We start from the raw sequence: 55917 nt of genomic DNA, 5'->3' as shown, positions 1-55917 counted from the left end.
CGCCGCAAACCCCAACAGCGGAGCCTTCTCGGTCTACGCGCAAAAGGCCATGGGCAAGACGGCCGGCGCGACCGTCGGCTGGCTCTGGTGGCTGCAGCTGGTGGTGGTCATCGCGGCCGAGGCCCTCGGTGCGGCCGCACTCCTTTTCACGGTGTGGCCCGTAATCCCCGTCTGGGCGCTGTCGCTGATCTTCATGGCCCTGTTTACGGCCGTGAACCTCGCCGGCGTGAAGAACTTCGGTGAATTCGAGTTCTGGTTCGCCATCCTCAAGGTCGCCGCCATCCTGATGTTCCTGGCCATCGGCGCGGCCCTGCTGCTGGGCTGGCTGCCGGACGTCCCCTCCCCCGGGCTCAGCAACTTCACCTCCAACTTCGCCCCGGCAGGCCTCGGCGGAATCGCCACCGCACTCTTTGTGGTGATCTTCGCCTTCGGCGGTACCGAGATTGTCAGCGTGGCCGCGGCCGAGACAGAGAATCCCGCGCACAGCGTCGGCCAGGCGATCCGCACCGTGGTCTGGCGGATCCTCGTGTTCTACATCGGCTCGGTGTTCGTCATCGCCGCCGTCCTGCCCTCCACTTCCGCGGCGTTGAAGTCCCCGTTCGCCGGCGTGCTCGACGTCGCCCGCATCCCGGGCGCGGGCGCGGCGATCACCCTCGTGGCCGTCGTCGCACTGCTGTCCGCCCTGAACGCCAACCTCTACGGCGCGTCCCGCATGGTGTACTCGCTGTCCGAGCGGGGCGAGGCCCCGCGGTTCCTCTCCAAGCTCAACACTGCCCGGGTGCCGGTGCTGGCCGTCAGCGTTTCCGTCGCCTTCGGCTTCCTGGCCGCCGTGCTGGAACTACTCTTCCCGGACCAGATCCTGCCGGCCCTGTTCCAGCTTGTCGGCTCCACGTGCCTCGTCGTGTGGGGCTCCGCCCTCGTGTCCCAGCTGATCCTGCGCCGCCGCGCCGACCGCGACGGCACGGCGCTGCCGCTGCGGATGAAGGGCTTCCCCGGCCTGACGATCTTCGGACTCGTGCTCCTGGCGCTGATCTTCGGCGTCGGGTTCAGCAGCCCGGACAGCAGCAGGCAGCTGGTCAGCACGCTGGTGCTGGTGGCCTGCATTGCCGCGGCCTGCTGGATCGGCGCGCGCGTCACCCGCAACCGGGCCGCCCGGCAGTCCGAATAGCCCGGCGGGAGTGCCGCTTCGCGTTCGCGCAGCGGCACTCTCCCGGCACGACCGTTACGCCCGCGCGGCACCCCAGGAGGCGGGGCGCGGCCGTGGCAGGCCGGATTCACGGGCGCTAGACAAATTGCCACATGTTTAGGCCTGGGGTGAGGCAGAATTATGCAGTATGGCCAGCCATTCCTTGGCTGTTTGCCCACCTTCCCGCCGGTGACTAAGGTCACAGGCATGGACACACTTCTCCCCGTGGCTTCCGGCGGCGCTGCCGGGCCCCTCACCGCCGACGAGCTCCGCGAACTCTATTCGCTGATGGTGGCCGTCCGGCACCTCGACACCTCGGCCATCGCGTGGCAGCGGCAGGGCATCATCCCCGGCTACGCGCCCGAACTCGGCCAGGAAGCGGCCCAGGTGGGCAGCGGATACGCCGTGGACACCACCCGCGACTTCGTCTTCCCCACGTACCGCGAGATGGGCGTCGCCCGGACCATGGGCGTGGACATGGTGGCCTACATGTCCACCCACAAGGCCACCTGGCACGGCGGACTCTACAACCCGCTGGAATCCCGGCTGGCCCCAATCCAGGCGGTGGTGGCCGGATCCGTCCTGCACGCCGTCGGCTGGGCCCACGGCCAGACCCTTGCCGCCGGCAGCGACGCAACAACCGACGGCGGGCTCGGCGTCGCCCTGACGTATTTCGGCGACGGCGCGTCCTCCCAAGGCGACGTCCATGAGGCCATGAACTTCGCCGCCGTGATGAAGGCGCCCGTGGTGTTCTTCGTCCAGAACAACGGCTGGGCCATCTCGGTCCCCACCGAACGCCAGGTGGCCGGCGGCTCCGTCGCCGCCCGCGCCGCCGGCTACGGCATGCCCGCGCTGCAGATCGACGGCGACGACGTCGTCGCCGTCGTCGAGGCCACCCGCCGCGCCTTCGCGCACGCCCGGGCCGGCAACGGCCCCGTGCTCATCGAGGCCATGACCTACCGCCGCGGCCCGCACTCCACCGCCGATGATCCGGGCCGCTACCGCTCCCTGGACGAGGAGCGCGACGGCGCCGGCGCCGACCCGCTCGAACGGCTGCGGCAGCGGCTGCTCGCCGACGGCATCGCGGACGAGGCCTTCTTTGCGGAAGCACTGGCCGCGGCGAAGGCGGAAGAGGAGCAGATCCGGACCGGCATCCAGGCCCTGGGATCCCGCCCCGGCACCGAAATGTTTGACCTGGTCTTCCAGGAAACCACCCCTGCCCTGCAGGCCCAGGCCGCCAACTGGCGCGAGGAGTCCGAACATGTCTAACTCGATTCTCGAAAGCGCAAATGCCGCTGCAAGCACGAGCGCAGGCACCCCGGCATCCACCACCGTGATGTCCATGCAGCAGGCGCTGAACCGCGCCCTCGACGAGGTCCTCGCGGAGAACCCCAAGGCCGTCATCTTCGGCGAGGACTGCGGCCGGCTCGGCGGCGTCTTCCGGATCACCGACGGGCTGCAGGCCAAACACGGCGAGCAGCGCGTCTTTGACACCCCGCTGGCGGAATCCGGCATCCTCGGCATGTCCGTCGGCCTGGCCATGGCAGGTTTCCACCCCATTCCCGAGGTTCAGTTCGACGGCTTCGCCTACCCGGCCATCAACCAGATCGTCTGCCAGATCGCCCGGATGAACTACCGCAGCCGGGGCGCCCTGCCCATGCCCATCACCCTGCGCGTGCCCAGCTTCGGCGGCATCCGCGCCCCCGAACACCACGGCGAAAGCCTCGAGGCGCTCTTCGCCCATGTGCCGGGCCTTAAGGTGGTCTCGCCGTCGAACCCGCACGAGGCCTACCACCTGCTCAAGCACGCCGCCACGCGGCCGGACCCGGTGATCTTCATGGAGCCGAAGTCCCGCTACTGGCAAAAAGGCGAGGTGGACATGGCCGACGGCGGCACCCCAGAAGGCGCCAAGGTCATGCGCGAGGGCCGCCATCTGACCCTCGTCGCCTGGGGCGCCATGGTGGCCCGCTGCCTGCAGGTGGCCGAGCTCGCCGCCGAGGACGGGATCGAGATTGAGGTCCTGGACCTGCGCTGGCTCAAGCCGATCGACGCCGGGGCCCTGGCCGCCTCCGTGCGCAAGACGCGCCGCGCCGTCGTCGTCCACGAGGCCCCGCTGACCTCCGGTCTCGGCGCCGAGGTGGCCCAGCTGATCACGCAGAGCTGCTTCGACACCCTCAAGGCGCCGGTGGAACGCGTCACCGGCTTCGACGTCCCGTATCCCTCCGGCGACCTCGAAGACGAATACATCCCGAACATTGACCGGATCCTCTTCGGGATCCAGCGAGTATTGGAGTACAAACGTGGCTGAAATTTCCTTCCCGCTCCCTGATCTGGGCGAAGGGCTCATCGAGGCAACCGTGCTGGAATGGCTCGTCTCACCCGGCGAGCAGGTGGAGCGCAACCAGCCGCTCGTCGAGGTCGAGACCACCAAGTCGGCCGTGGAATTGCCCAGCCCGCAGGCAGGTAAGGTAGTGCGTATCCACGGCGGGCCCGGCGACAAAATCAACGTCGGCGAGCCCCTGATCGTGTTCGAGGTGCCGGACAACACCGCCGGCATCGTGGGCACGGTCCCGACGGAAGAGGCACCGAAGCGCCGGGTCCGCCTGAGCGCCGTACTTGATGAGGACTGACACCATGAGCGGCAGACACACCGGCGAACAGCATTCCCACACCGTGGAGGGCACCGACCCCCAGTTGTATGTGGAGGTGCATGAGCCCCAGAACGACGCCGGGCTCCGTCCGGTCCTGCTGCTGCACGGTTTCTCGTCCTCCTCCAAGCTCAACTGGGAGGACACCGGCTGGCTTGCCGCGCTCCTGGACGCCGGCCGTCGCGTCATCACCGTCGACCTGCCCGGCCACGGCCGCAGCGGGGCACCGGAGGACATGGACTCCTACTCCCCCAGCCGGATCCGCGCGGACCTGCTGCAGATCGTTTTCGACGCCGGCGCGCGTCCCCTGCGCGACGGAGACCCGTCCAGCGGGCTCGACGTGATCGGCTATTCGATGGGATCCCGGCTGGCCTGGGAGTTCGGCGCCACCCAGCACGAGCTGGTTCACCGGCTGGTCCTGGGCGGCCCCAACGTCGCGGATCCGCTGGCTGACTTCGACCTGGTTGCCGCACAGCGGTACCTGGCCGACGGCACCCCGATCGCGGACGAATCCACTGCGGGGCTGCTGAAGATGGCCATGCTGCTGCCGAGCAACAACATTTTCGCGCTGCTTTCCCTGATCGAGGCGATCAAGACCGAGCCGTACGACCCCGCGGAGGCCGTACCGCACATGCCGATGCTCCTCGTGGCGGGGGAAAAGGACGACCGCGCCGCCTCCATGCCGGAGCTCGCCGCCCTTGGTGCCAAGGCCGGCGCGATGGTTGAACAGCTCGTGCTTCCGGGGCGGAACCACACGAACGCCATCACCAGCCGCGCCTTCAAGCAGGGGGCCATCAGCTTCCTGGGCGTCTAAACCCACGCTCAACAAGCAACGCGGGGTCACTTAGCGCCGGTCCGGGGGTTCCGGATGGGCGCTAAGTGACCCCGCGTTGGTGTTTGGGCGGCCTAGTTGTGACGGCTGACGCCGAGCGGGCGGCCCTTCGTTTCGCCGGCGAGCAGGACGCCGACGGCGGAGATGACGCAGAGGACCATGATGTAGATGCCGATGGAGCCGGTCCAGTGGGTCCCCTGCAGGAGCGCTTCGGCGATCATGGCAGCGAACGCGCCGCCGAGGATGGCGCCGAAAGCGTACCCGATCGAAATGCCCGAGTAGCGCACGTTAGCCGGGAACATCTCGGCATACATGGCGGACATGGGTCCGTAGGACAGGCCCAGGCCGACCGTGAGGACGAACAGCGCCACGCCGTAAAGCACGATGTCCTTGGTGTCGATGAGGGCAAACATCGGGATCATCCAGGCGAAGACGATCGCGTAGCCGAGCAGGAAGGTCTTAACGCGGCCGATCTTGTCCGAGAGCCAGCCGCCGACCAGCGTGAAGATCAGCCAGCCGAAGGACGCAAGCGTTGTGGCCAGCAGGATCTGCGGGGTCTGCATCTTCAGCGTCTTGGTGGCGTAGGAGATGAAGAACGCGATCAGCAGGTAGCCGGCGGCGTTGTTGCCGATGAAGATCATCGTCGAGTAGAGCACGGCCTTTTTGTGCTTGCGGAGCAGCTCACCGAGGGGAGCCTTGCTTTCCTCCTTGCGGGCGGCCATTTCCTTGAAGACCGGGCTTTCGGCCACGGCGCGGCGGATCAGGTAGCCCACCACGATCAGCACGATGGAGAGCAGGAAGGGCACCCGCCAGCCCCACGAGGCGAAGTCTTCCTTGGACATGGAAGTGTTGAGGAAGAACAGCAGTCCCGTGGCCAGGATCATGCCCACGGGCACGCCGATTTGCGGGTAGGCGCCGAACAGGCCGCGCTTGCCCAGCGGTGCGTGCTCGACGGCCATCAGCGCGGCTCCGCCCCATTCACCGCCGGCGGAGAAGCCCTGGATGACACGGAGCGTGATGAGCAGGATCGGGGCCCAGACGCCGATCTGCGCGTACGTGGGCAGCATGCCGATCAGGGCCGTGGCGGCGCCCATCATGACCAGGGTGAAGACGAGCATGGCCTTGCGGCCGAGGCGGTCGCCCAGGTGGCCGGCCACGATCGCGCCGAGCGGGCGGAACAGGAAGCTGATGCCGATGAGGGCGAAGGACAGGATCTGCGCCAGCCCCGGGTTGGATGAGTTCAGCGGGGCCAGGAACAGCGGCGACAGCAGCGTTGCCGTCAGCTGGGCAAAAATAAAGAAGTCGTACCACTCGATGGTGGTGCCGACCAGGGTTCCGGCGAGGACCTTGCGTTCCTCATGTTTGCTGCTGGGACCCGCCTGGATATCTACGCTTGAAGTTGCAGTCATTGGAACTTTCATTGCCGGGGGCAGAGGTGCTGCCCGGGTGGGTGCGAGATGACTAGCTGAACGACCCTTGAATTACTGATCGAACGGTCAGTTAGTGTTCAGCATCCTACATGAATTATGTGATGGGGCACACATGTGTCCGGGAATGTCCGCCGCCGCTCAGTCCGCGCGATTGAGCAGCTCGCGGACCCGGGCCCGGACCGGCTCGCGGTCATAGCTGTTCACGAGTGCGCCGGCCATGCGGACCGGATCCCCGAAGAAGAAGTATTCATAGAGCGACTGCCGCCCGGAGAACCCTGAAATCGAGGCGTCGAAGGCCAGCTTGAACAGCCGGACCCGCTCCGGGCCGGTCAGGGTCTTTCCCTGCAGATACATCTCGATGTCCGCCCGCGCCCCGCTGTTGACGTCCGCCTCCCCCGGAAGCGCCATGAGGCCCGACGCCGAGAACTTGCGGATGATCTGCGGGAAGCGCTGGGCGATTTTCGGGTACCAGTTGCGGGCCGCGTTCAGGGTGGACCACTTCGGCAGCATGACGCCGGCGTCGTTGAGCCCGGCGTCGGCCTCCGAGGCGCGGACCAGCGCCTTGCCGATTTCGACGTCGATAATCAGCTCGGCGATGTCCTCCTGGATGTGCTGGAAGCCGTCGATGCCGATCGATTCGGCCAGCTCCGACGCCAGGCCGAGGAAGAACTCGCTCTTGGCGATGGTCCGGGTGACCACCTGGTGGGTCATGAGCGCGCCGGCGCCGGTCTCGGTGTAGAAGCTGTTGCACAGCTGCGGGTGGCCGAGCATGAAGATGCGCTCGTTCGGCACGAAGACGTGGTCGAACACCGCGACGGCGTCCATCTCCTCATAGCGGGAGGCCAGCGGCTCGTCGTGGGTGCTGCCGCCGTTGTAGAGCGAGGTGCGGCAGAGGTAGCGCAGGCCCGGGGCATCGTTGGGGATGGCGAAGGCGTAGGAGTAGGGCGCGTCTTCCGGGGTGCCGCGCAGGACGGTCGACGGAAAGACCAGGAGCTCGTCGGCGATCGGGGCGATCGTGGCGAGCATCCGGGCGCCCTGGATGATGATCCCGTCCTCGCGTTCCTCCACAATCCGGGCCGAGAGCTGGCCGCCGAGCTGCTCCGAGCCCGAGACCGAGCGGTTGACCTGCGGCGGGATGAGGGTGTGCGTGGCCAGGACATCGTTCTCCCGGGCCCACTCGTAGTAGTTGCGGATGTTCGCGCCGAACTTCGGGTCCGCCTGCGAGAACCACTTCCCGGCCGTGCTGAGTGCGGTGAGCGAGGAGTTCATGTAGTCGCCGGAGCGGCCCAGGAAGCCGTGCGAGGCCTCGGCCCACGTGGAAATCGCGCGGCGGCGGCGCTGGAGGTCCTCAACGGTCCTCGGCACCAGGAACGACGCATTGACCAGGTCCCCCGTGCTCGGCGACGTGTAGGTGAGCGCCTCCTGGTACCTCGGGTCGTGCTGCATGTCGAAGAGCTTGGCGTAGGAGCGCGCCACATTGCGGAACGCCGGGTGTTCGGCGACCTCCTTGCTGACCACCTCGCCGTCGATCACCACATGCGGGGTCATGGCGTTGAGCTTGTCCAAGTACTGCTGTCCGGTGCGGATACCCATTGGTCTTGTCTCCAGTCTTCGTTGAGCTGAATGGGGCTGAACAGTTGCGGCCGGGCTACAGCAGGTCCTCCATGCCCAGCTGGCTTTCCGGGATGGTGGTGAACGCGCCGTTGGCGAACGCGAGCGCATCGCCGTTGCGGTAGTTGAAGTCCGCCACCTCGCCGATATACAGGGTGTGGTCGCCGCCGTCGTACGCCGCCCAGGGCTTGCACGTGAAGTAGGCGAGCACATTGGACAGCCGCGGCGCGGTGTCCCCCTCCACCCACAGCGGCTCGGGGCCCGGGTGGCCGGCGAAGTGCATGGCCAGCTGCCGCTGCTCGGCGCCGAGGATGTTCACGGTAAAGGGCCGGCCGGCGAGCTCATCATGGGCCTTGGCGGTGCGGGCAATGCTCACCAGAACCAGCGGCGGTTCCATCGAGACCGAGGTAAAGGAATTCACGGTGATGCCGTGGCGCTTGGTCGCCCCATCGAAGGTCACGATCGCGACGCCGGTCGCGAACCTGCCGAGACTGCCCCTGAAGTGGCTGGCGCGCGGGGAAACCGCCCGGCCCTGGACGTCCCCGGCGTGGTCCCGCGGCTTGGCAATCATCGTTGATCCCCCGGCTTCGGTTGCGGCTGACCTGGATTCACTGGTGGCAGGTTCACTGGTTCCAGATTCACTGCCGTCAGTGGTCCATCGTTCTTCAGTGTTCTACACCGAGTGGATGTTCTATAATCGAACATACAATTCCCATATAGAACGCTAGCTGACCGTGGCGCGGAGCACAAGAGCCCACCGGCAGCCTCCAGCGAACCCGCTCCTAGGATGGACCCATGACCCCGAACGCCGGCGCAGCCCAGGCCTCCCCGTCCCAGACGCTCTCCCGCGGCATCAGGGCGCTGGAAATCCTCGCGGAAGCACAGGAGCCGCTTACCATCGCCGAACTCGCCGACGCGATGGGGGTCCACCGCTCCGTGGCTTACCGGATCCTGCGCACCCTCGAAGACCATTCGCTGCTGGTGCGCGACGGCGGCGGCCGGGTCCAGCCCGGCCCGGGCCTCGCAGTCCTGGCGCGCGGGGTCTCGCGCGATCTGCAGTCGGCCGCCCTGCCGGAATTGACCCAGCTGGCCAACGCCTTGACCATGAGCGCCTTCGTTGCAGTATGGGACCGCGAGGAATGCGTGACGCTGGTGACCGTGGATCCGCGGCACAGCGGCGCGGCCGTGGTGCAGCACCCGGGGTCCCGGCATCCGATCAGCGCCGGGGCGCCGGGCATCGCCATCCAGTCCGCCTTCACGGCGCCGGAGTGGCAGGCGGCGGCCCCGGGCATCCCGTACCGCCCGGAGGCGGCCGAGGCTCGGCGCCGCGGTTTTGCCGCGAGCCATGATGAAGTGATCGCCGGGGTGTCCTCATTGGCAGTGCCGCTGCGCGTGCCGGGCAGCCGGCCGGCCGCCCTTGCGGTGGTCTACATCCGGGCGGCACAGGATCCGGAAGTGGTCGCCGGCGCGCTCACCGAGGCTGCCCGGCGGATCGAGGCGCAGCTCGGCTAAGCGCCCGCAGGGGCCAGACGGCCCCCGGTTGCCTCCCTGCCTGGCTCAGGCGGCCGGCGACGGCTTCCTGCCGCGCTGGCGGAGCACGACGGCGGCTGCCGCCCCCAGCAGGAACAGCGCCGCGGCGGCGCACACCGGAACCCGGAACGCGGTTGAATACCCGAAGTTCTGCGCGAGCTGTCCGGCGATCGAGGATCCGAGCGCCGTGCCGGCGACAATGCCGCTGGCCAGGGCCGTCATGACGGTTCCGAGCTTGCCGGCCGGGGCCACGAGCCCGCCGATGGCAAAGACCGTGACCATGAGCGGGCCGACAGGCAGGCCCAGGACCAGCAGCACCAGGACCATGGGGAGCGCCGTTGAGGGCAGAAGCAACAGAGGAGCCAGCCCGGCCATGAGCGCCGCACACACAATCCAGCGCGCGTTCACCGTGAAGCGCCGCGGCCAGTACGCGACCGAGAGGGCTGCCGCCGCGGAGCTCAGTCCCATGACGGCGTAGAGCAGGCCGGCGACCTCGGACGTGGCGAAGCCGGCGGAGAAGGAACTCAGCGAGGTCTGGGTGGATCCGAAGAACGTGCCCATGCACACCATCGCCAGCACGGGAAGGGCGACGGCGGCCATGCTCCGGACGCGCCCGGGTGTCCCGGCGGTGTCCGGGCGCCGTGCCCCGGCCCGGCCGGCGGCCGGATCTCCCGCCGATCCGGGAGCCCGACGCCGCGGGGTGCGGGCCACCGCGTGGTGCGTGGGGTGGACGGCGAAAGCCGGGACCAGGACGAGCGTCAGTGCCGCCGCGAGGGCCAGCGGAAGCCACGGCGCGAGCAGGCTGGCGAGGATACCGACCAGTGCCGGGCCCAGCACGAAGGTCAGCTCGTCCGCGGTGCTCTCATAGGACAAGGCAGTGTCCAGGTCTGCGGGACTTGCTGCCGGTCCGGCCCCGGCGGTGCGGGCTGTCAGCGCCATCCAGCGGACCCGGGCCAGCGGTCCGACCTGCGGGCAGCTGGCCCCGGCCACGAAGGCGGCAACGAGCACGGGGGCGGCTACGGCAAAGTCCTGTACCCCGGCGACGAGGTAGGCCGCGAGGATCAGGGCAACGATGGCCACGGTGTTGGCGATCGCGGACACCAGCAATACCCCGCGCTGGCCAAGCCGGTCCGCGAGGATGCCCAAGACCGGAGCGCCCAGCGCGGAGCCGATGCCGACGGCACCGGCGGCGGCGCCGCCCACGGCATAGGAGCCGGTGACGGCGGTGACGAGCGTGAGGGCGCCGACGGTGAGCATGGCCAGCGGCAGGCGGGCGAAGAGTCCCAGCGGGATGAAGCCCCGGCCGGCGAGCAGCGGCAGCCGGGCGAAGCGGCCGCCCTCGCGGGGTGCGGGGGCCGGCGGTGCGGCCGGGCCTGTTGCGACGGTCGACGGCTGCGCGGTGCGCAGAAGCGCCTCGTCGGTCGAAAGTGGGACGTCAAGATGAGTCGTCAGCGACGACGGTGAAGGGTTCATGGTTTTCCGGGTTCACTCAATAGTGCGCATCGTCCCTCCTCCCGATGCGCGCGACCCGGTAACAGGTCAATGATACCGGACCCCGGCCGGCACGGCCGGGGTCCGGCTGCGGGCCGGGGTCAGACGGGTGCGTCGTCGCTGATGTGCAGGGTGGAGCCGTTGCGGCCCTTGACCACCTGGAGCTGGGTGCCGATGCGCTGCTTCATTTCCGCCACATGGCTCACGAGTCCCACCACCCGGCCGCCGTCCCGGAGGCTTTCCAGGGCGTCCATCACCTGCTCCAGGGCTTGGTCGTCGAGGCTGCCGAAGCCCTCGTCCACGAAGAGCGTCTCGATGTCCACGCCTCCGGACTCGTGCTGCACGACGTCTGCCAGACCGAGGGCCAGGGCAAGGGAGGCCATGAAGGACTCGCCGCCGGAGAGGGTGGCGGTATCCCGGCGCTGGCCGGTCCACTCATCGACCACTTCCAGGCCGAGGCCCGACTTGGCACCGCGCGCGGCCTTGGCATCGGTGTGTTGGAGCGTATAACGTCCGTCGCTCATGCCGATGAGGCGCTCCGACGCGGCGACGGCCACCTGCTCGAGCCGGGCGGCGAGGACGTAGCTGTTCAGGCTCATGCGGTACGTGTTGTCGCCTCCGCCCCTGGCAGCGTCCGCCACGGCAGCAAGAAGGGCGGCCCGTTCCCGCGGTTCCCGGCCGGCGGCAGCGAGGTCCGCGTAGTCGCCGGCGATGCGTCCGAGGCTGCGGACGGAGTTTTCCGCCAGCCCTGCGGCCAGCACGGCTTCCAGTGTGGTGCGCTCCGCCTCGGCCGACTCCGTCCGGAGCTGCTCGAGGGCAGCCTCGCTGACGAGGTCCCCGGCAGCGCGCTCTGCTGCTGCCAGGGAGAGGTCTTCCCCCGCGAACAGTTCCTCGATCCTGGCGGCCTCGTCCTGTCCTGCCCGGATGGCGGCCTCGAGACCGTTTGCCTCCGGCGCCGGCAGCAGTGCTGCCCGCGCCGCGGTTTCACTGGTGAAACCGGCCGCCGGCAGCGCCTGTTCCAGCTGCCGGCGTGCCTCGGCTGTGCGGGCCACGGCCTGCTCCACGGCGGACTGCGCGGCGTCGGCGCGTTCCAGGACCCCCGCCGTTCCGGCAAGACCGGCGATCCGTGCGTCGAGGCTCGGGTGGCCCGCCCGGAGCGCGTCCAGGGCATCTTCGAGGCCTTGTGCCTGTTCGTCGACTTCGGCGATGGTGGATTGCGTTTGGGCGGTACCGGAGGCGGCGTCGGCCTGCGCCCGGTCCGCGGCGGTGATGGCCGCCTCAACATCGGCCAGCCGGGCCCGGCTGGCGGCAAGCTCCGATGCCGCGGCGCCGGCGTCCTCCGCCCGTTCCTGGGCCAGGGCTGCATCGGCGCGTGCCTCGTCGGCAGGCGTGCTGCCGCCCTGCGCTGCCAGGACGGCGACACCCTGACGGGCCTCGGCGAGGTCCCGGCCCAGGGCGGCGAGCGCCGCTTCCGCCGTGTCGGCCGCGTCCTGCGCGGTTTTCTCGGCCTCGGCGACCGCCAGCGCCGAGGCCGCGGCCGGTGCCGGTTCCGGATGCTCCGGGCTGCCGCAGACGGGGCACGGGACTCCGGCGAGAAGTTGGGCTGCGAGCTCGGCCGCGGCGTTGGTGAGCCGTTGTTCGCGGAGGTCGAGCCAGTGCTGCCTCAGGTCCTGGTGTTCCTGCCGGGCCTCGACGTGCCGTTCCGCGATCGCCGAGCACGTGGCCTCGGCGGCGAGATAGCGGCCAACGATGGCCACGAGCTCGTCTGCCGCCGTGGCCTCTTTGGTGCGGAGCTGAACTTCCGCGGCGAGCTCTTCCAGGGGGCGGATTCCACCGGTCAGGGCCGCCGATTCAGTGCGCAGGGCATCCAGTGCCGCGGCGCCGGCCTGCTGCCCGGTTTCCAGCTTCTGCAACTGCAGGCCAAGCCGCTTGCGCCGGTCCTTGAGTCCGGTGAGCCGGGATTCGTCCGGCAGTCGCTCGGTGAGTACGGCGCGCAGGGACCGCAGCCGTTCGAGGGCGGTCCTGAGTGCTGCGCTATCGAACGGGGCGGGGCTGCCGGTGCCAGCGGCCGCCCGGCCGGCACCGCCATCCACGTCAACGCTGCCGGCACCGGCAACACTGTCAGCGGCGACATCGATGGGCTCCAACCCGGCGAGCTCCGGGTCCACGGCGGCCGCGGACCGCAACTGGTGCGCGGACTCCAGCAGAGCCGTTCGGGCCGCACCCTCGGCTACAGCGGCACTTTGAACTGCCCGCAGCTGGCCGCCCAGCACTTCGGCTTTGCGGTGCAGGCCCAGGGTGAGGGCCTTTTCCGCCAGAACAGGTGCGGCGGCATCGGCGTCGGTTCGACGCAGTTCCGCGGCCGCAAGTTTGGCGTGGCGGCTTGCCCGCGCGGTAGCGGCCTCCAGCCGGGAGGCCTGCTCGGCGGCATGTCGCTGGGCGGTCGCGGCTCTCTCGTGGCATCCCGCCGCGGCGGTTGCCGCGGCGTCACCAAGCCACCCTAAAAGGGCATCGGGGGCGTCGCCGCCCGGGGCCTGCGCGGAGTCGAGTTCGAGCGCCGCGGTTTCGGACTGGGCCTGGGCCAGCAGAAGGTCAAGCCTGGCATTGAGGGCCGCCACCTCCGCCTTAGCGGTCTGGGCCTGCCGGGATAGTTCCAGTTCCACGGCTTCAAAGCGCTGGGTGCCGAAAAGGCTCTGCAGCAGTTCCAGCCGGTCTGCTGCCTTGGACCGCAGGAACGCCGCGAAGTCGCCTTGCGGCAGCATAACCACGCGCGTGAACTGGTCCCGGTTCATGCCCAGGACGTCGAGGATTTCTGCCCCGGCCTCGTCATTCCGGCCGGATTTCTCCACCCACGCGCCGTCGATGCGTTCGCGCAGCAGAGTGTTGGCCTGCTGGACCGTGAAGCCGTTCTTGCCGCGGGCGCTCGGCTTGTCCCAGGCCGGAGAACGGGAGACCTCGAAGCGCCGGCCCTTGGCCGAGAACTCGCAGGTGACGCGCGGCTCGGCGGCGGCGTCCGCGTGGTCGCTGCGTAGCCGCTTGCCATCCTGCCGGGCCCCGGGAACCGATCCGTACAGCGCGAAGCAGATGGCATCCAGGACGCTGGTCTTGCCCGCGCCGGTGGCGCCGTTCAGCAGGAACAGCCCGTGGACGCTGAGGCGGTCGAAGTCGATCATCTCCGTGCCGGCGAACGGGCCGAAGGCGGAGATCTCAAGGCGGTGGATCCTCACCGGGACACTCCTTCCAGGCGCACAGCTTCGAGGGCCTCGGCGAGCACCCCTGATTCGGCGTCGGACGCGGGCCGGCCCCGGACGTGCTCCAGGAAGCCGCAGCAGACGGAGAGGTCGTCGTCAGCTTCGGCGAGCCTGCTGCTGTAGCTGGCCTTCGGCGCCGCACCGGCACCCTCGGGATCGAAGCCGAGCACCAGGGTGTCCGGGAACCGGGCCCGCAGCCGGTCCATGGCCAGGGCGGGCCGCGCGGCATCCGTCAGCGTGATCTGGCAGTAGGCGTCCTCGGCCCACGCGAGGTCCGCCGAGTCCAGCAGGTCCTCCAGTTTTCCGCGCAGCACGGCGAGGGCCCGGGGTGCGGTCCAGAGGACTTCGCGGACCTCGCCGATGCCATCGGCGTCGACGTCCACGAGCCAGCCGCCTTTGCTGTGCTTGGCCTCGGAGAAGGAGTAGGCCAGCGGCGAGCCGGAGTAGCGCACGGACGGCGAGAGCGCCTGCCGGCCGTGGAGGTGGCCCAGGGCGGTGTAGCCGAAGCCGTCGAAGAGATCCAGCGGGACCGCGCCGACGCCCCCGATGCTCAGATCGCGTTCGCTGTCCGAGCTGATGCCGCCGGACGCGAAGGTGTGCGCCAAAACCACCGAGTGGACGGTCCGGGCCGCACCCCGGCGGAGGAGGTCCTCCCGGATCCGTTCGGTGGCGGCGCGCGTGACTTCAAAGTGGCTCGCGGTGTCCACGCCCAGCTGTTCGGCGACGAGCCTGGGCTCGAGCCACGGGATGCCGTAAATGGCCAGTACCGGCCCCGTCCCGGTCCCGGCCGGGTCCGCGGCGGATGCGCTGTCCCCGAGCGGAAGGAGCACAGGCTGGTCCAGTTCGTCCAGCCGCGTGCGCAGGTGCACTCCCCCGCGTTCGAGCAGCCGCGAGGCGAACCCCAGCCGGATGGCGGAGTCGTGGTTGCCGCTGGTCAGGACCACCTGGGCGCCGGCACCAGTGAGGCGCACCAGGGCGTCATCGAGGAGACCGACGACGTCGACCCCCGGCAGCGCGCGGTCGTACACGTCCCCGGCGATGAGGACGACGTCAACAGCCTCGTCCCTGACTTTCGCCACGAGCTGATCGATGAAGTCGCGCTGGGCGTCCAGCATGCCGACGCCGTGGAAGGAACGGCCCAGGTGCCAGTCGGAAGTGTGCAATAACCGCATATTCCTACGGTATCCGGTGGCACCGACACTCTTGCGCCACCACCCCGGAAGGGTGACGGCGGTTACTTGCCGCCCTTGCGGTCGAAGAAACTGCGCGCCTCGTCCTCGCCGGAGGCCGTGTCCTCGCCCCTACGCGCGGCGCCCGCCGGCTCAGCCGCGGCGGGCTCCGGGTCAGTCGACGCTGCCGCGTCCCTGCCCGCCCGTGCAGCCGTGAGTTCCTGCTTGTGCGCCTCCTCATGGACCGACTCCGTGTCGGCGGCCGTGTCAGCCCTGGACCGGCTTGCCGGTCCGGCATTTGCAGGAGAAGCCGGCCGGGCAACCGACTGGGCGAAGCCGCGGAAAACCAGTCCGGCGATGGCCGCGCCCACCACGGGTGCCACCCAGAACAGCCACAGCTGCCCCAGCGCATCCGGGCCGCTGAAGATGGCCGATGCCGTGGCCCGGGCCGGGTTGAACGGAACATTGCCGATCGCCTGCCCCAGCTGCAGGAGCATCGCCGCCGTCAGGCCGACCGCGAAGGGGGCAGCGGCCTTGGCGGGGTTCCGGCGCGCCGTCGTGGCGAGGAAGACGGCTACGAGCAGGGCCGTACCCAGGACCTCCACGAGCAGGACGCCGGCCAGGGGCACCTGGATGATCGAGTGTTCTCCAAACCCGGCCGTGACGGTGGCGAACGCGGCCTGGGAGTCATCGATTTTCGGTACGGTGCGCAGGACGCCGAATAGGGCGACGGCGCCAAGCACGGCGCCCACAAGCTGCGCGCCGATGTAAGCCGCGGCGTCGGTGAGCCGCATCCGCCCGGCGATGGCGTTGCCCACGGTGATGGCGGGGTTGAAGTGTCCGCCCGAAACGTAGCCGACCGCCAGCATGGCCGCGGTCAGAGCCACGCCCGCGGCCAGGGCTGCGGGGAGGGGATTGGACTGCGGAAGCGTGAACAGCAGCACGCCCAACCCCGCCACCACGACCAGCAGGGTCCCGAATGCCTCGGCGGCCAGCCGGGCCACGAGTCCGGGCCGGGCCGAATCGTCGCTGGCGGGCTGGACGCCCGCGGTGTCGGGGGCTGGCGCAAGCAGAGTCATAGTGAGGAGTTCCTTTGCTGGTGGCGGCGCGCCTGCGGGCTGCAGTTGCCCCATGGCAGGCCCGCCGCCGGGTGGTGGTCCGGACGTGGCATTACCCCGCCGGAGTGTAGCTTCGCCTGCAGTCTGCCAGCGAAGTCTGGATGTTCGCTGGATTGCGGCTCCACGGCGTGGTGCCGATTTCCCGGCCAAGGTGGACCGCCCCAGGCGCCGGCCCGACGGCCTGCTGCGGCCCCCGGCAGTGGTCGAAGTTCTGCCCGTGGCAGCGTGTCCCGGTTCAACGTCCCCAAAGTGTGTCCCGGTTCAGCGTCCCAGCGCCACCGCAGCTACGGCGCTGGCCGCAAGTGCCACCACGGCGGAGGCAGCCCAGCGCAGGAGCACTGCCGGCGGCGCCGCCGAGGACTGCCGGAGTTCCCGCCCCCGGACCAGCACGCACAGGCCAAGGATCACGGTGGCCGCCCCGGCGACCAGCGCGCAGATCCCGAGATAGTCAACGGGACCCCCAGCGCCCCGGGACGCGGCGAGCGCCCAGCTGCGCCAGATCAGCAGGTCCGCGACGACGAGGGCCAGCAGGGTCCGGCGCCAGGCCAGTGACGTCCGCTCAGGCTGCAGCCCGGGATCCCGGGCCGCGTCAGGGCTCACCGCACCACCAGGATCAGCACAGCGAACACCAGTGCTGCGGCCGCGACGCCGATCGTCATCACCAGCATCAGCCAGGAAAAAGGCAGCTCCCGGTTGTGCCGCATGGCCGCCTCCATGAGTCCCCAGCGGTGGTAGGACAGGACGGCCAGTCCTGCACCCAGGAACGCGAGGATGACGCACAAGACGATCCGCACCGGTGCGGGCGCGATCTCGGGGGCCAGCTGGTCGATCGCAAGCGCACCGGCAATCAGGGCCAGCGACGTGCGGATCCAGGCCAGGAACGTCCGTTCGTTGGCAAGGGAAAATCTGTAGTCGGGCGTGATCCCGGTCTTCCGCCACGCTGGTTCGCGCATTCGATTCCTTCTATTCGGCTTGCCCGGCCCGGCTCATGCGCCGCCCGCGGGTGCTCCACCTGACCGCTGGAGGGGTCCTAACAGCACCCTACCGGCGTTCCGTGCCACCTGCCCGCGGCACGGCAATAGCAGCGGGCAATACCGGCGGGGCACCCGCGCCCGGAAACCCCGTCCGGGAACCGCGGCCCGGGAACGGCGGCACGTGAACGCCGGCATTGGGTCGCGACGGGCCGTGGCGGGTAAATTTGAGGACATGAGCAACGAGCCCGGCACCGCCCCCGCACCAGCCCCAGCACCCGGCCCGTCAGGCACCCCCGCGCACGGCTCGCGGATCCACGGCTGCCTCCTGGGCGGTGCGCTCGGCGATGCGCTCGGCTATGCCGTCGAATTCGACGACATCGCCGCGATCAGGGCCCGGTTCGGACCCGCGGGCCTGCAGGATTTCTCCGCGCTCGACGCCGGCACCCCGTTTTCGGACGACACGCAAATGACGCTGTACACGGCAGACGGCCTCCTTGAGGCGCTGGAATGGGCCAATGACGGTGTGGCCGCGGACATCAACGCGTGCCTGTGGCTCGCGTACTTGCGCTGGCTGGGCACCCAGGGCGAGGCGGCGCCGCCGTCCGCCCCGGCCCAGCCGCCGCGGTGGATCGACGGCCAGGACGTCCTGAAAAACCGCCGTGCACCCGGGAACGCATGCCTGACCGGACTCGCCACTGGCGAGATGGGCACGGTCCAGCGGCCCGTCAACCCCGAGTCGAAGGGCTGCGGCACCGTGATGCGCTCGGCGCCGTTCGGCCTGATCCCGCACATCGAACCCGATACGGTCTACAAGCTCAGTGCCGATGCCGCGTCCCTGACCCACGGCCACCCCGCGGCCCGCCAGGGCGCCGGGGTTTTCAGCCTGGTCATCCACGCCCTGGCTTCCGGCGCGGGGCTGCGCGAAGCCACGGAGTCGGCCCTCGGGCGCCTGCGCGGCGGCGTCCTGCGGAAGGGTGAGGATCCGGATCCGGATCTGGTGGCACGGCTGGAGGCCGTCCTTCGGCTGGCCGGCGACGCCCCCACGGCCGGCGGCGTGCTCAGTCCCGAGGCCCTGGTCAGCCAGCTCGGCGAGGGATGGGTGGCGGAGGAGGCCCTCGCGGTCGCCCTCTACGCGGTGCTCGCCACCCTCCCGGAATCGGAAGGGCAGCCGGCCCGCGGGACGGAGACAGCGGCCGGCGCGGGTTCAGGTTCAGCTTCAGCTTCAGCTTCAGCCGGGGAGGCTAGCACGGCCGGAACTGCCGGGCCTGAGGCCCACTTCCGCGCGGCGATCGCCGTCGCGGTGAACCACAGCGGGGACAGCGACTCGACCGCGTCAATCGCGGGCAACATCCTGGGCGCCTACTACGGCGAGCAGTGCCTGCCGGCCGGCTGGCTTGCTGCGCTGGAGGCGCCGGAGGTCATCCGCGGCATGGCGTCACGGCTGGCCGCCGTCACCGGCTCGTAGCACGGCCGGTCAGCGGGAAACAGGCACGCGGGCGTCCGGTCTCAGGCGAGGCTCAGGCGCGCCGGAGCGAGATGTTGTTGCAGGCTTCGCAGACGTCCTCGGGGATCAGCCCGCGGCGCTGCAGGAAGCCGAAAACGGTGCAGCCGAGGCAGAACCCGGCGAACGCCTCCAACGATGCGGCCGCGATCAGCACGGAAAGGAGGACCCACGCCGCCGGCGCCAGGCCCGCTGCCAGCAGCACCGCCGCGGCCGTGGACACGGCGGCGCCGATCCCCTGGGCAAACCGCTTGGGCGGACCGGGAACGAGGCGGGTCCGTCCGAGCCAGGGCGTCAGGACCTTGACGGAGAGCTGGGCCAGCGGCGAGATCCGCGGACCGAACAGCACGCGCAGCCAGAACCCCGCCGCAATGACGGCGAGCCCCCAGCCGAAACCGGTGAGCAGTGTCACTGCGGAGAGCGCCACCACCAGGGCGGCCGTGATGCGGGCGGAGTACTCGTTCACCGGATTCGGGAACGCGAACACCCGCCGCCAGTCGATTCCGCGCTTGGACGCCACGGCGGGAGTCGGTGCATGCGTCAGTTTGCTCATCAGTCAAGGCTACGAGCGCGTGCGCCATAGCCGGAATGATTGTTGCGCCGTGTGACTGCCGGAGGGTCCCGGTTCAGGCGGGGGTGGCGGCCACGTGCCCGCCGACCATCTGCAGGAACTCCCCTTCGGACAGCACTTCGATCCGCCGCCCGCGTTCGTGCAGCTCCAGGACCCGGCGCGCCTTGCCGGTGAGCCGGCCGGAGCGCAGGTCCGCGGCCACAAAGCCGTCACCCACCACCAGCACCGTGGTGCGGGCAGTCACCCGGCTTTCGGTCCGGGCGCCCAGCTCGGCCGAGCGGATCTTGGCCTCGGGGCGGGGAATGGCCAGTTCGCCGGTGAAGACGACGGTCTGACCGAACAACGGGTGGCCGGGGCTGGCAGCGGCATTGGGGGCAGGGTTGGCGCCCTCCTCCGGCCAGCCGGCACCGAATGAACGGCCCGGCGCCGCCGCTGCGGCTCCCCCGGCCAGCGCCTCCAGCGCGGCCAGGGTGGCCTTGGACAACGGGTCGCGCCGGGGATCGAAGGCCGGCTGGTGCGACACCGCCAGGCCCAGCGACAGATGGAGTTCCGCAATGCTCGCGGCCCCGTTGCGGCCGGCGATGTCGATCAGGATGCCGGCACAGGCACGCGCGTCCTCGGCCGCGTCGTGGTGATTGACCAGCGGAACGCCGGCCTCCTCGGCGGCGTACGGCAGCGAATTGGACACCAGGGAGTAGCAGCGCCGCGACAGCATGACCGTGCAGACGTAATCGTAGGCGGGGCCGGGCAGGCCGGACACTTCCAGGCCGGAGCGGATCACGCCGAGATCGAACGCCGCGTTATGGGCCGCCAGCACGTCCCCGCCAATGAACGCCCCGATCTCCGGGAACAGCTCACCGAAGCGCGGCAGGCCAGCCACCTGCTCCGACCGGATGCCGTGGATCCGGACGTTGTGGAAATCGAAGGTGTCGTGGTTTTCCGGCGGCCGCATGAGCCAGGAGGCCTCCTCTACGACGACGCCGCCGCGGACCTTGCTCAGGCCAACGGCGCACGGTGAACCGCGGAAGCCGTTCGCGGTCTCAAAGTCGATCGCCGTAAAGTCCAAACCCACGGCTCAACTTTAGCGCCCGACGGCGGGACCTCCCGCACGGAGGGGGGTCAAGTACCCTTAACTGGTGAACCCAATAGCAATGAGCGACCTCGCCGTGTCCGCCCTCGGCGGTGCCGGCCCCGTGCAGCCCCACCTGGCCTCCTTACTGCCCGACTGGCTCAACCCGCAGGTTTTCCTGGCGAATCCGGCCTTCGCACCTTGGGTTGTCCTGCTGATCTGCGGCATCATCTTTGCCGAAACCGGGCTGCTAATCGGCTTCTTCATGCCCGGGGACTCCATGCTGTTCACGGCCGGTCTGCTCGTGGCCACCGGCACCATCCAGGTCAACATCTGGATTCTGACCGCCCTCATCATCCTCGCCGCCATCGTCGGCAACCAGGTCGGCTACCTGATTGGTTCCGCGGCCGGACCCGCCTTGTTCAACAGGCCAAATTCGAAGTTGTTCAAGCGTGAAAACGTGGAGAATGCCCATGCCTTCTTCGAAAAGCACGGCGGCAAGGCTCTCATCCTGGCGCGTTTCGTGCCGATCATCCGCACCTTCGTCCCGGTCATCGTGGGCGTGGCACAGATGAGCAAGCGCAAGTTCTTCACCTACAACGTGATCGGCGCGGTGCTGTGGGGCGGCGGGGTCACCCTGCTCGGCTACGCGCTCGGGGACACCGTGCCGTGGGTCAAGGACAACCTCGACATCATCTTCATTGCCATCGTGCTGGTCTCCGTGATCCCGATCGCCATCGAGGTCGTCCGCGGCGGCATCGCGAAGCGGCAGGCCGCGAAGTACGGCACGGACGTCGTGGAAGAGTTCATTGAAGAGCACGAGCCCGAAGAAGAGCGCCGGACCCCCTAGCGCAGAACCCCACAGCGCAGGACCCCACAGCGCAGTGCTGCCGTGACAGCGCGATAGACGCTTTAAACAAGGAAGGCGCCCCACCGTGTGGGGCGCCTTCCTTGCGTCAGGCACAGGGCGTGCTCCGGCGGCCTACGTCCCGGCCAGGGCCTCGACGATGGCCGGAAGCAGCGCCCGGAACGCGTGGCCCCGGTGGCTGATGGCGTTCTTCTCCTCGGGCTCAAGCTCGGCGCAGCTGCGCTCCAGCCCGCTGGGCTGCAGCACGGGGTCGTAGCCGAAGCCGCCTTCCCCGCGCGGCTCCCGCAGAAGGACCCCTTCCAGCTGCCCGTATTCCACCACTTCCCGGCCGTCCCCGGCTGGCGACGCGGGCACGGCCAGCGCCGCGGCGCAGACGAATGCGGCCCCGCGGTACCCGTCCGGGACGTCGGCCAGCTGGGCCAGCAGCAGCTGCAGGTTCGCGGCGTCGTCGCCGTGCCGGCCGGACCAGCGCGCCGAGAAGATCCCGGGTGCGCCTCCCAGCACGTCCACGGAAAGCCCGGAGTCGTCGGCGATCGCCACGAGCCCGGTGGCTTCCGCCACGGCCCGCGCTTTCAGAAGCGAGTTTTCGGCGAAGGTCACGCCGGTCTCGGCGACGTCGGGGGCACCGACGGCGCCGGCGTCCACCACCTGGGTGTCGACGTCGAGCCCGGGCACCTGGCCGCGCAGCAGCTCCCGGAGTTCCCGGAGCTTGCCCTTGTTGTGGGTGGCGAGGACCAGCCGGGGCGCGGGCCCGCCGGCGGCAGAGCTGCCGGCCACCGGCGCTCCCTCGCCCGGAGCCTCCGTCACGGGGCTTCGGCCAGGGTATCGCGCTGGATGGCGGCGAGCTGCTCCGTGCCCAGCAGGGCCAGGTCGAGCAGCTGGTTCAGCTCGTCGCGGTCGAAGGGCGCGCCCTCGGCGGTGCCCTGGACTTCCACGAACTTTCCGGAGCCGGTCACCACGACGTTCATGTCCGTCTCTGCCCGCACGTCTTCGACGTAGGGCAGGTCGAGCATCGGCACGCCGTCAATGATGCCGACGGATACCGCGGCGATGGTGTCGATGAGCGGCTGGGCGTTCTTGGCGATCATCTTCTTCTCGCGGGCAAAGCGGATGGCGTCCGCCAGGGCCACGTAGGCGCCGGTGATGGCCGCGGTGCGGGTGCCGCCGTCGGCCTGCAGGACATCGCAGTCCAGCACGATCGTGATCTCGCCGAGGGCCTTGGTGTCGATGATCGAACGCAGCGAGCGCCCGATCAGCCGGGAGATCTCGTGCGTGCGGCCGCCGATCTTGCCCTTGACGGACTCACGGTCGGACCGGGTGTTCGTGGCCCGCGGCAGCATGGCGTACTCCGCGGTCACCCAGCCGCGGCCCTCGCCCTTGAGCCAGCGCGGGACGCCCTCCGTCAGGGAGGCCGTGCACAGGACGCGGGTGTTGCCGAATTCGATCAGGGCCGATCCTTCGGCCTGCTTGGACCAGCCGCGGGTGATGCTGATCGGACGCAGCTGGTCGGTGGCGCGGCCGTCGGCGCGGATGACGGGGACAGAAGGAGCTTGGGAAGTCATGCCTTTAGCTTATCGACTCCCCCGGCCCGGCCAGCGCCGGGCAGGGCCCGAGACTTCCGGCCGGACGTTCCGGCCTAAACGGTGGCTGTTAAACGGTGTAGTGCACGCCGGCGACGGCGACGGCCACGTCCTTGCCGAAGACTTCCTTCGCCTCGGCCATGACGGTGGTCGGGGATGTCCAGACGGGAATGTGCGTCAGCAGCAGCCGCCGCGCGCCCGCGGCGACGGCGGCCTCCCCTGCCCGCTTCCCGGTCAGGTGCACGTCCTTGATCCCGTCGTCGCGGCCTTCCTCGAAAGCCGCCTCGCAAAGGAAGAGGTCGGCGTCGCGGGCGGCGTCCTCCAGGCCGGCGCAGGAGTCGGTGTCGCCCGAATAGCTGAGCACCCGGGTGACCGGGTTGCCGTCCTTGTCCGGCTCAGTGACCTCCACGCGGAGCGCGTATGCCTCCTCCACCGGGTGGTTGACGGCATACGGGGTGACCGTGAACGGGCCCATGGTCACCGGCTTGCGCTCGGACCAGTTGCTGAAGTCGAATTCCTCGTGCATCCCCGGGTCCAGGTCCAGGCCGTAGGCGGTGGCCATCCGGTCCGCGGTCGCGGCGGGGCCCCACACCGGAATCCTGCCGCGTCCCCAGCCGCCGGGCTTCCAGCGCACGGCAACGTGCAAGCCGCACAGGTCCATGCAATGGTCCGGGTGCAGGTGGGTGAGGAAGATGGCGTCGATGTCCTCCAGGTCCGTGTAGCGCTGGATGGCGCCGAGCGCCCCGCTGCCGATGTCCAGGACGATCTTCCAGGTCCGCTCGCCGTCGGTGGCGGTCAGCAGATAGCACGACGCCGGTGAGCCGGGCCCCGGGAACGACCCGGTACAGCCCACGATGGTCAGCCTCACAGCCGTGCTCCCCCGCCCGCGGATCCGCCCACGAAGTTGGAGATCCGCGGCCTGCCCGCACCGGCCTGCGCGGCGGCGGACTGGGCGGCGGCGATCATCTCCGGGGTGATCCGGGCGAGGCTGCCGGTGGGGTACTGCGCCGCGACGTGGTCCACGTGGCGGACGCTGAGGACCTCGGGGCCAAGGAACCGCCGGGCGAGGTGCTCAAACTGGGCGGCGTCGCCGGTGGCGATGAAGTTGTGCTCCGGTGCCGCGGCGTCCGTACGTTCCAGACCCCGGGACGCCAGCGCCCGGTAGACGTCCTTTGCCGTCTCCTCGGCGCTGGAGACCAGCGTGACGTCCTCGCCCATGACGAAGGAGATCACGCCGGTGAGCAGGGGGTAGTGGGTGCAGCCGAGCACCACGGTGTCCACCCCGGCGGCTATGAGCGGCGCCAGGTACTCCCGGGCGACGGCGAGCAGCTCCGGCCCGGTGGTGATGCCGGCCTCCACGTAGGCCACGAACGCCGGGCAGGCCACGGAGGTGATCTCCAGGTCCGGGGCCGCCGCGAAGGTGTCCTCGTAGGCGCGCGAGCCCACCGTGGCCGAGGTGCCGATCACGCCCACCCTGCCCGTGCGCGTGGCCGCGACGGCGCGCCGGACCGCCGGCTGGATGACTTCGATCACGGGAATCCCGTACCGGGCCGTGTAGCGTTCGCGGGCGTCGCGGAGCACGGCGGCGGAGGCGGAGTTGCAGGCAATGGTCAGCAGCTTCACGCCGGAATCCACGAGCTCGTCCATGACGCCGAGGGCATTCGCGCGGACTTCGGCGATGGGAAGCGGCCCGTAGGGGCCGTGCGCGGTGTCGCCGACGTAGAGGATGGATTCGTTGGGCAGCTGGTCGATGATCGACCGGGCCACGGTGAGGCCGCCGACGCCGGAATCGAAGACCCCAATGGGCCGCGATCCCAGACCCGATGCCGGTCCGGCGCCCGCCGGGACGGTTGCGGTGCTGCTCGCTGGGGTGTCCGCAGCAGCCGCTGCCGGTTCCGTACTTGATGCTGAAGTCATGATTATTCGAGGATAGGACAACGCCAGCGGCCCGGCCATCACATTGTGGCGCGCAACTCGTGTCTCCTAAGTCACATCCCCGCGCTTAGCGCCGGGCATCCAGGGAGTGCACCATGGCCTGGACCAGTGACTCCTGCAGCCAGGTGGTGAAGTTGTACACGAGGGCGAGGTAGCTTTCGACATCCTCGGCCTCGGACCAGTCCTGCATAAGGTGGACGTTGTCGGCGTCGGCGTCGTCGCGGATGTCGAGGCGTTCGGCCAGCACCAGCCGGACGTCGTTGAGCGCGGTGGCCCAGTGCCTCGCGTCGGCCGGGGCCAGCACGAGGTCCTCCCGGTCCAGGCTCAAGGCGGCAGCCTTCAGCGCACCGATCTTGCCTTCGCGCAGCGACCGCTCGGTGTAGCGGCGGAACTCCAGGGAGGCGGCGTCGTCGTTCTTCATCACATTCGGCAGCAGCCGGCGCAGGGCGCGGTCCGAGGGCTCGCGGGCCTTGGTGTCCAGGCCGACCAGGGCGGCCAGCGGATCCTCGTCGGCGCGTTCCTCGGGCTCGAGCATGGAGATGACGTCGTCAAACAAGCTGCGCAGCAGTTCCCGCTCTGCCGGCTCCAGATGGCCTCGGATGCCCTTGTGCCCGTATTTGAATGCCTTAGCCACGTTTTCCTTTGCCTTTGCCCGAGCCGCTCCCGTTGCCGCCGGTGGCTTTTTCCACCGTCGCCCAGAGGCCGTAGCCGTGCATGGCTACGGCGTGCTGCTCCACCTGTTCCTTGCTGCCGTGCGCCACGATCGAGCGGCCCTTCTTGTGGACCTCCATCATGAGCTTGTTGGCCTTGGTCTCCGAGTACCCGAAATAGCTGCGGAAAACGTAGCTGACGTAGCTCATCAGGTTCACGGGATCGTTCCAGATCACGAGGTTCCATGGGATGTCCGGGGCGGTCAGGACGTCGGTGGACGTCGCTGTTCCTGTCTGGGTGCTCTCCCGTGTGTCCGGGCCGAGGGCAACGCTGAGGGTCATCTGTCCATTCTATGGGGATGCTGGGCCCACGCCGGCGAGGGCCCCACGGCGAAGCGAAGCGAGACGAGGGAGCCGGTGGGTGGGCCCACGCCGGCGAGGGCCCCACGGCGAAGCGAAGCGAGACGAGGGAGCCGGTGGGTGGGCCCACGCCGGCGAGGGCCCCACGGGGAAGCGAAGCGAGACGAGGGAGCCGGTGGGGACTAGAGTGAATTTGTGAGTACCTCAGCTGGCTGGGACCGTCCCCGCACGTCCCTGTACACCGACCACTACGAGTTGACCATGCTGCAGGGTGCTTTGCAGTCCGGCGCCGCGCACCGGAAATCGGTCTTCGAGGCCTTTGCCCGGCGGCTTCCGGACGGGCGGCGCTACGGGATCGTGGCCGGCACCGGCCGCCTGCTGGAGGGCATCACGAACTTCCGCTTCGGCGAACAGGAGCTGGACTACCTGCGCCGCACCAAAGTGGTCAACGACCAGACGCTCGAGTACCTGGCCGATTACAGCTTCTCCGGCGACATCTGGGGGTATCCGGAGGGTGAAGCGTACTTCCCGAACTCCCCGGTACTGATCGTGGAGTCCACGTTTGCCGAGGCCTGCATCCTGGAGACGTACCTGCTCTCCGTGCTCAACCATGACTGCGCGATCGCCTCGGCCGCCTCCCGGATGATCTCCGCGGCCGGAAGCCGCCCGTGCATCGAGATGGGGTCCCGGCGCACCCACGAGGAGTCAGCCGTTGCTGCAGCCCGGGCCGCGGTCATCGCCGGGTTCGACAGCACCTCCAACCTGGAGGCCGGATTGCGCTACGGGCTGAAGACGGTGGGCACGGCCGCCCATTCCTTCACCCTGCTGCATGACACCGAGCGGGAGGCCTTCGAGGCCCAGATTGCCGCCTTCGGACCGGAAACCTCGCTCCTGGTGGACACGTACGACGTCGAAACGGCCGTCCGCACCGCCGTCGACCTCGCCGGCGACCGGCTGGGCGCCGTCAGGCTGGACTCCGGTGATCTGGTGGCCCAGGCCCAGTGGGTCCGGCAGTTGCTCGACGAGCTCGGCAATGACCGCACGAAGATTGTGGTGACCTCCGATCTCGACGAATTCGCCATCGCGGCCCTGCAGTCCGCGCCGGTGGACTCTTACGGCGTGGGCACCTCGCTGGTGACCGGTTCCGGCGCCCCGACGGCGAGCATGGTCTACAAGCTCGTCAGCCGCACCGACGATTCCGGCGAGTTCAGCCCGGTCGCCAAGGCCGCCAAGAACAAGGCCAGCAAGGGCGGCCGCAAGTACGCGCTGCGCAAGCTCAACGAGCGCGGAACAGCCACCGCCGAGATCGTGGGCGTCGGCCATCACCCGGAGGACGACGGCAACGACCGCCCGCTGCTGCAGCAGTTCGTCAAGAACGGCGAGCTCCTGCCCGGGTGGACCGGATCGGAGGGCGTCCAGCGCGCCCGCCGGCGCCACGCGGAGACCATGAAGGAGCTCCCCGCGGTAGTGAACCGGCTGCAGCGCGGCGAGGCTGCCATCCCCACCATCTACGAGGAGGACTAAATGTCCCGCGCCCTGATCATCGTTGACGTCCAAAACGATTTCTGTGAGGGCGGTGCCCTGCCCGTCGTCGGCGGCGCCGCCCTCGCCGGCGAGATCAGCGAATACGTTGACGCGCACCACGGCCAGTTCGACCACATCGTGGCCACCCAGGACTGGCACATCGATCCGGGAGCGCATTTCTCGGACGAGCCCGACTTTGTGGAGAGCTGGCCGCCGCATTGCGTGGCGCGAACCCGCGGGGCCGAGCTGCACCCCGATCTGGATCCCGAGTACATCCAGGCGTACTTCCGCAAGGGCCGGTTCGCCGCGGCGTACTCCGGGTTTGAAGGCCTCCTGGCCCCTGACGACGACGTCCCCACCGGCGACCGGAAGCCCGGCGCCATGCCTGTCGCCGGATCCGACGCCGGGTCCGACGCCGAGGACGCGGAAGGTGCCGCCGCCGGCGAGGATGCGATCGGACTCGATGACTGGCTGCAGAGCCACGACGTCGAGGATATCGTGGTGGTGGGGATCGCCACGGACTACTGCGTCAAGGCGACCGCCCTGGATGCCGTCCAGGCCGGCTACTCCGTGACGGTGCTGCGCGGTTTGACGGTGGGAATCGCCGAAGACCTCGACGACGCCGTGGCAGAGATGGAGCTTGGCGGCGTCGATGTCCTTTGAGGCCGCCGCGGCAGTAGACTCGAAATCCTTGCCGTACCGCCAGTCTTGCCATTTTGACCGACACGTAAAACCCCGGAGTACACCATGAAGAAGACCCTGACCGTTCTCATTGCCGCCGGAGCGCTCCTTGGCGCCGCCGGCTGTTCGGCCTCGCCGCAGCTGAGCAATGCGGAAACCTGCGCCCGGGTCAAGACCGTGGTCTCCGCCCAGTCAGCCACGTCGGACAAGGCCGGCATGACCCGCGTGGCCAACCAGCTCCGGCCCATCAAGGCGGCGGCATCCGATGACCTCCGGGCTCCGCTGCAGACCATCATCGAGTACTTCGACGAGTCGGCCAAGCCCAACCCGGACACGGCCAAGCTCGCCAACATGAAGGCCGGCTACACGCAGGCGGGCCAGACCTACGGCCAGATTTGCGGCAGCGGCGGCCAGTAGGGCCGCACCGGAAACCGCGCACACAGGAAAGGGACCAGGCGGGTCGTGAACTCGCCGGGTCCCTTTCCTGTGTGGCATTCCGGCGCCGGTCACCAAACGCCGTTGTGCCGGCGGCTACTTCCGGCCGATGAACCAGTCCTGCAGCTTCCGCAGACGGGTCTGCAGCTGCTCCTCGTTGGCCTGGGCGACGGGCGGTCCCCCACAGACGGTGCGGAGTTTGGTGTGGATCACCCCGTGCGGGGTCCCGGTCCGGGCGGACCACGCCGCGACGTTCTTGGCCAGTTCGGTGCGCAGGTCCATGAGCATCCGGTGGTCGGGGACGGCGGTGGCCGCCGCCTCGGGTGCCGCCGCCTGCGGGGCGCGCCTGTTCTTGCGGTTGAGCTGATCGTGCTGGCGCTGGCGCAGCAGCGTGCCGACCTGGTCGGCGTCAAGCAGTCCGGGGATTCCGAGGAAGTCGAGCTCATCCTCCGAGCCCACCTCGCCGCCGGTGCCGAACTCGCCGCCGTCGAAGAGCACGCGGTCGAAGGACGCCTGGGAGTCGAGGGCCTCGAACTTTCCCTTCATGAGTGAATCGGAGGCCTTTTCCTCGCGGTTGGCCTCGTCCATGAGCGAGTCCTCGGGGTTGAACAGCCCGTCGCTGTCTTCCTTCTCCGGGCGGTCCAGGGCGTGGTCGCGCTCGGCCTCCATGGAGTTGGCCAGCGCCATCAGCTGCGGCACCGAGGGCAGGAAGACCGACGCCGTCTCGCCGCGCTTACGGGCACGCACGAAGCGGCCCACGGCCTGGGCGAAGAACAGCGGGGTGGACGTCGAGGTCGCATAGACCCCGACCGACAGGCGCGGAACGTCCACGCCTTCGGAGACCATCCGTACGGCCACCATCCAGCGCTTCTCGCTGGCGGTGAACTCCTCGATCTTGCTGGAGGCCTTGGCGTCGTCGGAGAGGATGACGGTGGGCGATTCGCCGGTGATCCGCTTCAGCTGCCCGGCGTAGGCGCGGGCGTCCTCGTGGTCGGTAGCAATGACCAGGCCGCCGGCATCGGGGACGCTGCGCCGGACCTCGCTGAGACGCTTGTCCGCCCCGGCGAGGACCGCGGGGATCCATTCGCCGGCCGGGTTCAGCGCGGTCCGCCACGCCTGCGACGTGATGTCCTTCGTGACGGCCGACTCGCCGAGCGAGGCTGCCATTTCGTCGCCGGCACTCGTGCGCCAGCGCATCTGGCCGGAATAGGCCATGAACATGACCGGGCGGACCACGTGGTCCCGCAGGGCCTTGCCGTAGCCGTAGGTGTAGTCGGCCTTGGAGCGCCGGATGCCGTCGCGGTCCTCGGTGTACTCCACAAACGGGATGGGCGACGTGTCAGAGCGGAAAGGGGTGCCGGTCAGGGACAGCCGGCGGGCCGCGGGGTCGAACGCCTCGCGCAGGCCGTCGCCCCAGGACAGCGCCTCGCCGCCGTGGTGGATCTCGTCCAGGATCACCAGCGTGCGGGCGGCCTCGGTCTTGGCCCGGTGCAGCATGGGCTTGCTGGCCACCTGCGCGTACGTCACGGCGACGCCGATGAACCCGCGGCCGTGCTGGCCGTCGGCGTTCTTGAAGTTCGGATCGATCGCGATGCCCACCCGGGCGGCCGCGTCGGCCCACTGTCGCTTCAGGTGGTCGGTGGGCGCCACGATGGTCACGCGGTTGACCACGCCGGCCTCGATGAGCATGGACGCCACCCGCAGCGCGAAGGTGGTCTTGCCGGCGCCGGGGGTGGCGACGGCAAGGAAATCCTTGGGCTGGGTGCTGAAGTAGCTGTCCAGCGCCTCCTGCTGCCAGGCGCGCAGCTTCGGGGCGGTGCCCCAGGCGGCCCGCTCGGGATATGCGGGGGGCAGCGTGGGTCCGCCGAAAAGTGTCTCTGTCACCGGGGCGCCCTCCATCCGCGCATGGCTGCAGCCGACGGAGAAAGCCAATTAAGCACAAAAACACCAATCTTTTCGGATGGACCGTTAGGCGGAAACCGGACAGCAGGGACCGGAAAGCAGGGGAACAGAATAACCGTGGCGGCGCATCGACGCACCGCCACCGAGGAACACAGCACTAAGCCGCGGTACTAAGACACGGTACCGGTACAGCTATAAGACAAGGTACTCAGGCGCCGAAGCCAGGGACCGAAATCAGGCCCCGGGTTCAGGCGCCGGACCACAACGACGTCGTCGGGCGACACCACGAGAGGGCGCAGGTCAACGGCGAACGGACCAAGTGCGGGGCCGTTATTGGCTCCGTTTACTTGTCGCCGGAGCCCTTGCCGCCGTCGCCTCCGGGGCGCAGGCCCTCGTAAACTTCCTTGCACTCGGGACAGACCGGGAACTTCTGCGGATCCCGGCCCGGCGTCCAGACCTTGCCGCAGAGCGCGATGACGGGTTCACCGGTCAACGCGGATTCCATGATCTTTTCCTTGCGCACGTAGTGCGAGAAGCGCTCCCGGTCACCGGGCTCCACTTCCTGGCGCAGTTCCTCGCGCTCGATCGTGGCCGTCGACGTCCCGGCTCCGGAGAGCTCACGCATCGGGTCGTTTTCGAGAGGATCGGTCATGCTAGTCATGACACCCATCTTAGCCGTTGGATGCGTGCCGCCGGACCTGTTGGAGGCCGACGGCGGTGCCGGGCAGGGGCGAAAGCGGTGCCTACAGGCCCTGCCAGGCGGGTTTGTGGTCATAGCTGTGGCGGTAGTAATCGGCCAGCCGGAGGGAGGACGCCGCCGCCTCGTCGACGAGGACGGTGGCGTGCCGGTGCAGCTGCAGCACGGAGGCGGCGCAGATGGCCGCGACGGGGCCCTCGGCGAGGTCCCGGACCGCCTGGGCCTTCTGGGCGCCCGTGGCAATCAGGATGACGTGGCGGGCGTCCAGGATGGTGCCCAGCCCTTGGGTCAGGACGTGATGGGGAACGTCGGCAAGGCTGCCGAAAAAACGCGCGTTGTCCCGGCGTGTCTGCTCGATCAGGGTCTTGATCCGCGTCCGGGAGGCCAGGGATGAGCCAGGCTCGTTGAACCCGATGTGACCGTCCGTTCCGACGCCGAGCAGCTGCAGGTCCACTCCCCCAGCGTCGCGGATGGCGTCTTCATACTCCTGGCAGGCCGCGGGGATGTCCGCCGCCGCGCCGTCGGGCACGTGAACGTTGGCCGGGCTGATGTTCACTAGTGCGGTGAATTCGCGCGTGATCACCTCGCGGTAGGACTGGGGGTGGCCCGCCGGGAGGCCGGCGTATTCGTCCAGCGCGAAGGCCCGGGCCCGGCTGAAGTCCAGGCCGTCGCGCTTGTGCCGCAGGGCCAGCTCGGCATAGACCGGCACCGGTGTGGAGCCCGTCGCCACGCCCAGGACGGCGTCGGGCTTGCGGCGCAGAAGGGCCTCCACCGCATCCGCTGCCAGCGTTGCGATCTGTTTGCTGCCGGGAAGGATGACAATTTCCATGGTCCCTGCCTTTATTACCTGGCTCACCTGGCGTTCGGGTCTGCGCACTCCCAGCATGCACCCGTCAGCGGTTGACGGCCAGTTGTGCCAGCAGCTCGGGCGCCCGCCGGTCGAGCCAGGCTCCCCCGGTCCGGACGCCCGCGGCGAAGAGCGTCAGGCCCAGTACGGGTCCGAGCACCAGCGCGATCCAGCCCGGCACGGGGCTGGAAGTGATGAACTGCGCGGCCACGAGCCCCACCTCGGGCGCCACGAGGACCATGAGGACGGCCATGCCGCCGAACTGCACGGCGAGGGTCTGGGCCACGTTGCCCGGGGGCTTCTTGAACGGGCTGTCCCCGGGCAGTGGGACGCTCACGGTGTAGCGCGCCGAAATCACGGAGGCCAGGCCAAGCCCGCTGAAGAGCACGCCGAGCGAGAGCCCGAGCACTCCGGGCAGCCTGTCCCACGCCCCCGTGAAGAAGAAGGGTCCGATGCTGAAGAGGAGCACCACAGGCAGGGCGAAGCTCAGGCACGCTGCCGCCCGGCCGAGCCGGTCGTCGGCGCCGCGCACGCCGGCGGCCACGTGCAGGGCGAACGCGGTGCTGTCATAGGAGACGTCCGTGGAGATGGACCAGGCCAGGAGGAACGCCGTCAGCGGTCCCACGAACTGGAACGGGCCGTAGAACCCGCTTTGGCTGCCCTGGAACAGGAACAGCACCGGCAGCAGGGGAACCACCACGAGCGCGCCGGCGTAGCGGGGATCGCGCAGCCAGTAGTACAGCGACCTCGCCGCGACGGCCGCGGCGGGCGTGGCCGGGAAGATCCGGAACAGGCCGGGGCCGCCGGCCCGCCGTTTGGACGTCCCGGCGTAGGGCGGGGTCACGAGGGCCCGCCGGAGCAGCGCCTTCCATGCCAGGGCGAGCCCGGCCAGGGTGGCCGCCGCGACCAGGAATTTCACGGCAGCCGCCGCGTAATTGCCGGCGGCCAGCTCGCCGCCGAGCGCGAAGGCCGCACCGGCCGGTGTCCAGGACAATGTCCGGGCCAGGGCGGCCGGGAAGTCGCCCGAGCCGGAGATGCCCCTCGCAATGCCGGCCACGATGGGGCCGGTGAGCACGAGCGGGATGAGGAATGCGACGGCGCTGATGTCCTTGAAGCGCCGGGAGCTTGCCAGGCCCGCCGTTGCTGTGGTCACCACCTTGGACAGCACCACGCAGCTCAGCACACCCAGCACGGCACCCAGGAGCGCGCCGGCCGCGGCAGGCACGCTGCGGGACCAGGTCCCCACTGTGGCGAGCGCGACCACCGTGGTGGCCAGCCCCGGAATGCCGATCAGCCCGCCCAGGGCCAGGCCCGCCAACAGCTGCGGCATGGGCACGGCGAAGGTGGTGAAGCGGGCGGGGTCCAGGGTCATGTCCGCGGCGGAGACCGCCACCGGGATGATCGCCCAGCCCAGGAGTGCTGCCGCGCCGCCCAGGACCACCACGGTCTGGGCGAGTTCAATCTCCTGGCTGCGGAGGAACAGCAGCCCGGCCACGCAGAGACCGACAATGCCCAGGGCGTACAGGGAGCCGATGCCAAGACCCACCAGCTGCCAGGGGCTGCGCCGGACGCTGTTGCGCAGCAGGGTCAGCTTGAGCCTCAGAAGGTGCGCAACCATTCCAGCCCTTCCGCATGGTTCCGGCCGCCCACCAGCTGCACGAACCGGTCCTCCAGGCTTGCCCCGGCGCGGACGTCCCCCACCGTGCCGGCCGCCAGCACCCTGCCGCCGGCGACGACGGCGACGTGGTCGCACATGCGCTGGACCAGGTCCATGACGTGGCTTGAGACGATGACCGTGCCGCCCGAAATGACGTAGCGGTCAAGGATGTCGCGGATGTTCGCCGCGGAGACGGGGTCCACGGATTCGAAGGGTTCGTCCAGGACCAGGAGCCGCGGCGCGTGGATCAGGGCCGAGGCCAGCGCGATCTTCTTGCTCATCCCGGCGGAGTAGTCCACCACCAGCGTGCCGGCGTCCTCGCTCAGGTCCAGCGCCGCGAGCAGCTCCGCGACGCGCGAGGCCACCGTGTCCCGGTCCATCCCGCGTAGCAGCCCGGCGTAGGTGACCAGCTGCTCGCCGCTCAGGCGGTCGAACAGCCGGACGCCGTCGGGCAGGATGCCCATCAGCTTCTTGGCCTGCAGCGGATGCTGCCAGACGTCGACGCCGTGGACCAGCGCGGTACCGAAATCGGGGCGCAGCAGGCCCGTCGCCATGGACAGCGTGGTGGTCTTGCCGGCGCCGTTGGGGCCCACCACCCCGTAGAAGGATCCGGCCGGGACGTCCAGGCTGATGCCGTCGACGGCGATTTTGTCACCGAAGCGCTTGGCGAGCCCGCGCAGGGACAGCGCAGGGACCTGCGGGGCAGAGGCCTGCGGTGCAAACGGGCCGGACGGGGCTGGTTGTCCCTGCTGGGCTGGTTGTGCCTGCCGAGCTGGTTGTGCCTGCCGAGCAGGGGGCTGGGAAGTCATGACGCTAGACTAACCGGCCCCGCGCGCGAAAAGGATAGTCCGCAAGGCGTACGGGTCCGTTAGAACGAGTGGCGGGGTATGGCGCGCTCGTACTGCGGCGGCCAGGCCAGGTCGTGGCCGAGCTCGAACGCTGCCCGCAGCCACCAGTGCGGATCCCGGAGGGCTGCCCGGGCAATGAACACGCCGTCGGCCTGGCCGGTGGCCACGGCGTGCTCGGCCTGCCCGGCCGAGGTCAGCAGACCCACTGTGCCGGTTTTGACCCCGGTTTCGCGCCGGATCCGGGCGGAGAACCCGGTCTGGTAGCCGGGGCCGATCGGAATCTGCTGGTGGGCAACGGCCCCGCCGCTGGAAACATCCACCAGGTCCACCCCGTGCTCTGCGGCGGCGCTGGCCATCCGGACCGACGCCTCGGCGTCAATGCCGCCGGGCGCCCAGTCGGAGGCGGAGATCCGGAGCAGGAGGGGCATGGAGTCGGGGATGACGGCCCGGACGGCGTCCACCACGGCCAGCGTCAGCCGGTTCCGGCCCGCCTCGTCCCCGCCCCAGCGGTCCGTGCGGTCGTTGACGAGCGGGCTTTGGAACTGGTGCAGCAGGTAGCCGTGGGCGCCGTGGAGTTCGATCGTGTCGAACCCTGCCCCGACGGCCCGCACGGCGGCGGCGGCGAAATCGGCGATCACGCCCTGGATCTGCGCCTCGGTCATGGCCGAGGGCGGTGCGTAGCCGTCGAAGGCTCCCGTGCCGGGGCCCACGGTGTCCCAGCCGCCGTCGGCCGCCGGCACGCTGCCGGTCTTGCCCGAGAACGGCCAGTAGGAGGACGCCTTCCGGCCGGCATGCGCCAGCTGGGTGCCGATCTTGGTGTCCGCGGTGCCGTGGCGGTGCACGAAGGAGGTGATGCGTTCCCAGGCCGCGGCCTGGTCCTCGTTGTAGATGCCCGCGTCGCGGGGGCTGATCCTGCCGGCAGCGTTGACCGAGTTGGCTTCGGTGAGGATGAGGGCCGCTCCCCCGGTGGCGAAGGAACCCAGGTGCATGAGGTGCCAGTCGGTGGGCACTCCCTCGCCTGTGCCGGGCTCACAGCTGTACTGGCACATGGGAGACACCCAGCCGCGGTGCTGCAGCCGCAGGGACCTCAGGTCCAGCGGCGCGAAAAGCGCGGATCCCACTAGAAGAGCACCCGCGCCAGGGCCTGCCGTGCCTTAGCGACGCGCTGGTCACCGGTGCCCACGACGTCGAACAGTTCCAGCAGACGGACCCGGGCAGTCTCCCGTTCCGGACCGAAGTTACGGCCGATGAACGCCACGATCCGGCCCAGGCCGTCCTCGATGTGGCCGCCGGCGATGTCCAGGTCCGCGACGCCGAGCTGGGCATCGAGGTTGTCCGGTTCGTCGGCCGCGAGCCGGCGGAGGGCGTCGGACTCGGGCCCGGAGAGGGACTGCAGCCGTTCCATAAGTTCCACCTGCGCCAGCCCGGCCTTGGCCTCGGCGTCGCTGGGCATCTCGTTCAGGGCTTGCCGGTAGGCTGCGGCGGCGGCCCCGTAATGGCCCGCCTCGATCGCGTCGTACGCCGCCTGATGCAGCGGCGGCAGGGGCGGCGCCTCCGGTTCCCCGTTTCCGGGACCGCCGGCTCCGATCCGCCCGGTCACTCCGTTCGCGGCCGCGACCTTGAGAAGTTCATCGAACAGGCTGCGGATTTGCTGTTCCTCCGCCCCGCCCTGGAAGAGCGGAACGGGCTGTCCCTTGACCACCGCGACGGCGGTCGGAACGGCGTCGACCTGGAAGGCCTGGGCGAGCTGCGGGAAGACATCGATGTCCGCGGCGCCGAGCACCAACTGGCCGTCGTAGCTCTCGACGATGTCTTCAAGGACGTCCACCAGCTGGCCGGAGCCCGGTGAGTAAGAGGCCCAGAGGGCGATCACCACGGGAACCTGGGCGGAGAGCTCCACGAGCTCCTGGAAGTTCCCTTCGGTCACGTCCACTCGCAACGGCCGGGTTGGGTGTTCGGCGGCGCCGCCCCCCGGTGCCGCAGGGGCACCCGGGGCGGCAGGGGCACCCGGGGCGGCAGGACCGGAGACGGACGGCGCCGGCCGCTGTTTCAAGGCGGAAAGATCGACGGCGCCGCGCAGGTTCAGCGGGTTGGCGGCAACTGGCGGGACCGGTCGGGAAGCTGGCGTAGTCATAGCTCCACTCTAGCCACTGAAGACCGGCCCGGCGCCACTGCGGCCGCCCTTCAGCAGCTACCCAAAAGCCGTGGTTACTTGAAAGACGCCCCGACCAAGCCGCGGGTCGCGGCCACCAGCTTCATCGGATCCTTGGAGCCTGCGGGCGGAACATAGACTGCCACCGACTCGGCGAAGTTCAGCACCATGCCCGTGCTGGTCTCCTTGCCGCCGGCGAGGGCTGCGGCGTCGTCGCCGATCGAGAGCTTGTCGCCGGAGGACTTCGGGGTGCCGTCGAAGGCGAAGTCCAGCCGGCCCAGGACCAGGGCGCCGCCGTCGGCCGTGCGGAACACGACGGTGTTACCGGGTGCCACCTTGTGGGTGAAGGCAAAGTTACCGTTGACGCCCGACTTGACCACGTCGGCCTGGTACGCGAGGGTGTCCGCGATGTACGGGGAGGACTTGCCCTCGACCAGCTTGTCCTTGAACGAGGAGTTGGCCGACGTGAGGCGGTCGCCCAGGCCGGCGAGCGCTTCGTCGCCGCTGTACAGCAGGCCGGACTTGTCCGCGGACGCGAGGGTCTCCGTGCCGGCCCGCCCGATCGCCGGGAACGTCGCCCCCGGCTGCAGCGGCGTGCTGCTGACGAGCTTGTAGTTCTCCCGCGCGGACTCCTGGGTCAGGGTGAGCAGCTGCGGGACGACGTTGCCGTCGCCCTGCGTCACGGCCATGACCGAGCGCGGCCAGCTGCGTTTGTTGGTAACCACGGTGGTCAGCAGCTTGGTTGCGCGGACCGGCATGCGGGCCTCATAGGAGCCGACCTGCGACCGGATCTTGTAATTCTGCTTGCGCACCTCAAGCTCGGACTTCGCCACGCGCGGCGCGAGCTTGGCGGCGTCCTTTGCCGCGTCACCGGCGTCAACCACACCGGCAACCTGTTCCAGGACGCGGCGGAACTGGGCATCCAGCAGCACCGGGGAATCGGGCGCCTGGTCAGCGGCGGAACTGCCGGGAGACGCGCCGGTGGAGGCGGAAGCCGTGCCGGCCGGGGCGCTGGCGCTCGGCGACGGGGTCGGCGTCTGGTCAGCCTGGGCCGCCACCGATGTTCCCGTAACGGCCGCTGCCGTCAACAGGGCTACAACGACGCTGGAGCGGCGCATCGTGCCGGCGCCCCACTTCTTCTTTTCCGGTGCGGTCTTCTCCGGCGCTGTGTTCTCCGGTCCGGTGCTCTCGGGCGCGGTCTTCTCCGGTCCGGAGTTCTCGGGCGCAGTGTTCTCCGGAGCTGTGTTCTCCGGTCCGATGTTCTCGGGCGCGGCCGGCTGCGGGCTGGTCACGGCGGATTCCGTCACGCCAAGGGGCGGGTCCTGCGCTGTCCGGCCGGCGCGGCGCGCCTCGGCCTTCGCCTGCGCGCGGCGGGCGAACGGGCTGCCGCCGCCTCCGCTTCTGGTGCCGGGGCCCCGGTTGCCTGCTTTGGGCTTGAGGACCAGCAGCGCCCCGCCGGCGATGATCAGCAGGCCGCCGAGCACCATCAACGGAATGGCCCACGGCGTGGACGTATCGTTCGGGAAGGTCATCGTGATGGAGCTCGGCGCGGGCTTGGTGCCGTCCGTTGCGAGCAAGAGCGAGAAGTCGCCGTCGGCCGGAGCGTCCCAGGTGTAGTTCATCTCACCGTTGGCGTTCTCGGTGGTGACCCAGAGATCGGATCCGGCGGGCGACGGCGCGGTGGCCTCGCCGTCGGTGTGCGTCAGCTGCAACGACTTGCCGTCGTCGGAGACTCCGGAGACCGTGTTGTGCGCCGTCTTCGCCACCCAGGCGTCGACGTCGTCCGGCCGTCCGGCGGCCAGCATGAAGCTGCCCTCGCCCTTGACGTTGATCTTGACGCTCCCGGGGTGGAGGGTCCTCAGCTTCTCACTGAAGACGGTCAGCGGCGCGGCGGTACCGGCAGGAGCCGTTGCCGTGATTGTCTCCGGGGGAGCCCAGAACGTCTTCTGGCCAATTCCGGCCAGCAGCGTCAGGAGGCCGAGCAGCACCAGGGCGACTGCAGTCTTGAAACGCAAAATACACCTATCATCAGCGGACACGTAGCTTCAATAGTAACCATTTTGTTACCACGGAGTCAGATCGAGGGTCCGGTCGGTCCCCGCCGCGGGCGTCGGCGACGGCGCTCCTCCCTTGCGCTAACAAGCCTGCTGATAGTGTTTGCGGTGATCATCACACCAGCGCCGCCGCGGTGGCACCGCACAGATTTAAGGGCATTCAACGCAGTGACTGAACATACGGATTCGTCCTCCGCAGGACCGGAAAAAACCCAGGAATCCGGCAGCCAGGAACGCGGCCCCCAGCCAACTGTTTCCAGTCCCCGGCTGGCCGCGGCCGGCGTGCTCCTGTCCGTGGCCCGGCGCCTGCGCCAGCCCCTGCCCGGAGCCCAGCCGAGGCTTCGCTTCGAGATGCCGCCCGAGCACGAGGCAGGCACCGCGGCCGAGGACGGGATCGGCGAACGCTTCGGCAGCCCGGGTCCCCGCATGTCCACCCAGCACCCCCTCTACATGGGCTTCATGGGCACGGTCGGCGTCGGCGTCGCGCTCCTGGTCTACTGGATCGGTTCCAATACAACACAGCTGCTCCTGTGGATCGTCACGGCCCTCTTCATCACCCTCGGGCTGGACCCGGTGGTGCGCTGGCTCGAGGGCAAGAATGTTCCCCGGGCCGCCGGCATCCTCATGGCCGTGGCCACCCTGGCGCTGGCGGTAGCTGCCTTTTTCGCCACCCTGATCCCCACGATCGTGCAGCAGGTAACGCAGGTTGTGCAGCAGTCGCCGCAATGGGTCCAGGAGTTCATCGATTCCGACTTCTTCCGGACCGTTGACCAGCAGTTCGGCATACGGGACCGCATCTCCCAGGAACTGGGGAAGTTCGTCAACAACCCGGAGGCCATGGGCGGCATCTTCGGCGGCGTGGTCGGATTCGGCTCCATCGTGGCCAACGGGCTGTTCGGCGCCCTGATCGTGCTGGTCCTCAGCCTCTACTTCCTTGCCGCCCTTCCCTCGATGAAGAAGTGGGGCTACCGGCTGGCGCCGCGCTCGCGCCGCGCCCGGGTTGCGGCCTTGTCCGAGGAAATCACGGGTTCTGTGGGCAACTACGTGATCGGCCAGGCTGCCGTGGCCGTGCTGAACGCCACCTTTGCCTTCATCGTGATGTCGATCATCGGGGTGCCGTTCGGCACGCTGCTGGCGTTCGTCGTGGCCCTGCTGGCGTTTATCCCGCTCGTGGGCGGCATGATTGCCGGGTTTCTGGTGACCCTCGTTGCCCTGACCGCCGGCTGGCAGACCGCGCTCGTGTTTTTCATCTGCTACTTCGCCTACCTGCAGTTTGAGGCGTACTTCATCTCCCCGCGGATCATGCAGAAGGCCGTGGCGGTGCCCGGGGCGGTCGCCGTCATTTCCGTGATCGCCGGCGGCAGCCTGCTCGGCGTGCTCGGAGCCCTGATCGCCATTCCCACCGCGGCGGCGATCCTGCTGCTGGTCAAGGAGATCTTCATCGCCCGCCAGGACAGCCGCTAGGCGGTTTTCGCACCGAAATAAGACAGCCGCACCGTGGATCCACGGTGCGGCTGTCTTATTTCGGTGCGGATTCCTCTTTTCGGCGCGGATTCCTGCGTCCGGCGGCTCAGGCGTGCGCCGTGGCGACCGGCCCGTCCCACTCCTGCGGCAGCGCCGTCCCGGCCAGTCCGGCCCCGGCAGGTCCGGCATCGGCCAGTCCGGCCCCGGCACGGGCGGGGAGGACCTCGTCCACGATCTCGTTGAGGACCCGTCCGGCGTACTTCTCCCCCACCCACAGGTGCTTGGCGCCGTCGACCCCCACCACCTGCGCCTGCGGTACGACGGCGAACCTCGCCGCGGCGGCAGCCGGCTGCAAGTAGTCGTCGTGCTCAGGGACCAGGACCTTTAGCGGCTTGCCCGATTTGGCCCATTCCGACAAATGTGTGTCCGTGGCACGGTGCAGCGGCGGCGAGAGCAGCACCGCCCCTTCTATCTCCGAGGCAACGGGCTCCGTGGCGCCGTACATGAGGGCAAGCTCAGTGCCGAAGGACCAGCCGACGAGCCACCGGTTCGGCAGGCCCCGGTCTACGGCGAACCGCACGGCGGCCTCGACGTCGAGCCGCTCGCCGATGCCTTCCTCGAAGGCTCCCCCGCTGGTTCCGCGCGGCGAGGACGTCCCCCGGGTGTTGAACCGCAGCACGGCGATCCCGGCGAGGGCCGGCAGCCGGTAGGAGGCCTTGCGGTAGACGTGTGAATCCATGAAGCCGCCGTGAGTCGGCAGCGGATGCAGCGTAATGAGTGTTGCCTTGATCTCGCCGGACTCCGGGAGCGCCAGTTCGCCCACCAGCCGGTGTCCGTCCGCTGTCCGGAGCTCGACGTTCTCGCGGCGGGCCGGGAGGACGGTGGAAGCGCGGATGGCGGTTGGTGCAGCCGGCTGGGTAAAGACGTACGACGCGGGATCAAAAGTCATGCTGACAACCTTAGCGAAAGCCGTCAGCGATACCGGTATGTCCGTGTGATCCAGCAGTTGCTGTGCCAGTGGCGGCGCTCCGCGAGGCCCGCGGCGGCACCAAAGAGATGGTCCTCGGACCAGACCACCAGGTGGGCGATTCCCGGCAGCACGGCGGTGGAGCAGCCAGGGCAGATGTACGTCTTCTCGGCACGGCTTGTGATGGAGCGCACCATCCATTCGCCGTCCGGCGCGCTCTCGCGGCGGGCGAAGCCTGTCCGGGCGCGCTCCAGGTCAAGTTCCGGCGCCGGGCCGTGCTTGGCTCCGGGCCTGGCAGGCCTGCCGGAGCCTGCGTTTCCGGACGCTGCTTTTCCGGACGCTGCTTTTCCGGACGCTGGGCGGCGGGGGCGGTTGGAACGGGGCATGCTTCCATTCTGCCCCAGGCCGGGGACCGCCCCGCAGACGGTAGAGTGGGCCGGGTGCGTTTAGTCATAGCCCGCTGCTCCGTTGATTACGTCGGCCGCCTCAAAGCCCATCTGCCGCTGGCCACCCGGCTGTTGCTGGTCAAGGCCGACGGTTCGGTCCTGGTCCATTCCGACGGCGGGTCCTACAAGCCGCTGAACTGGATGAGCCCGCCCGCGTCCCTTCGGGTCTCCACCCCCGACGAGGTGGACGTCGAAGTCGGCGTCATCGAGCAGTGGACGGTCCAGTCCGCCAAGACCGATGACCGGCTCATCATCAACATTCATGAACAGATCCACGACACCTCCCACGAGCTGGGCCAAGACCCCGGGCTGATCAAGGACGGCGTCGAGGCAGACCTCCAGCGTCTCCTGGCCGCCCAGATCGAATTGCTCGGCGCCGGCTTCTCACTGATCCGTCGGGAGTACTTCACGGCCATCGGTCCCGTGGACATCCTCGCCCGGGACGCGGACGGCGCCACCGTGGCCATCGAACTCAAGCGGCGCGGCGACATCGACGGCGTCGAGCAGCTCACACGGTATTTGGAGCTGCTCAACCGGGATCCCCTGCTGGCTCCGGTCCGGGGAATCTTTGCTGCCCAGCAGATCAAACCGCAGGCCAAGGTCCTTGCCAAGGACCGCGGAATCGACTGCGTGACGCTCGACTACGACGCCATGCGCGGCGTTGACGACAGTGAGTCCCGGCTCTTCTAACCGGACGCCGCGGGCGCTTGGCGGGCGGCGAATGCCGTTCAGCAGTTCTTTGCACAAAATTTATGCTTTTCTCCGGTAAGGCCGTTGACCTGACGGACGTGTCATGAAATTCTTATACGAGTCTTTGTGTAGGTGTTTTTCATGCTCGCAAGACATGTTGCGAGCGTGGAGCTCCTGCCGCCAAGGTCCTGGTATCCGGGTCCGAAGCCAAGGTTCTTCTCGCAGAGTGACCGAGTGCGGCGTGAAGTGCGCCGGACTTATTCAAGATCCACAATGAGGAGAAACAAATGGCACAGGGAACTGTGAAGTGGTTCAACGCGGAAAAGGGCTTCGGCTTCATCACTCCGGACGACGCTGACGGCGATGTCTTCGTGCACTACTCCGAGATCCAGACCGGCGGCTTCAAGACCCTCGACGAGAACCAGCGCGTTCAGTTCGAGATCGGCCAGGGCGCCAAGGGCCCCCAGGCTACCGGCGTGACGCTGGTCTAGTCTCCGCGGGGAATTGCCTAGTGGCATTCCCGCAAAGAATGATCCCCGGCATTTCTGCCGGGGATCATTTTTTTGCATTGTTGGCAAGTGTTTACGGGGCCGGCGCATTTGGGCCCGTCACCCCATGCCGCGGGGCATTTGGGTCCGGCCATTAGCCCTGCGCTATTAGGACACAGAACATTTGTTCTCCGGTTTTGCGGGTCCGACCCAATGCGTTTCCCGCCGGCCGGGCGTCGCTTGCATCCGGCAGTGCCAATGCCCAGCCGGATCACTCCGCCGGCAGTCCAGCTATCGCACCAAAGTACGCAACAGGCGTGCGCTTTGCCGGACGGACAACCCGGGAAGATATGCGCGGCTCAGGGCCCGGCCCATGGCCGGTAACTGCAACGGATCCTGGTAGTACAGGTAAAGCGTGCGGTATTCCGGTTTGAAACGCGACTTGAAGGTTGCCAGCGAGCGGAATCCGTAGACAGGTTCCAGTGCCTGGCCCACCACGTCAAGAATTCCAGCCAACCCATCCGGCCCCCCGTCGCCACCTCCAGCCTCCCTGCCGTCAGCCTCGCCGCCCGCCGCGCCGTCAGCGCCCGCCGCGCCGTCAGCGCCCGCCGCGCCGTCAGCGGCCGCTTCGCCGTCCGTGCCCGCTGCGCCGCCAGCGTTCGTGTCCGCGGCATCCCCGGGTAGCTCGGCGCCCCGACCGCGCGCATCGTCGCCATGGTCCTTCGCCAGCGGGGAGCCGGAAAGGGAAATGACTTCGACGGTGCCTTTGAGTTCCTGCACGGCGGAGGCGATGAGGAATTCCATGACGCCCGGGAAGGCATCGCCGCGCCGCCGCATGAAGTCCAGCGTCCAGCTCACCAGCCGGCCGTCCTCATACACCGGCAGCCAGCTCGTGACCCCCTGCACGCGTCCGGCGGTGTCCACCGCCAGGCAGCAAAGCACCTCGTCGTCGTCGAGCTCGTCGATGCTGCCGAGCGTGAAGCCCATCTCCGGCACATGCTTTTGGGCCGCCCATTCCTCGGAGACCTCGCTGAGCTGGGCCCGAAGGGGTGCGGGGAATTCGCTGTAGCGCCCCCACACGGCGCGGACACCGGTCTTGGCGGCACGGTTGATGGCGGTGCGGACGTTCTGCCATTCCTTGCCCTTGAACTCGAGTTCCCGAACGGCGAGCCTGGTTTCCTGGGCCACCGCAACGCGGCGGAAACCGCGCGCCCGCAGCATCGGCCAGAGCTCGGCAGTACAGGAGTAGAAACACGGAATCAGGGCGTGCTCGGCACAGTAGCGCATGAAACCTGCCGCGCTCTCCTCGTGGCCGGCGGCCGCTCCGAACGGACCCGCCAACGTCAAGGCCACGTTCCCGTGCTGCTGATAGGCCACGCCGCCGCGCCGGTCCGGCGAGAACCAGAACTTGTTCGGTTCCCACAGGGCCATCCAGGACAGCGAGTCGCCGCCCTGCCGGATGAGCTCCCGGGCCGCGTCCCGGTCCCCGGAGCCGAGGTCGGTGCTGTTCGGCCCGGTGCCGTGCAGCCGGCGGCGCAGAACCAGCCACACGGCGGCCAGGGCCACGCCCCAGAAGATGATGCCGGCGGAGGCGAACAGAAAGGCCTCCACTGCGTTGCGGTTCTGGAAGAGCCGGCTGTAGGACCCGGGAATGGGCAGCGGCAGGTACTGCCGGGCGAGTTCAGCCACCAGGCCCAGCGGCCCGCCGTCGCGGTCCATTCCGCCTGCCGCCAGCCATGCCACTGTGTAGGCTCCGGCCAGCCCCAGCCACGTGCCGCCCACCACGAGGCCCAGGAGCCCCCGGGCCCGCGGCGTCGTCTCCACCCGGAACTGCCGCCGGTTCAGCCAGAGCAGCAGGACCACCAGCAGCGGAACGGCCGCAAGCGGGAGGACGTGGACGAAGCCCGAACCCATCACTGCCGTGTGCGGCCGGTTGGGGAAGTGCGGAATCCGGGCGAACAGGGCCAGGTACACCGTTGCCAGGGCCGCCACCCCCAGCTGGACGATAATCGCGATCCGCAGTGCCAACCGGCGGCCCTGCCGCATGCCGTCGGCACAAATCAACAGCAAGACCACCGGGACGACCGCCAGCGCGAGGCCAAGCGGACCGGCAAACCCGGCCCGGCCGGCCTCCAGACATCTGCCGTCAACGGTACCGCCGCAGTTCGCCTCCAGCTGGCTCAACGTGGGCAGCGGATTGAGCACGACGTCGCGCAGCAAGGCAAGCGGCCCGGTGGGAGTGCTGACCACGGCCGTGAGGATCGGTCCGACCGCGAAAATGGCGACCGTGAGAGCCAGCAGGTTGCGCGTTTCACGTCCAGTGGAGCGGTGGCGGTGCAGGGTTCCCCGGTCGCCCTGGATCCACCAGCCCGCGGCCAGGCCGGCTAGGGCTCCGGTCAGCCACACCACCGTCTCCGGATGCCCCACGTAGAGCACAAGCAGCAGCGAGGCTGCCACACCGGCGGTCCGCAGCCGCCGTTGCCACAGCGCGGGCAGCAGCCCGCTGGCCGCCAGGGCCACGGCCAGGACGGCGGCATAGGGGCCGATCAGCCGGGCATTGACCATGAGGCCGAGCCAGCCGTCGCCGAGATACCCGGCCAGCTGGGTGATCAGCAGGAACAGTGTCACAGCCGCGAACTGGGCCGCGAAGAAGAAGACGGCCGTCCGCACCGAGCCAAGCCGCCGTTCGGCCAGGCCCAGGAGCAGCAGGATCATGAGCGAGGCCGCGAGGTAGGCCAGCAGGTTGGTGGCGAAAAACAGGGATGTGAACATCGACCACCACTGCCCCGCCCTCAGCCCCGGGGCGCTGACGGAGGCGACGGGCAGCAGAGCGCGCGGCGGGCCGGACAGGAAGCTTCCGGTGAGTGCCCCGATGCCCAGGAAGGCCGCGAGGACGGCCAGCGTGAACGGCACGGCACGGAAGTGCGCCTGCGTCCGCCGCAGGCCGTGCTGCCAGACGCCCAGCCAGGACGGGCCCTCGGGCCGCGGCCGGCCGGGCCGGGTGGAGCTGGTGGTGCTCTGCTGGCTCATGCCGGGATCGCCCAGCGCCGGGCCAGGAAGTCCAAGCCGCCGGAGAGGCGAAGGCCGTCCAGGAAGTCCACCGCGGCTAGCGCCAGGTGCCGACGCCGATGACGGGTCCGGCCTCCAGCCAGGACGACAGTCCCGTGTACGCGTCAAAGCGCATCGCAAGAAGAACCGGTTGCCCCTCGTAGCGGAGCTCCACAATCACGGCGTCAGGCTGGACTTTGAGGAGTTCGGATTCCGTAGGCTTGCGCCGGCCAAGCAGTTCCAGGGAACTGCGCCGGAAGGTGTGTTTGGGACGGACACTGAGTGAAACCAGGCGGAACCACTCGAGGTCGTTGTCCTGATAACGACAAACCCCCATCTGCCAGCTTTTTCCAGCCGTGCAAATGGAGGCGTCCACCGTGCCGAGGGCGCGCCGCAGGTTGAAGCGGCGCACCCCCGAAAGGCACAGTGCAAAGACCAGCAACGCAAACGCAGTTGCCAGGAGGATGAACGGCAAACCAATATCGTTCATCAAGGTCGTGCTAGCGGATCCCCGCAGTAGCCGCTTCGCCCATTTGGGCGTTGTCAGCGACAATGACCACCCTGTTGTTGTCGACAGAGAAGAATCCGCTGTCGACAGCTACAGAGATACGGTCACCGGACACCGGCTCAATAGCCAGCTCACCTTCGGCCAGAATCGCCAGCAGGGGCGAGTGGCCGGGCAGGATTCCGATTTCACCATCGCTGGTGCGGGCCTTGACCATCTTGGCCGCTCCGGACCACACGAAGTGATCCGCTGCGACAATCTCAACCTCAAGCTCAGCCATATTACTTGGTCTGTTCCTGGATCTTGGCCCACTGGCGCTCGACGTCGTCCAGGCCGCCGACGTTGAAGAACGCCTGCTCTGCAACGTGGTCAAGTTCGCCGTCGCAGATCGCGGTGAAGCCTTCAACGGTGTCCTTGATGGACACGGTGGAGCCCTCGACGCCGGTGAACTGCTTGGCGGTGTAGGTGTTCTGCGAGAGGAACTGCTGGATGCGCCGTGCACGCGAGACAACGATCTTGTCTTCTTCAGAGAGTTCGTCAACGCCGAGGATGGCGATGATGTCCTGAAGTTCCTTGTTCTTCTGCAGGATCTGCTTGACGCGTACGGCCGTGTTGTAGTGGTCGTGGCCGATGTACTGCGGATCCAGGATGCGGGAGGTCGACGTCAGCGGGTCAACGGCCGGGTACAGACCACGGGAAGCGATTTCACGGGAAAGTTCCGTGGTCGCGTCCAGGTGTGCGAAGGTCGTGGCCGGAGCCGGGTCGGTGTAGTCATCTGCGGGAACGTAGATGGCCTGCATCGAGGTGATCGAGTGGCCCTTGGTGGACGTGATGCGCTCCTGGAGGAGACCCATCTCGTCAGCCAGGTTGGGCTGGTAGCCCACGGCCGACGGCATGCGGCCGAGGAGGGTGGAGACCTCGGAGCCTGCCTGCGTGAAGCGGAAGATGTTGTCGATGAAGAGCAGCACGTCCTGGTTCTGCACATCGCGGAAGTACTCCGCCATGGTCAGGGCGGACAGTGCCACGCGCAGACGCGTTCCCGGCGGCTCATCCATCTGGCCGAATACAAGGGCGGTGTCCTTGAGGACGCCTGCCTCTTCCATTTCAACCCAGAGGTCGTTGCCTTCACGGGTGCGCTCGCCAACACCGGCGAACACCGAGGTGCCACCGAAGTTGCGGGCAACACGGGTGATCATTTCCTGGATCAGCACGGTCTTGCCGACGCCGGCACCACCGAACAGACCGATCTTGCCACCCTTGATGTAAGGGGTGAGGAGGTCGATCACCTTGATGCCGGTTTCCAGCATCTCGGTGGAGCCTTCCAGGGTCGCGAAGGCGGGAGCCTTGCGGTGGATGGGCCAGCGTTCGCTGATCTGCAGCTCGGACTCGGTCACGTCGAGGGGCTGGCCCAGCACGTTGAAGATGTGGCCCTTGACGCCGTCGCCCACGGGCACGGAGATCGGGGCGCCGGTGTCCACCACGTTGGTACCGCGGACGAGTCCGTCGGTGGCCTGGAGTGCGATGGCGCGGATGACGTTGTCGCCCAGGTGCAGGGCAACCTCAAACGTGATGGTCTTGGTCTCACCGTTGAGTGTGATCTCGGTGGTGAGTGCGTTGTAAATCGAGGGGATTGCGTCAGCCGGGAATTCGACGTCGACAACCGGGCCAATAACACGTGCAATACGGCCGGTAGCACCGGACGTTGCGGCTACGTGTTCGGTAGCAGTGGCAGTCATCTCTCTCACTTCACTCAGTAGATGGCGTGGGGTTAAGTTTATCTTTTGTTGCAGGTACAGCTGGATCCGGACTCGTGCTGGCTAGGACGCGTTCAAGGCGTCGGCACCGGCCACGATTTCGGAAAGCTCCTGCGTAATTTCAGCCTGGCGGGCAGTGTTGCGCAGACGCGTGTACTTCTTGATGAGGTCCGTCGCGTTGTCGCCGGCGGACTTCATCGCCCGCTGGCGGGCTGCGAGCTCGGAAGCTGCTGCCTGCAACATGGCGGCGAAGATACGTGATTCGATGTAGCGCGGCAGCAGGGCATCGAGAACCTGCTCCGCTTCCGGCTCGAACTCGTAGAGAGGCAGCAGGTCCGATTCGGACGCGGCCGTCTCTTCGACAACCTCGAGCGGCAGCAAACGGACAACCGTCGGCTCCTGCGTCACCATCGACTTGAAGCGGGTGTAGACGACGTGGATTTCGTCGACGCCGCCCTCTTCGTAGGCGGTTGCGAAGTCAGCCAGCAGCGCTTCACTGACTTCCCGCGCGGTCGCGAACTCCGGAGCGTCCGTGTTGCCGGTCCATACGCGGTCGTACGGACGGTTCCGGAAGTCGAAGTACGCCTGCCCCTTGCGGCCGACCAGGAACGTCTTGACTTCCTTGCCTTCCTCGTGGAGCAGCTCGTTGAGGCCTTCGGCCTGCTTGAGGACGCTCGCCGAGTACGAACCTGCGAGGCCACGGTCCGAGGTGATGACCAGGACGGCGGCCCGGCGGATCTGCGCCGGCTCGGTGACCAGCGGGTGGTCGATTTCGCTCTGACTTGCGACAGCAGAAACGGCACGCGTGATCGCGTTTGCGTAAGGCAGTGAAGCTGCTACGCGTGCGCGGGCCTTGCCGATGCGCGAGGTAGCGATCAGTTCCATCGCCTTGAAGATCTTGCGCATCGACGTCGTCGAGCTAATCTTCTGGCGGTAGACCCGGATCTGGGCTCCCATACTTATCCTTTCCTAAGATCCCGATGGCCGGGACTGCCGGAACCCGTGCGGGTCCCGGCAGTCCCTGCCAGCGAAACTAGCGCTTCTGCTTGACGATTTTTTCCTGGTCGACCTGATCCTCGCCGATGGGGGCGTGCTCCTCGTGCCCCGCACCGACCAGGAGGTTGTCTCCCTCGCCGAAGAAGCCCTTCTTGAAGTCCACGATTGCGGTCTTCAGCGCTTCAGCGGTGTCATCGTCCATGACGTTGGTCTGGGCCAGGGTCGTCAGGATGGAGGACTTGTGCTTGAGGTGCTCCAGGAACTCGGTCTCGAAGCGGTTGATGTCTTCAACCGGAACGTCGTCGAGGTAGCCGTTGGTGCCGGCCCAGATGGAGACGACCTGGTTCTCGACCGGGAACGGCGAGTACTGGCCCTGCTTGAGCAGTTCCATCAGGCGGGCACCACGGGTCAGCTGCTGACGCGAGGCTGCGTCCAGGTCCGAGGCAAACATGGCGAAGGCCTGCATGTCGCGGTACTGGGCCAGTTCCAGCTTCAAAGTACCGGAGACCTTCTTCATGGACTTGACCTGAGCGGCGCCGCCAACGCGGGAGACGGACACGCCGACGTCCACAGCGGGGCGCTGGTTGGCGTTGAAGAGGTCCGACTGCAGGAAGATCTGGCCATCGGTGATGGAGATCACGTTGGTCGGGATGTAAGCGGACACGTCGTTCGCCTTGGTCTCGATCAGCGGGAGGCCGGTCATCGAGCCTGCACCGAGCTCGTCAGAGAGCTTGGCACAACGCTCCAGCAGACGGGAGTGCAAGTAGAAGACGTCGCCCGGGTAGGCTTCGCGTCCCGGCGGGCGGCGGAGCAGCAGTGACACTGCACGGTAGGCCTCGGCCTGCTTGGACAGGTCATCGAACACGATGAGGACGTGCTTGCCGCCGTACATCCAGTGCTGGCCGATGGCCGAGCCGGCGTACGGTGCCAGGTACTTGAAGCCGGCGGGGTCGGACGCGGGGGAAGCCACGATCGTGGTGTATTCCAGTGCGCCGTTGTCCTCAAGGGTCTGGCGCACGGCCGCGATCGTGGACGCCTTCTGGCCGATGGCCACGTAGATGCAGCGCACCTGCTTGGTGACATCGTTCGAAGCCCAGTTGGCCTTCTGGTTGATGATCGTGTCGATGGCGATAGCCGACTTGCCGGTCTGGCGGTCACCGATGATCAGCTGGCGCTGGCCGCGGCCGATCGGGATCATCGCGTCGATGGCCTTCAGGCCGGTCTGCATCGGCTCGTGAACCGACTTACGCTGGGTCACGCCGGGTGCCTGGAGTTCCAGGGCACGGGTGGTTTCGGCCTTGATGTCACCAAGGTCATCGATGGGCTGGCCCAGGGGGTCAACCACGCGGCCGAGGAAGGCGTCGCCAACCGGCACGGACAGAACCTGTCCGGTGCGGTGGACTTCCTGGCCTTCTTCGATCCCGGTGAAGTCACCGAGGACGATTACACCGATCTCGCGGACGTCAAGGTTCTGGGCCAAGCCCAGGGTGCCGTCTTCGAAGCGAAGCAGCTCGTTCGCCATGACCGAGGGAAGGCCCTCAACACGGGCGATGCCGTCACCTGCGGTTGTTACACGGCCGACCTCTACGCGCTCTGCGTTTCCGGGTTCGTAGGACGCCGCGAACTCGTTCAACGCATTACGGACGTCGTCGGCGTTGATGGTCAATTCGGCCATCTGCAGTCCCTGCTCTCCTGTTTTCGTGATCATCGTTGCTCACGATGACCGGGGTTTCTTGTCGTTAGGTTGTGCTTGTCCGGCTAGCTAGGCAATCTGACGCTGGAGCTGGCCCAGGCGACCGGCGACCGAAGCGTCAACCACTTCGTCACCTACCTGGATCCGGATGCCACCGATCAGTGCCGGGTCGACGTTCATGTTGATCTTGAGCTCGCGCCCGTAAAGGGCGTTGAGGCCCGTCTGCAGGCGGCTGGTCTGCGTCTCCGTCAACGGACGGGTGACGCTGACCGTCGCAATCCAGCGCTCTTGGCGCTTGGCTGCAAGCTCGGCGAAACGACGAACCAGCTTGGTGACCTTGAGACCGCGCGGAGCCGTGACGGCCTGCGCGATCAGTACTTTCGCTTCCTCGCTCGCACCGGGTACGAGCTTCTCCGCGAGAGTCACCTTGGCGGCCGGGCTGGCCTGCGGCTCGGACAGAGCACGCTGGACCTCGTGGCTGGACTCGACAGACTGGTTGAAGGCGAACAGATCGTTCTCCAGGGATTCCAGTCCGGTGAGCCCGGAGGCAGAGACGGCCGACTTGTTCTCGGCAACAGCGATGACCACCGAAGCGGCAAGAGTCTCGAGTGCATCGCCGATATCCCGTGCCGATGCCCAGCGGGAGCTGGCCAGTCCGGCACTGATCTCCACAGCATCAGCGGACACTTTTCCGCCGAAGAGCTGCTTGACCAGCGACGACTTTTCGTCGCCGCTGCGGGACGGGTCAGTCAAGGCACGGCGCAAACCAGCCGAGCTGTCCACGGTTCCCAGGATTCCGAAGAGGTCCTTCGCCAACTGCAGCGACGCGGTGGGAAGCTTGGCTTCCAGGGCCGCCAGCGCAGCGGCCAGCGATTCGCTCGATACACCTGCCATTACTTAGCTACACCCGCGTTCTGGTTCTCCAGATCTGCCAGGAAGCGGTCCACCACTCGGGCCGACCGTGCATCGTCGCTCAGAGCCTCGCCGACGATGCGGCTCGCCAGCGTGGTGGCCAGCGTGCCGACCTCCGCGCGGAGCGACACAACGGCCGCCTGACGCTCGGATTCGATCTGCGTGTGGGCCTGTGCGGTGATGCGGGCAGACTCGGCAGCCGCCTTCTCCTTCAGCTCTGCAAGGATCTGGGCACCTTCGGCGCGTGCTTCCTCGCGGATGCGGTTGGCTTCAGTGCGGGCTTCCGTGAGCTGCTGCTTGTACTCTTCGAGCGCTGCGGAGGCCTCGGCCTGGGCCTTTTCGGCCTTGGCGATGCCACCCTCGATGGCCTCGGCCCGCTCCGCGAAGGTCTTCTCGAACATCGGGACAACGTACTTGACCACAATGAACAGGAGGAGAGCAAAGCCTGCGAAGACGACAAGCATCTCCCAAGGATTGGGAACGAGGGGGTTAGTACCGCCTTCGGTGGCGGCTGAGATGATCGCTTGATTCATATTTCACCCGTCCTTATCTACTCGGTTCTGGATTTTCGGTTTGTTCTGTTTACTTGAGAACGAACGCGAAGACCAGGCCCAGGATGGCGAGGGCTTCAGTCAGCGCGAGGCCGAGGAATGCGATCGGCTGCAGGACGCGCTGGGCTTCCGGCTGACGTGCCACACCGTTGATGTAAGCGGCGAACACGAGACCCACACCGATACCACCGCCGATGGCGGAGAGGCCGTAGCCGACGAGGTTGATGGAGCCGTTGATGGAGCCTTCCATTTTTCTTCCTTTCAAGATGCCACCCATGTGGCAGGTTGTTTGGGTTGCTTCATCCCCGTGAGGGGAAGACTATGTTGTGCCTTAAGGCGTGGTGCCCGCTGGCGCTTTGCCTAGTGGCTGTCCGCGTGCAGTGCGCCTTCGATGTAAATCGCGGTCAGCAGTGTGAAGACGTAGGCCTGCAGCACCATGATCAGCGCTTCGAGCATGTACATGGCGATGGCGCCGGCAAGGACGAGTACGGACGCGCCCTTGAGGAGGACGTTTTCCTGCATCACGAGGAATTCGATGCCCGCACCGGAGATCATCACGATCAGGTGGCCGGCCAGCATGGTGGCGAACAGACGAAGGCTGTGCGTGACCGGGCGGACCAGGAAGTTGGAGATGATCTCGATCGGGACGACGATCGGAAGAATGTAGAACGGCACACCGGAAGGAACCGTTGCCAGCTTGAAGTACTTCAGGCCGTTCCTCTTGATGCCGATGCCGATCCAGGTCACGTACACGATCAGTGCGAGTACGTAGGCCCCGCCGACGTGCGAGAAGGTCGGAAGCTGGATCACGGGGATCGCACCGTAGATGTTGTTCACCAGAATGAAGAAGAACAGGGTGAACAGCAGCGGGACGTACTTCATGAAGTCCCGGCCGCCGATGATGTCCTTGGCGATGCCGTTGCGGACGAAGCTGTAAGCGGCCTCGCCTGCGAACTGCAGCTTGCCGGGGACGAGCTGCTGCTTCCGCGCAGCTAGCAGAAAGAATGTAGCGATAATGACGACCGAGAGGATTACCAGCAGCATCTGCTTGGAAAATCCGTCGGCCGCACCCCAAGGCAGGATAGCCGGCAGGTGAAGTTCTTCAATTCCAGGAGGCGTGAAGGTTCCTGAATCTTGGGCCGGGAGCGCAAGCGCGATCAACGCGTTTCCTCTCTGCAGTGTCCATCATTGGGCGTTGGTCGGGGACCGGCGACATTGCTGCCCGCCTCTCCCCCTGTGAAATTATTTGGCATTACTGTTCCTCGTCCTTGGACGGGCCACGTGCAGCATTGTCCCCATCAGCTAAAGTTCTGTTGCTGGTGAGGCCGTGCATATGAGAAAGATAGAACCCTCCCGCAGCTCCAAGCAGAGCGCCTGCGAGCACAATCCAGCGGGTTCCCCACAGAATATCCAGTCCCCACCCTATCAAACTCCAGACGATGATTCCGCCAACAATGTAGCTGAAGACGGCGATGCCGGCGTTGTATCCGCCGTCGCTTCCGTCCGCGGATACACCGGGGGCGCCGGCCGTTGTTTTGGGGGTTCGGGCTGCCTTGTTTTGAGGTCCGGAAAGCGGCCCGGCATCTGGCTTACGGCGAGTTTTGCGGCTAAACATCGGTGCCGCCTTTTTGGGTGTCGGGATCGTTGTAAATCTGGAGCCTTGCCTTGCTGAAACCGTAAATCTCGGCTGCCTGCCAAACCACCACGGTGACGACGGCGCCGATAAGGAACCAGCGGCCGTGCAGCCACGCCGGGGCCCCGATGACAAAGAGGACAACCGCAAAGCCCACAACTTTGACGAAATACGTCGCGACGAACAATCCGATCGCACCGGAGGGGTTGTTTCGGCCAACGAAGTGGCCGACGGCGAGGCTGATGGCGAAGAACGCCATCACCAGGGCTCCCCCGAAAAGGGAAGACCAGAACCCCACGGCACCGTTGAAGATATAGGCGGCGACGCCCGTCAGCAGGAGGGCGACGGCGGAGGCTGCCGAACTCATGGCCAGAAGCTTCAGCCACAAGGATTTTGTGGGGCCGGAGACCCCAACGGGTCCGGCGCCGGACGCGGGTCCGGGTTCGGCGTTGGAGGTCATGAGATCCCAATCGTCGCGGGGGGTGCTGGTCAGGGCCGGCGGCGAAGCGCCGACGCCCCGCAATTCTACATTAGATAGAAATTATTCGGTAAAGCGGGTCGGTAACAGCTCACTCCGGCATGCCGGGCAGGCTAGTCCTGCGTGGCGGCCCTCTGGTCCGGACCCCGGTGGCGGAGGTACGGCCATGCGGTCACTACAGCCATGATTGCCGCTGCGGCGAGGTCGACGGCGAGGACGATATGCCACGGGAAGATCGCGAAGGCGAGGCCGCCAAAGGCGAGGATGCAGGTCCACAGGTACATCAGCACCACAGCGCCGCGGTGCGAGTACCCGATGTCCAGCAGTTTGTGATGCAGGTGCCCGCGGTCCGCCGACCACGGCGAACGGCCCAGCGCGGTCCGCCGCACAACCGCCATGCACAGGTCCAGGAGCGGCAGGAACAGGACGGCGAACGGCAGCAGAATCGGGATGATGGTGGGGATACCGCTCGCCCTGTCGTAGAGCCCCGAGGTGATCTGGCCCGTGGACACCACACCGGCCGAGGCCATGAGCAGTCCGATCAGCATGGCTCCGGAGTCTCCCATGAAGATCTTCGAGGGGAACCAGTTGTGCGGCAGGAAGCCGACGCAGCCGCCCACCACAATCGCCGTCAGGAGGGTGGCCAGGTCCGAACGGTCCAGCAGCACAGCGGTCCGGTGCACCCAGTAAGCGGTAAGGAAGAATGCCGCTCCGCCGATGATCGCCACGCCCGCGGCGAGGCCGTCAAGTCCGTCGATGAAGTTGAAGGCATTCATGGTGGTCACGATCAGCCCGGCCGTCAGCACGACGCTCACCACTTCATTTTGAATCACCAGCGGCTCGGGGATGAACGGGATGACCGTCATCCGCACCCCCCAAGTGGCCACAACTACCGCCGCGGCGCTCTGGCCAATCAGCTTGACCCACCACCGCAGGTCCAGCAGATCGTCGGCAACGCCGACGAGCACAATCACGCCGGCGCCCGCCAGGATGCCCCAGGGCGCCGCGTTGCTTCGGAAGATGTCCTTGACGAAGAACGAATTGCTGGCCACGACCAGCGCCACCAGGACCCCGGCAAAGATACCCAGGCCGCCGAGCCGGGACACCGGCGTCGAATGCATGTCGCGGCTGCGGATCGGGGAATACAACTCCATCCGGTGGCCGACAAGCCGGGCACCCCAGGTGGCCGCATAGCTCACGAGCGCTGCCGTCAGCATCATGAGCAGGTACATGATCACCGGAAAACCACCGGCCCCGGAGTGTCAGCGCAGGCTACACACGGCGGCACGCTCCGCATCCTCGGAAACACCGGTGAGCTGCAGAAATGGGGTGGATTCAATTGCCGTGGAACTGTCTTTCGAAAAATGAAACTTCTCCGTCGCCGTGCTCAGGGCAGGCATTGCGTAGTGCCTGACAGGGCTGTATTACAGTGGACTCTAGTCAAGATACTAATGCCAACGGCCACCTGTCTTCGCGTCACACGGCCCTCCGCCGGCGGGAAAACCACTGACGGTCGTGCTGAAAGGACCCCGCGATGACCCCCTCGGTTGCAGTTGCTGCCGTGACGTTTGACCGTCCCAGGGAGCTGGCAGTCCTGTTGGACGCGATCAACAACCAGACCGCTCCGGTGCGCTCCATTTGCCTCGTCGACAGCGGCACGGTGCCTTCCAAGGACGTCTCCGACCGGCACGCCAACGTGGACTATGTCCGCTCCGAGGCGA

General features: G+C 68.0%; 56 protein-coding genes (1 of these 56 only partly in view). 16 read left to right on the top strand and 40 right to left on the bottom strand.

The window, feature by feature from the left end; translation table 11 throughout:
- The 5 genes from C8D78_RS13865 to C8D78_RS13845 form a co-directional block, all read left to right on the top strand.
- Positions 1 to 1168 carry the 3' portion of an amino acid permease gene (locus C8D78_RS13865; RefSeq protein ID WP_120954462.1) on the top strand. It extends 239 nt beyond the left edge of the window, so only the last 1168 of its 1407 coding nucleotides appear in the window; its start codon lies beyond the left edge, outside the window; its stop codon occupies positions 1166 to 1168.
- 225 nt (positions 1169 to 1393) lie between these two features.
- A complete protein-coding gene (locus tag C8D78_RS13860) occupies positions 1394 to 2455 on the top strand; it encodes a thiamine pyrophosphate-dependent enzyme (protein ID WP_120954461.1) in 1062 nt (353 codons plus the stop codon).
- The gene (locus C8D78_RS13855) at positions 2448 to 3494 is read left to right on the top strand and encodes an alpha-ketoacid dehydrogenase subunit beta (protein WP_208641959.1); all 1047 of its coding nucleotides are present in this window, start codon (positions 2448 to 2450) and stop codon (positions 3492 to 3494) included. Before C8D78_RS13860 ends, C8D78_RS13855 begins: the two co-directional genes overlap by 8 nt.
- On the top strand, positions 3487 to 3816 hold the full coding sequence (locus C8D78_RS13850; RefSeq protein ID WP_090957029.1) for a biotin/lipoyl-containing protein: 330 nt from the start codon (positions 3487 to 3489) through the stop codon (positions 3814 to 3816). Before C8D78_RS13855 ends, C8D78_RS13850 begins: the two co-directional genes overlap by 8 nt.
- A gap of 4 nt (positions 3817 to 3820) precedes the next feature.
- Positions 3821 to 4648 (top strand): alpha/beta fold hydrolase, encoded by an 828-nt coding sequence (locus C8D78_RS13845; protein WP_120954460.1) that lies wholly within the window; start codon positions 3821 to 3823, stop codon positions 4646 to 4648.
- A gap of 92 nt (positions 4649 to 4740) precedes the next feature.
- Here the strand turns inward: C8D78_RS13845 and C8D78_RS13840 are convergent, their stop codons facing one another.
- The 3 genes from C8D78_RS13840 to C8D78_RS13830 all read right to left on the bottom strand — a co-directional run bounded on the left by C8D78_RS13840 (position 4741) and on the right by C8D78_RS13830 (position 8278).
- Positions 4741 to 6075 (bottom strand): MFS transporter, encoded by a 1335-nt coding sequence (locus tag C8D78_RS13840; RefSeq protein ID WP_120954459.1) that lies wholly within the window; start codon positions 6073 to 6075, stop codon positions 4741 to 4743.
- 159 nt (positions 6076 to 6234) lie between these two features.
- Entirely contained in the window at positions 6235 to 7689 is a 1455-nt protein-coding gene (hpaB, locus tag C8D78_RS13835; RefSeq protein ID WP_120954458.1) for a 4-hydroxyphenylacetate 3-monooxygenase, oxygenase component, read from the bottom strand.
- 55 nt (positions 7690 to 7744) lie between these two features.
- Positions 7745 to 8278, bottom strand: a complete 534-nt coding sequence (locus C8D78_RS13830; RefSeq protein ID WP_120954457.1) for a flavin reductase family protein — start codon at positions 8276 to 8278, stop codon at positions 7745 to 7747.
- 224 nt (positions 8279 to 8502) lie between these two features.
- Here C8D78_RS13830 and C8D78_RS13825 point away from each other — a divergent pair, with 224 nt between their 5' ends.
- Entirely contained in the window at positions 8503 to 9219 is a 717-nt protein-coding gene (locus C8D78_RS13825) for an IclR family transcriptional regulator (RefSeq protein ID WP_120954456.1), read from the top strand.
- A gap of 45 nt (positions 9220 to 9264) precedes the next feature.
- On the opposite strand, the gene C8D78_RS13820 is transcribed toward C8D78_RS13825, so the two are convergent.
- The 6 genes from C8D78_RS13820 to C8D78_RS13795 all read right to left on the bottom strand — a co-directional run bounded on the left by C8D78_RS13820 (position 9265) and on the right by C8D78_RS13795 (position 17219).
- On the bottom strand, positions 9265 to 10710 hold the full coding sequence (locus C8D78_RS13820) for an MFS transporter (RefSeq protein WP_120954455.1): 1446 nt from the start codon (positions 10708 to 10710) through the stop codon (positions 9265 to 9267).
- A 119-nt stretch (positions 10711 to 10829) separates the two neighbouring features.
- Positions 10830 to 13955 (bottom strand): AAA family ATPase, encoded by a 3126-nt coding sequence (locus C8D78_RS13815; RefSeq protein ID WP_120954454.1) that lies wholly within the window; start codon positions 13953 to 13955, stop codon positions 10830 to 10832.
- On the bottom strand, positions 13952 to 15151 hold the full coding sequence (locus tag C8D78_RS13810; RefSeq protein ID WP_120954453.1) for an exonuclease SbcCD subunit D: 1200 nt from the start codon (positions 15149 to 15151) through the stop codon (positions 13952 to 13954). The genes C8D78_RS13815 and C8D78_RS13810 overlap by 4 nt, the downstream gene beginning before the upstream one ends.
- A 62-nt stretch (positions 15152 to 15213) precedes the next feature.
- Entirely contained in the window at positions 15214 to 16227 is a 1014-nt protein-coding gene (locus tag C8D78_RS13805) for an MIP/aquaporin family protein (protein ID WP_120954452.1), read from the bottom strand.
- A gap of 300 nt (positions 16228 to 16527) precedes the next feature.
- The gene (locus C8D78_RS13800; protein WP_120954451.1) at positions 16528 to 16866 is read right to left on the bottom strand and encodes a DUF202 domain-containing protein; all 339 of its coding nucleotides are present in this window, start codon (positions 16864 to 16866) and stop codon (positions 16528 to 16530) included.
- A complete protein-coding gene (locus C8D78_RS13795; protein WP_120954450.1) occupies positions 16863 to 17219 on the bottom strand; it encodes a YidH family protein in 357 nt (118 codons plus the stop codon). The genes C8D78_RS13800 and C8D78_RS13795 overlap by 4 nt, the downstream gene beginning before the upstream one ends.
- Before the next feature lie 253 nt (positions 17220 to 17472).
- Between C8D78_RS13795 and C8D78_RS13790 the strand changes: the two genes are divergently transcribed.
- The gene (locus C8D78_RS13790) at positions 17473 to 18705 is read left to right on the top strand and encodes an ADP-ribosylglycohydrolase family protein (protein WP_120954449.1); all 1233 of its coding nucleotides are present in this window, start codon (positions 17473 to 17475) and stop codon (positions 18703 to 18705) included.
- Between the two features lie 52 nt (positions 18706 to 18757).
- Here the strand turns inward: C8D78_RS13790 and C8D78_RS13785 are convergent, their stop codons facing one another.
- Positions 18758 to 19294, bottom strand: a complete 537-nt coding sequence (locus tag C8D78_RS13785; RefSeq protein ID WP_244208407.1) for a DUF4395 domain-containing protein — start codon at positions 19292 to 19294, stop codon at positions 18758 to 18760.
- Between the two features lie 73 nt (positions 19295 to 19367).
- Positions 19368 to 20384, bottom strand: a complete 1017-nt coding sequence (locus C8D78_RS13780; RefSeq protein WP_120954448.1) for a 3'-5' exonuclease — start codon at positions 20382 to 20384, stop codon at positions 19368 to 19370.
- A 79-nt stretch (positions 20385 to 20463) separates the two neighbouring features.
- Here C8D78_RS13780 and C8D78_RS13775 point away from each other — a divergent pair, with 79 nt between their 5' ends.
- Positions 20464 to 21231: a VTT domain-containing protein gene (locus C8D78_RS13775; RefSeq protein ID WP_120954447.1), complete on the top strand. Its 768-nt coding sequence runs from the start codon at positions 20464 to 20466 to the stop codon at positions 21229 to 21231.
- 132 nt (positions 21232 to 21363) lie between these two features.
- Here the strand turns inward: C8D78_RS13775 and rdgB are convergent, their stop codons facing one another.
- From rdgB to clpS, 6 genes are all read right to left on the bottom strand, one after another.
- A complete protein-coding gene (gene rdgB / locus C8D78_RS13770) occupies positions 21364 to 22026 on the bottom strand; it encodes an RdgB/HAM1 family non-canonical purine NTP pyrophosphatase (RefSeq protein ID WP_120954446.1) in 663 nt (220 codons plus the stop codon).
- A 26-nt stretch (positions 22027 to 22052) separates the two neighbouring features.
- Positions 22053 to 22811 (bottom strand): ribonuclease PH, encoded by a 759-nt coding sequence (gene rph, locus C8D78_RS13765; protein ID WP_120954445.1) that lies wholly within the window; start codon positions 22809 to 22811, stop codon positions 22053 to 22055.
- An 88-nt stretch (positions 22812 to 22899) separates the two neighbouring features.
- Positions 22900 to 23697 (bottom strand): MBL fold metallo-hydrolase, encoded by a 798-nt coding sequence (locus C8D78_RS13760; RefSeq protein WP_120954444.1) that lies wholly within the window; start codon positions 23695 to 23697, stop codon positions 22900 to 22902.
- Positions 23694 to 24746, bottom strand: coding sequence for a glutamate racemase (gene murI / locus C8D78_RS13755; RefSeq protein ID WP_244208406.1), 1053 nt, complete (start codon positions 24744 to 24746; stop codon positions 23694 to 23696). The genes C8D78_RS13760 and murI overlap by 4 nt, the downstream gene beginning before the upstream one ends.
- 85 nt (positions 24747 to 24831) lie before the next feature.
- Positions 24832 to 25398: a DUF2017 domain-containing protein gene (locus C8D78_RS13750; protein WP_120954442.1), complete on the bottom strand. Its 567-nt coding sequence runs from the start codon at positions 25396 to 25398 to the stop codon at positions 24832 to 24834.
- Entirely contained in the window at positions 25391 to 25756 is a 366-nt protein-coding gene (gene clpS / locus C8D78_RS13745) for an ATP-dependent Clp protease adapter ClpS (protein ID WP_120954441.1), read from the bottom strand. The genes C8D78_RS13750 and clpS overlap by 8 nt, the downstream gene beginning before the upstream one ends.
- Positions 25757 to 25969: 213 nt before the next feature.
- Here clpS and C8D78_RS13740 point away from each other — a divergent pair, with 213 nt between their 5' ends.
- From C8D78_RS13740 to C8D78_RS13730, 3 genes are all read left to right on the top strand, one after another.
- A complete protein-coding gene (locus C8D78_RS13740; RefSeq protein WP_244208405.1) occupies positions 25970 to 27298 on the top strand; it encodes a nicotinate phosphoribosyltransferase in 1329 nt (442 codons plus the stop codon).
- Positions 27299 to 27961 (top strand): isochorismatase family protein, encoded by a 663-nt coding sequence (locus tag C8D78_RS13735; protein ID WP_120954440.1) that lies wholly within the window; start codon positions 27299 to 27301, stop codon positions 27959 to 27961. It abuts the gene before it with no gap.
- Between the two features lie 84 nt (positions 27962 to 28045).
- Complete coding sequence (locus C8D78_RS13730) at positions 28046 to 28396, top strand: hypothetical protein (protein ID WP_120954439.1); 351 nt, start codon at positions 28046 to 28048, stop codon at positions 28394 to 28396.
- 114 nt (positions 28397 to 28510) lie between these two features.
- Here the strand turns inward: C8D78_RS13730 and C8D78_RS13725 are convergent, their stop codons facing one another.
- The 8 genes from C8D78_RS13725 to C8D78_RS20135 all read right to left on the bottom strand — a co-directional run bounded on the left by C8D78_RS13725 (position 28511) and on the right by C8D78_RS20135 (position 37449).
- The gene (locus C8D78_RS13725) at positions 28511 to 30298 is read right to left on the bottom strand and encodes a DEAD/DEAH box helicase (protein WP_120954438.1); all 1788 of its coding nucleotides are present in this window, start codon (positions 30296 to 30298) and stop codon (positions 28511 to 28513) included.
- A gap of 361 nt (positions 30299 to 30659) precedes the next feature.
- Complete coding sequence (locus C8D78_RS13720) at positions 30660 to 30977, bottom strand: DUF3039 domain-containing protein (RefSeq protein WP_425266706.1); 318 nt, start codon at positions 30975 to 30977, stop codon at positions 30660 to 30662.
- An 82-nt stretch (positions 30978 to 31059) separates the two neighbouring features.
- Positions 31060 to 31842 carry a glucosamine-6-phosphate deaminase gene (gene nagB / locus C8D78_RS13715; RefSeq protein ID WP_120954436.1) on the bottom strand — a complete coding sequence of 261 codons (783 nt, stop codon included), beginning with the start codon at positions 31840 to 31842 and terminating at the stop codon, positions 31060 to 31062.
- 64 nt (positions 31843 to 31906) lie between these two features.
- On the bottom strand, positions 31907 to 33478 hold the full coding sequence (locus tag C8D78_RS13710; RefSeq protein ID WP_120954435.1) for a transporter: 1572 nt from the start codon (positions 33476 to 33478) through the stop codon (positions 31907 to 31909).
- On the bottom strand, positions 33460 to 34326 hold the full coding sequence (locus C8D78_RS13705) for an ABC transporter ATP-binding protein (RefSeq protein WP_244208404.1): 867 nt from the start codon (positions 34324 to 34326) through the stop codon (positions 33460 to 33462). The genes C8D78_RS13710 and C8D78_RS13705 overlap by 19 nt, the downstream gene beginning before the upstream one ends.
- A 59-nt stretch (positions 34327 to 34385) precedes the next feature.
- A complete protein-coding gene (locus tag C8D78_RS13700; protein ID WP_120954434.1) occupies positions 34386 to 35486 on the bottom strand; it encodes an NADH:flavin oxidoreductase/NADH oxidase in 1101 nt (366 codons plus the stop codon).
- Complete coding sequence (locus C8D78_RS13695; RefSeq protein WP_120954433.1) at positions 35486 to 36499, bottom strand: tetratricopeptide repeat protein; 1014 nt, start codon at positions 36497 to 36499, stop codon at positions 35486 to 35488. Before C8D78_RS13695 ends, C8D78_RS13700 begins: the two co-directional genes overlap by 1 nt.
- Positions 36500 to 36573: 74 nt before the next feature.
- Positions 36574 to 37449, bottom strand: a complete 876-nt coding sequence (locus tag C8D78_RS20135; RefSeq protein ID WP_425266705.1) for a DUF8094 domain-containing protein — start codon at positions 37447 to 37449, stop codon at positions 36574 to 36576.
- Between the two features lie 49 nt (positions 37450 to 37498).
- Between C8D78_RS20135 and C8D78_RS20130 the strand changes: the two genes are divergently transcribed.
- Together C8D78_RS20130 and C8D78_RS13675 are read left to right on the top strand one after the other, a co-directional pair.
- Positions 37499 to 38134: a pentapeptide repeat-containing protein gene (locus C8D78_RS20130; RefSeq protein WP_425266704.1), complete on the top strand. Its 636-nt coding sequence runs from the start codon at positions 37499 to 37501 to the stop codon at positions 38132 to 38134.
- Positions 38135 to 38838: 704 nt separating this feature from the next.
- Positions 38839 to 40035 (top strand): AI-2E family transporter, encoded by a 1197-nt coding sequence (locus tag C8D78_RS13675; RefSeq protein ID WP_244208416.1) that lies wholly within the window; start codon positions 38839 to 38841, stop codon positions 40033 to 40035.
- 106 nt (positions 40036 to 40141) lie between these two features.
- On the opposite strand, the gene C8D78_RS13670 is transcribed toward C8D78_RS13675, so the two are convergent.
- Positions 40142 to 40984 (bottom strand): alpha/beta hydrolase, encoded by an 843-nt coding sequence (locus tag C8D78_RS13670; protein WP_120954428.1) that lies wholly within the window; start codon positions 40982 to 40984, stop codon positions 40142 to 40144.
- A gap of 23 nt (positions 40985 to 41007) precedes the next feature.
- Entirely contained in the window at positions 41008 to 41388 is a 381-nt protein-coding gene (locus C8D78_RS13665; RefSeq protein WP_120954427.1) for an ATP/GTP-binding protein, read from the bottom strand.
- A 54-nt stretch (positions 41389 to 41442) separates the two neighbouring features.
- On the opposite strand from C8D78_RS13665, the gene nucS reads away from it, so the two are divergent.
- Together nucS and C8D78_RS13655 are read left to right on the top strand one after the other, a co-directional pair.
- Positions 41443 to 42138 carry an endonuclease NucS gene (nucS, locus tag C8D78_RS13660; RefSeq protein ID WP_120954584.1) on the top strand — a complete coding sequence of 232 codons (696 nt, stop codon included), beginning with the start codon at positions 41443 to 41445 and terminating at the stop codon, positions 42136 to 42138.
- A gap of 287 nt (positions 42139 to 42425) precedes the next feature.
- Positions 42426 to 42629, top strand: coding sequence for a cold-shock protein (locus tag C8D78_RS13655; RefSeq protein ID WP_050687909.1), 204 nt, complete (start codon positions 42426 to 42428; stop codon positions 42627 to 42629).
- Positions 42630 to 42917: 288 nt separating this feature from the next.
- On the opposite strand, the gene C8D78_RS13650 is transcribed toward C8D78_RS13655, so the two are convergent.
- The 13 genes from C8D78_RS13650 to C8D78_RS13590 all read right to left on the bottom strand — a co-directional run bounded on the left by C8D78_RS13650 (position 42918) and on the right by C8D78_RS13590 (position 55434).
- Entirely contained in the window at positions 42918 to 45656 is a 2739-nt protein-coding gene (locus tag C8D78_RS13650; RefSeq protein ID WP_120954426.1) for a bifunctional lysylphosphatidylglycerol flippase/synthetase MprF, read from the bottom strand.
- A gap of 76 nt (positions 45657 to 45732) precedes the next feature.
- On the bottom strand, positions 45733 to 46164 hold the full coding sequence (locus C8D78_RS13645) for a DUF2550 domain-containing protein (RefSeq protein WP_120954425.1): 432 nt from the start codon (positions 46162 to 46164) through the stop codon (positions 45733 to 45735).
- 10 nt (positions 46165 to 46174) lie between these two features.
- Positions 46175 to 46459 (bottom strand): F0F1 ATP synthase subunit epsilon, encoded by a 285-nt coding sequence (locus C8D78_RS13640; protein ID WP_120954424.1) that lies wholly within the window; start codon positions 46457 to 46459, stop codon positions 46175 to 46177.
- 1 nt (position 46460) lies between these two features.
- Positions 46461 to 47915, bottom strand: a complete 1455-nt coding sequence (atpD, locus tag C8D78_RS13635) for a F0F1 ATP synthase subunit beta (protein ID WP_120954423.1) — start codon at positions 47913 to 47915, stop codon at positions 46461 to 46463.
- Positions 47916 to 47996: 81 nt separating this feature from the next.
- On the bottom strand, positions 47997 to 48890 hold the full coding sequence (locus C8D78_RS13630) for a F0F1 ATP synthase subunit gamma (RefSeq protein ID WP_120954422.1): 894 nt from the start codon (positions 48888 to 48890) through the stop codon (positions 47997 to 47999).
- Between the two features lie 76 nt (positions 48891 to 48966).
- Positions 48967 to 50604, bottom strand: coding sequence for a F0F1 ATP synthase subunit alpha (gene atpA / locus C8D78_RS13625; protein ID WP_120954583.1), 1638 nt, complete (start codon positions 50602 to 50604; stop codon positions 48967 to 48969).
- Between the two features lie 87 nt (positions 50605 to 50691).
- Positions 50692 to 51516, bottom strand: coding sequence for a F0F1 ATP synthase subunit delta (locus C8D78_RS13620; protein ID WP_120954421.1), 825 nt, complete (start codon positions 51514 to 51516; stop codon positions 50692 to 50694).
- Positions 51516 to 52067: a F0F1 ATP synthase subunit B gene (locus C8D78_RS13615; RefSeq protein ID WP_120954420.1), complete on the bottom strand. Its 552-nt coding sequence runs from the start codon at positions 52065 to 52067 to the stop codon at positions 51516 to 51518. The genes C8D78_RS13620 and C8D78_RS13615 overlap by 1 nt, the downstream gene beginning before the upstream one ends.
- 49 nt (positions 52068 to 52116) lie before the next feature.
- Positions 52117 to 52335 (bottom strand): ATP synthase F0 subunit C, encoded by a 219-nt coding sequence (gene atpE, locus C8D78_RS13610; protein WP_091559519.1) that lies wholly within the window; start codon positions 52333 to 52335, stop codon positions 52117 to 52119.
- Between the two features lie 110 nt (positions 52336 to 52445).
- Positions 52446 to 53246, bottom strand: a complete 801-nt coding sequence (gene atpB / locus C8D78_RS13605) for a F0F1 ATP synthase subunit A (RefSeq protein ID WP_120954419.1) — start codon at positions 53244 to 53246, stop codon at positions 52446 to 52448.
- A gap of 91 nt (positions 53247 to 53337) precedes the next feature.
- Complete coding sequence (locus tag C8D78_RS13600) at positions 53338 to 53700, bottom strand: hypothetical protein (RefSeq protein ID WP_244208402.1); 363 nt, start codon at positions 53698 to 53700, stop codon at positions 53338 to 53340.
- Positions 53693 to 54178: a Cg1360 family ATP-synthase-associated protein gene (locus tag C8D78_RS13595; RefSeq protein WP_120954582.1), complete on the bottom strand. Its 486-nt coding sequence runs from the start codon at positions 54176 to 54178 to the stop codon at positions 53693 to 53695. The genes C8D78_RS13600 and C8D78_RS13595 overlap by 8 nt, the downstream gene beginning before the upstream one ends.
- Positions 54179 to 54309: 131 nt before the next feature.
- Complete coding sequence (locus C8D78_RS13590; protein WP_120954418.1) at positions 54310 to 55434, bottom strand: MraY family glycosyltransferase; 1125 nt, start codon at positions 55432 to 55434, stop codon at positions 54310 to 54312.
- Positions 55435 to 55730: 296 nt separating this feature from the next.
- On the opposite strand from C8D78_RS13590, the gene C8D78_RS13585 reads away from it, so the two are divergent.
- Positions 55731 to 55917 (top strand): glycosyltransferase family 2 protein (locus C8D78_RS13585; protein WP_425266703.1); only part of this gene is annotated, 187 nt, incomplete at its 3' end.

The organism is Arthrobacter oryzae, from assembly GCF_003634095.1.
In the GTDB taxonomy this organism is placed as follows: Bacteria; Actinomycetota; Actinomycetes; order Actinomycetales; family Micrococcaceae; genus Arthrobacter; species Arthrobacter oryzae.
This window is presented reverse-complemented; position numbering and strand designations above follow the sequence as displayed.

Excerpts from the sequence above, each read along its gene's own strand:
- C8D78_RS13720 (WP_425266706.1), bottom strand. The coding sequence starts at position 30,977 with ATGACTAGCATGACCGATCCTCTCGAAAACGACCCGATGCGTGAGCTC.
- C8D78_RS13730 (WP_120954439.1), top strand. The coding sequence starts at position 28,046 with ATGAAGAAGACCCTGACCGTTCTCATTGCCGCCGGAGCGCTCCTTGGC.
- C8D78_RS13640 (WP_120954424.1), bottom strand. The coding sequence starts at position 46,459 with ATGGCTGAGCTTGAGGTTGAGATTGTCGCAGCGGATCACTTCGTGTGG.
- atpA (WP_120954583.1), bottom strand. The coding sequence starts at position 50,604 with ATGGCCGAATTGACCATCAACGCCGACGACGTCCGTAATGCGTTGAAC.
- C8D78_RS13595 (WP_120954582.1), bottom strand. The coding sequence starts at position 54,178 with ATGACCTCCAACGCCGAACCCGGACCCGCGTCCGGCGCCGGACCCGTT.
- C8D78_RS13790 (WP_120954449.1), top strand. The coding sequence starts at position 17,473 with ATGAGCAACGAGCCCGGCACCGCCCCCGCACCAGCCCCAGCACCCGGC.
- C8D78_RS13710 (WP_120954435.1), bottom strand. The coding sequence starts at position 33,478 with ATGGTTGCGCACCTTCTGAGGCTCAAGCTGACCCTGCTGCGCAACAGC.
- C8D78_RS13820 (WP_120954455.1), bottom strand. The coding sequence starts at position 10,710 with ATGAACCCTTCACCGTCGTCGCTGACGACTCATCTTGACGTCCCACTT.
- C8D78_RS13645 (WP_120954425.1), bottom strand. The coding sequence starts at position 46,164 with ATGAACGATATTGGTTTGCCGTTCATCCTCCTGGCAACTGCGTTTGCG.
- C8D78_RS13615 (WP_120954420.1), bottom strand. The coding sequence starts at position 52,067 with ATGAATCAAGCGATCATCTCAGCCGCCACCGAAGGCGGTACTAACCCC.
- C8D78_RS13665 (WP_120954427.1), bottom strand. The coding sequence starts at position 41,388 with ATGCCCCGTTCCAACCGCCCCCGCCGCCCAGCGTCCGGAAAAGCAGCG.
- C8D78_RS13825 (WP_120954456.1), top strand. The coding sequence starts at position 8,503 with ATGACCCCGAACGCCGGCGCAGCCCAGGCCTCCCCGTCCCAGACGCTC.
- hpaB (WP_120954458.1), bottom strand. The coding sequence starts at position 7,689 with ATGGGTATCCGCACCGGACAGCAGTACTTGGACAAGCTCAACGCCATG.
- nagB (WP_120954436.1), bottom strand. The coding sequence starts at position 31,842 with ATGGAAATTGTCATCCTTCCCGGCAGCAAACAGATCGCAACGCTGGCA.
- C8D78_RS13830 (WP_120954457.1), bottom strand. The coding sequence starts at position 8,278 with ATGATTGCCAAGCCGCGGGACCACGCCGGGGACGTCCAGGGCCGGGCG.
- murI (WP_244208406.1), bottom strand. The coding sequence starts at position 24,746 with ATGACTTCAGCATCAAGTACGGAACCGGCAGCGGCTGCTGCGGACACC.
- C8D78_RS13655 (WP_050687909.1), top strand. The coding sequence starts at position 42,426 with ATGGCACAGGGAACTGTGAAGTGGTTCAACGCGGAAAAGGGCTTCGGC.
- C8D78_RS13805 (WP_120954452.1), bottom strand. The coding sequence starts at position 16,227 with ATGACTCTGCTTGCGCCAGCCCCCGACACCGCGGGCGTCCAGCCCGCC.
- C8D78_RS13620 (WP_120954421.1), bottom strand. The coding sequence starts at position 51,516 with ATGGCAGGTGTATCGAGCGAATCGCTGGCCGCTGCGCTGGCGGCCCTG.
- atpD (WP_120954423.1), bottom strand. The coding sequence starts at position 47,915 with ATGACTGCCACTGCTACCGAACACGTAGCCGCAACGTCCGGTGCTACC.
- C8D78_RS13670 (WP_120954428.1), bottom strand. The coding sequence starts at position 40,984 with ATGACTTTTGATCCCGCGTCGTACGTCTTTACCCAGCCGGCTGCACCA.
- C8D78_RS13860 (WP_120954461.1), top strand. The coding sequence starts at position 1,394 with ATGGACACACTTCTCCCCGTGGCTTCCGGCGGCGCTGCCGGGCCCCTC.
- C8D78_RS13840 (WP_120954459.1), bottom strand. The coding sequence starts at position 6,075 with ATGACTGCAACTTCAAGCGTAGATATCCAGGCGGGTCCCAGCAGCAAA.
- C8D78_RS13695 (WP_120954433.1), bottom strand. The coding sequence starts at position 36,499 with ATGACTACGCCAGCTTCCCGACCGGTCCCGCCAGTTGCCGCCAACCCG.
- C8D78_RS13705 (WP_244208404.1), bottom strand. The coding sequence starts at position 34,326 with ATGACTTCCCAGCCCCCTGCTCGGCAGGCACAACCAGCTCGGCAGGCA.
- rph (WP_120954445.1), bottom strand. The coding sequence starts at position 22,811 with ATGACTTCCCAAGCTCCTTCTGTCCCCGTCATCCGCGCCGACGGCCGC.
- C8D78_RS13795 (WP_120954450.1), bottom strand. The coding sequence starts at position 17,219 with ATGCGCGAACCAGCGTGGCGGAAGACCGGGATCACGCCCGACTACAGA.
- atpE (WP_091559519.1), bottom strand. The coding sequence starts at position 52,335 with ATGGAAGGCTCCATCAACGGCTCCATCAACCTCGTCGGCTACGGCCTC.
- C8D78_RS13845 (WP_120954460.1), top strand. The coding sequence starts at position 3,821 with ATGAGCGGCAGACACACCGGCGAACAGCATTCCCACACCGTGGAGGGC.
- C8D78_RS13855 (WP_208641959.1), top strand. The coding sequence starts at position 2,448 with ATGTCTAACTCGATTCTCGAAAGCGCAAATGCCGCTGCAAGCACGAGC.
- C8D78_RS13775 (WP_120954447.1), top strand. The coding sequence starts at position 20,464 with ATGAGCGACCTCGCCGTGTCCGCCCTCGGCGGTGCCGGCCCCGTGCAG.
- C8D78_RS13785 (WP_244208407.1), bottom strand. The coding sequence starts at position 19,294 with ATGAGCAAACTGACGCATGCACCGACTCCCGCCGTGGCGTCCAAGCGC.
- C8D78_RS13650 (WP_120954426.1), bottom strand. The coding sequence starts at position 45,656 with ATGAGCCAGCAGAGCACCACCAGCTCCACCCGGCCCGGCCGGCCGCGG.
- C8D78_RS13735 (WP_120954440.1), top strand. The coding sequence starts at position 27,299 with ATGTCCCGCGCCCTGATCATCGTTGACGTCCAAAACGATTTCTGTGAG.
- C8D78_RS13600 (WP_244208402.1), bottom strand. The coding sequence starts at position 53,700 with ATGTTTAGCCGCAAAACTCGCCGTAAGCCAGATGCCGGGCCGCTTTCC.
- C8D78_RS13630 (WP_120954422.1), bottom strand. The coding sequence starts at position 48,890 with ATGGGAGCCCAGATCCGGGTCTACCGCCAGAAGATTAGCTCGACGACG.
- C8D78_RS13810 (WP_120954453.1), bottom strand. The coding sequence starts at position 15,151 with ATGCGGTTATTGCACACTTCCGACTGGCACCTGGGCCGTTCCTTCCAC.
- clpS (WP_120954441.1), bottom strand. The coding sequence starts at position 25,756 with ATGACCCTCAGCGTTGCCCTCGGCCCGGACACACGGGAGAGCACCCAG.